Consider the following 43160-nt stretch of genomic DNA (forward strand, 5'->3'; position numbering starts at 1 on the left):
CCAGCGGAAAACATGGCGAAATTCGCGACATCTGGGACTTGCTCAGCAGAAACAGCTTGCTCATGAAGGCCTCCTCTATCGGAAGCCTTGAATCAAAACTGCAACTGATCCGCAACCAGTTTAATAGGTCCTGAGCCTAGCTCCAGTGCCATCTGGATCGTAGAAATCCTCGCGGCCGAATATGACGTATGCTTCACCTACAGAAGGCTTTGATGAATTCGCAAGAGGAGCGTCGATCACCAGGTCGCCGATTCCGTCAGAATTGACGTCGCCAGCCGAAGATACCGCCCCTATGGTGTTGTAAGCATCCGCACCGTATATCACTATCCCGTTCCAAGTGGTGTCTTTCGCAAGGTCGATATCCTGCAGATTCGCTCCGCCAAAGATCACATATGCTTCTCCGGCGTTCGTCTCGAGATTTCCAACACCGTCACCATTCTTGGCTGACACAATAATGTCATCGCAACCATCGTTATTCACGTCACCCGCGCCTGAAACGGAAGTACCGAGAAAGTCTCCGGCATCAGCACCATAAATGCGGAACCCCTCGCTCGGCGCCATCGGTAACGCGAATGGTGAGTGTGTAGGAACCAAGACCGAGGTCTGCACCGTCGGCAACCCGGATTATACCCGTGGCCGGATCGATGAAGAAGAGACTGCTGTATGAACTGTCCTCGATTGAATAAGTTAGTATGTTGTTTTCTGGGTCGGTGGCATAGACGGCACCCAAGATCGTTCCGCCCAGTGCATCATAATCTACTAGGAAAGACTGATTGAGAATTACGGGAGCCAGATTGGTTTTGCTGCCACCACTTGGTCTTGCCATGATACCTGTCCTTTGAAGAGAGCATTGCCAGCCCACCGGTCCAGAACAAACTGGCCGATTGGGTTCAAAACTCGTCGTATCTATTCCTTGTCGAGATCGTCGCCGGATGTGTGCAGGTAGAACGAGCGCAGGAATCGAGAGGCACCTGGGTGCCGCGGTTCGAGAGGAGAATGATAAAAGCACAAATGAAAAGTGTCGTTTAATTTATACATGCAGTAGCTCTTGTCTGGTAATGCAGGGTTGCCAGTACCGCCAGTCGTGACTTCAGTCATGCCAACTGCAGGCGAGTTGCGGCGTCGCTCATAACTCGCGACCTTGCCGCGCATCCCAAAATGAAAGAAGTCGGCACAAAATATCATGACGCCCTCTGTGGAGCGGGAAGCCGTATCGCGCCTGGCGCAAAAGCATCGGGTGTGCCAACGGCGGCCGTGCAAGGTGATTGACCAATGCTGAATGACGGGTGGTGCTAGCGCGCCGTCAGACCTGACGGCAGCCGGCAACGAGGGCGCATGAGAACGATTGGCCAGGAGCGAAGAAGTCCGGTTACCGCTTGGCGACGCCCCAGTGATGGGGGCTGTCCATAGCCAGCCGATGAAGGCTTGCCTAGTCCGAAAAGCGCCGCTATAAGCCGCCCGGACCAATGACGGAGTGTAGCGCAGTCTGGTAGCGCACCTGCTTCGGGAGCAGGGGGTCGGAGGTTCGAATCCTCTCACTCCGACCATATTAGTAGCCAAGGGGATTCAGCATAAACCTCTGAGTCCCCTTGTTTTTCGGGCAATTATCGGCATGGTGAGAGGCTTCAGCGGTAGTCACCGAAGTAGCCATAAAAGTAGCCATGCGCGCCAATCATCATCTTCGTCTTCGCGGCTCGGTCTGGTTTTTTCAGATCAAGATTCCGGCTGACCTTCGGCAGCACTATAAGAGCCGTGCCGTAGTCGCTGAAACTCTCGGCACCAGTGACCTGATAGAGGCTCGCATCAAGCGCACCATCAAGCTCACGGCCTATGAGAAGGACTTCAGCCGATTGCGGAAAGATGGAGTCGACTTGGCGCGGGACATGACGCGCGAAATCGCTGAACTGGAACTTGAAGAGTATGAACTGTTGCGGCGTGACCCGTGGCGCGCGGCGGTCGAGCCTGACCCAAAGGAATACGGTCTGAGCCGCGCGAAGCATGATGATGACTTCCGAATATTCGCGGCGACGAAGGCGCACAACCGGTTCACGGCCAATCAACCGGCACCGCCACCGGTACGCCGCACCGAGCCCGTGGACAACTATCTGAACGGCTTCCTCGCAGCCAAGGAGTTCAGTGTGCAGCATGCTTCCAAGTCGAAGAGCGCCGTCTTGCGGCTGAAGGCATGGATGGAAGTGCAGGGCATGGCGGCAACCGTGGGCAACGTCACCCGTGAGCTTGCCGGTGACTACATGCAGACCGTTCCGGGCACTCGCAAGACGCGGGTGAACATCGCGGGTCTGCTGTCTAGCTACTTCCGATACATCGTGTCACCGCTGCACAAGCTCGACAAGAATCCGTTCGAAGGGCTGGCCGGTGATCTTGAGGGCAACGCCAAGGTGATCGTCAAGCGCGACTATCGAGACGATGAGATTCAGAAGCTGCTATCAGGCGGCAAGGCTGAAATGGTCGAGACGATCCGCGTCTTGCTGCTTTCCGGGCTCCGTGCAAGCGAGTTGTGCGCCATGACCGTTGCCGATTCTGCACACGATGAAGAGGCTGACCGCAGGGTCTTCCGCGTCCACGGCGGGCCGGACGATGTCACGCGCAAGGCCAAGACGCTTTCATCCAAGAGAGTCGTGCCGGTGCATACCGATATTGACGGCATCGTGAGCGCTCGCTGCGAGGGCAAGGCAGCTGGTGGCCTGCTCTTCCCTGAGTGGCACGGCAAGGCCAATGCGCTCGGCCAGCGCTTTGCAGAACATCGGCTTGCCCGTCACGTGGACGATACGCGACCGGGTGAGAAGCAATCGAGAATCGACCTGCACTCGACTCGCCGGAGTTTTGCGGCGCGCGCAATGGCTGCCTATGCGTCTGGTGTTGGGAGTTTTACGCCATGGACGGTTGCGGATGTTCTAGGGCATGACCGTGAAGTGCAGGTGCTGCCGATGACCAAGAAATATGCTGGCCTCAGTCCGATGAAAGAACGGATTGCTTGCGTGGAGGCCGTCAGGCTTCCGAGTTAGCGGTTAGCGCCATGGGCGTGTTGCCTGCTACCGTGCTGGAGCATCTCAATGCGAGAAAGGGCAAGCAATCGGATCGTACAGTGCTCAAGAAATACCTTGCGCAATCACGCATACCATAGGGTAAGCTCACCGGAATCGGGAGCGGCGAAGATTCGTACAAATGGCTACAACAGAGCACACCATCAATGATGCCCTCGCAGAAGTGCTGCGCACCACTCGAACGGCATGGCGAGAAACACATGTCGTCAATTCCGAGAACACCAGTGCTCTAAAGGGCTCCAACAAGCGACCTGACATCGTCATTGTCGAAGCCAATGTCTCCCCAGTAGTAATAGAAACCGAAGTCGTTCCCGCCGTCACTGTCGAACAGGAAGCGATTGAACGGCTCGGTGTGAGCCTCCGGGTCAACGGGAGGCAAATTCTGTCTGCGGTCGCAGTCAGGATGCCTCTTCGATTTCGGAATAAATCCAGTGCGGAACTTCAGTCGGAAATAACTAACGCAACCGATCTGGAGTTCTGTCTGTTCACTGGAGTCGATGATGCATCTTATTCGCGTTGGCCGAAGAAGGGCTGGCTGACAGGCGGCGTGAGCGACTTATCCATCATCGCACAATCTGCATCCGTGCCGCCTGATGTCATCGAGAAAGCGGCAGACCAGCTTGTGTATGGTGTGAGTGAGGCTGCCGGATTGCTGGCCGAAGTCGCCAAAAGCCATCCGAATGCAACGCTCAAAATCGGTCTAGAGCTTAAGCAGGAAGACGATGACCAAACGCGCCGGATGGCCGCAACCATAGTTGCAAACGCTTTCGTCTTTCACGAGACGTTGTCCAATGGGGCCGGTGCTCTCGCTGAAGTACGATCACTGGATGAACTGCGCGGCTCCGGCACTGGAATGACGAAATCGGTAGTTCTTGCGGAATGGCGCAAGATTCTGAAGGTCAATTACTGGCCGATTTTCGACATTGCGCGGCGCATCCTTGAGGCGGTTCCCGCCACACACAGCAAAACACTGATAGACCGGCTCTCGGCAACGGCGGACCAACTTCTGGAAAACCGCCTGATGAGGTCACACGATCTTACCGGCGCTGTATTTCAGCGGCTCATTGCAGACCGAAAGTTTCTGGCCGCGTACTATACGACTCCGGCGTCTGCCGCTCTTCTAGTCGGATTGGCAATTCAACAAGACAAGACTCCCGCGTCTGGAAATTGGTCTGACGCCAATGGGGTTTCTTCGTTGCGAGTCGCGGACTTCGCTTGCGGTACGGGCACCCTGCTTTCAACCGCTTACCAGCGCATGGGGCAGCTTCACGAATTGGCCGGTGGAGATTCGGAAGCTCTGCATCCGAAGTTCATGGCGCAAGTTTTGGTCGGCTGCGATGTCCTGCCAGCCGCTGCACATCTGACCGCATCAATGCTCGCTGGCGCACATCCCACTTCCAAGTTCGATAGAAGTTCAATCATGACGGTTGCATATGGGAAGCAGCCAAACGGCGGTGTGGCGCTCGGATCGCTCGACCTACTCGACCCGCAGGGGACGCTCGACATCTTGTCAATCACTGCGAAGGCAGCGGAAGGTCTTGGCGAGAAGGAGAAGGATACCTGGGCTTCGCTTCCTCATGCTTCGTTTGATCTGGCGCTAATGAATCCGCCATTCACCCGCCCCACTGGGCACGAGGGCAAAAAGATCGGTGTGCCTAATCCCATGTTTGCTGCCTTCGCCTCATCGGAAGAAGAGCAAAAGGTAATGGGAAAGGCCGTGAAACGTCTGACGACTGGCACCAGCGCTCATGGTAATGCAGGAGAGGCGTCAATCTTTCTGGTGCTGGCGCATCGCAAGCTCAAAGAAACCGGGACGCTCGCGCTTGTCATGCCGTTAAGTTTGATGGCTGGCGATGCTTGGGAGGAGTCGCGCAAGCTACTTGCCAAAAATTACGGAAATCTCGTGCTCGTTTCCATCTCAGGAATCGACGGCGCGGAACTGTCGTTTTCAGCAGACACGTCAATGGGGGAGTGTCTGGTTATTGGTGAGCGCGGCAAGGGACCGAGCACACGGGCAACATTTGCCGTTCTCAGCGAAAGGCCCGCCTACCCTATGCTCGGTGCGGCTGCCGCACATCAGATACGGAAAATCATCGCAAGTGGCAATGTGCGGAAGCTTGAAGATGGTCCACTAGGCGGAACAAGAATCCAATTCGGCGCTGATGTAATTGGCCAAGTGATTGACGCCCCTATACCGAGTGAGGGCGGTTGGAACCTATCGCGTGTGGCGGACCTTTCACTGGCTCAAACTTCGTATCAGATCACACACCGCAACCGAATTTGGCTTCCCGGCACCAATGAAACGGCTGCACACTCGCTGCCGGTGACAACAATCGAGAAGCTTGGCCATATCGGTCCGTATCACATGGACATCAACGCAGAAGGTTCAAAGGGCGCTATTCGCGGACCATTCGAAGTCATTGCATTGTCGGCTGGCGGCGTTCCCACATATCCGATTCTATGGAGTCACGATGCGACACGTGAGTTCACGATGTCCTTCGACGCGGAGTGTGAGGGCATTGTAAAGAAGGGCAAGGATGCATCCGAAGACACGATGATCGCTGACAAGGTTTCGGAGATTGTAGACTCTGCATCTCACTGCCACTTCAACCGCGATTTCAGGTTTAACAGCCAAGCGACAAGCATGCAGTTCACGCCACGCCGCACCATCGGAGGCAGAGCATGGCTTTCGATCAAGTTGAAGTCTGAGAAGCACGAGAAAGCACTTGTTGTATGGGCAAATACTTCACTGGGGATGTTGCTTCACTGGTGGCATGCGAACAAGCAACAGGCGGGAAGATGCTCTATAGGCAAGACTTCCCTTCTCGCTCTTCCAACTCTTGATGTTGATACATTGACTACATCCCAACTCGATGCCGCCGCTAAAGTGTTTGATGATTTTAGCGCCAGATCATTGAAGCCTCTGCATGAAGTCGATACGGATTCCGTTCGGGCGGAACTTGACGAAAGGTTTCTCACGGAAGTCTTAGGCGTTCCGGCAGCCATCTCAGGTGGCCCTCCGATGTCAACGCTACGGGCCAAGATGGCCAGTGAACCATCCATTCTCGGCCATAAGGACTGATCGCTTGCAATATCGTTTTCGCTCCTATATCTGCACCCTCGCATTGGTGGCGCGGGATGGAGCAGCCCGGTAGCTCGTCAGGCTCATAACCTGAAGGTCGTCAGTTCAAATCTGGCTCCCGCAACCAACGCCCTGCCACGTCGGACGCCTCATCATGTGAGGGCTGAAAAATTTCCCAAAAATATTTCGAAACACGGGGCTTGGATCGACCGGGACCCACTCCGGCACCCCCACCCCTTTTCAAAACCGATTCGACTCCCCCGGCACCCTTTGCCGTCTTCGGCTTGCCGGGATCATGCCGACATGGGAAGGCCGCACTCGATTGAGCACGGCCCGCACATGGTCAAGTCGGTGCTCGGTGACTATGCAAGCATGCTCGCAATGGTCTTCGCGGTGAAAGGCTGTCCAGTGCTCGATAGGAAGTCTTCAGCGGCAAGCGTGGCCGCGATGGACCTAAGAGACGGCTTCTGCTTGCGGACGCTGGCAAGCTCCTTAGCCCTTGCTACGGCCTTCGGTTCGCGTTCACCGATGGACTTGCGACCTTCGCACTTTCCGTCTGCTTCACGCTTGCGCTTCCGTGCTGCTGCCAGCTTGGCAACAGTGGTGGCTTTGTCGAATTGAGCGATTGCGCCAAGGACCTGTCTCACCAGCACCGCTGTAGGAGTATCTTCGGTGAAGAAGTCTGGCGCTGACGCCGGTATCAGGGTGATGCCTTGCGCCTTGAGCAGGTCATGGCCGGTAAGCTGCACCATCAAGTCGCGGGCGAAGCGGTCGGGAGATTCCACGATGACCGTCTTTGCGCCATTGGCGATGAGGCGGGTGAGCATGTCGCTGAAGCCGGGACGGTCGGTGATCGGGTCCGCGCCGGAGACAGCGGCGTCACCATACCAGCCGACAATCTCGTATCCATGAGCACGGGCATGAGCCGTGATGGCCGTCCGCTGGCGTGTCTCAGAGTCTTTGTCGGCTCCCACGTTCGCAGCCGAGCTTTGCCGAGTGTAGCCTACGGCTTTGATGAGGGATTTTAGGGACTTCGTCATGATGTTGTTTCCAATTCCTGAGAACTGGAAACAGCCTAACACATATTGCGCTGCACAATGGAGTCCATCCGGGCCGTAGGGTAAACGAAAAGAGCGCGGTTTAGCAGGTCTGGTGGCCGGTCGCGGGGCTGGCCATTAGAAACCTCGTGGGCTGGCCAGATTCGACTGTTCAACAGGGTTGCCGCCATGGCTGGCCTCTTCGTGCTTCGACCATGTGGACGACCTCCTATGGGCTGCAACGGCAGGGGTGGGTTTACCTAGAGGAAGGAGAACGGCGAAATAGGTCAGTAATGCTTACGTATTATGTAACTGTCTAGTTACCCGGCGTTGTAGGCAAGCGGCCTATATCCCCTACTGAATTAGTAGATATTATGTTCCGCTCTGATGGGAAATAGCGGCTGAAATGGATCAAACCTCGCTTTGAGTTTTCGCCAAGGTTATCACGGATCGTCCACCAGAATTTCAGGGGAAACTTCTGGTGCTCCAACTTTTGCCGGGACCTACTGCTAAGTATCTCTCTCCCCTCTCTCCCCAATAGGGGGGGAGAAGAGAGGGTGCGCGAGCTTGAGACGCCTGACTTTTTAGCGCACCCTAGCGCACCCCCCTATGCGCGCCACTTTCATCTAATAATTACGGGGGTTTAATCAGTTTTTCGCCCTGATGGAGCGCACCCTAGCGCATAGGGGGGTGCGCGGGGTTTTAGGGGGTGCGCGAATCGACCTCGAAAACCATTATTCGCGCACCCCTGTTCAGAAACAGATAAGCCAAAAAAACCCAGTTTTCGACCTTTCCGCACCCTTTGGCGCTAACCCCCTGTTCTATGTGGATTAAACGCCGAAAAACCGGTTTACCCGAAATCTTCCTCCTGACCGGGATTCGGCGTGTTCGCTTCGACCGCCTCAAGGGCAAGCTCCTTGTCCATCTCAGCCTGCTTGAGACCGTTCAGGAGCTTGCGCTGCCCCATGGCCGTCAGCAGGAAGCCATCAACCTCCCGCTTGCCCCCACGATTGGCCTGACGCGGGCTGTAGATGTCATTCCGGCGCTCGATGAGGTCATTGGCCAGCAACACCCTGACGGCGGTCGCCACGGCACGGCTGGCTTTGTCGCGCTCCTTGGGGTCGGTGCTATCGAGCAAGGCCTTCATGTTCAGGATCGGTGCGAAGAAGCGGTCCACGTGCCGAGATGACGCACTGAGGTCACACAGCGGGCCGGTGATTGATCCTTCCGCGAACTCCTTATAGCGGTCGGTGTCCTTCTCATCCTTGCCGGGTGGCGTGTGCTCCTTTATGGCTGCCAGCATCGTCGTGACCTGATCGCGGCTGTAGCTGGTGATGTCTTCGTTGACGCTGGCCACGGTGATGACGCCAACGGAACGCGGCAGACCCTTCCGTGAATCCTTGTGCGCCGGGGCCTCGACGCTGTCGAAGGTGAACCAGAAGCGGGCGCGGTTGTTCGGACCAAAATTCTCCTTGTCGGCATGGATGTAGAAAAACCGCTTCCAGTCGTCCTTGGTGACGCTGGAGTCCTTCTCCCGGTCATTCATCGGCACCAGTACCTCAGCCACGCGGACATGGTCACGGATCGCGCCAGCGCCGCGCATGGCATTCCGCTTGTAGACCTCAATGTCCTTGCCATCCCACTTCACCGAATTGTGCGCCAGACCGACTGCGATCCCTTCCACATCAGCCAGCTTTGCCCATGCTTCCACGGCGGTGCTCATGGCCGTGTTGTTGTTCTCATCATTCACCTCAATCGTCTTCACGAAGGGCTCGGCCAGCAACATCTTGACGCCGTGCTCATGGATCACTTCCGAGACCTTCTCCAGCGCCGGGACATAGATGCGAACCGTGTTCGACTCATCCATCTTGGCCACGGCCAGACGATCCTCGCGGCCATTCACGAGCAGGCTCTTGATGACCACGGCGGGCTCGATACCATAGAAGGTGCAAGCGGCGAATACCCGGAGCAGGATGTTGTCGCGGGAGTCCTCAAGGTTCCACAGCCACACTCCCATGGCGTCATCATCGGGCTTCTCTCCGGCTTCCAGAAGGGCCTTCAGGCGGTCAACGTGATCGCCGGGTGCTTCCATGCGCGCCTTGATGTACTTCAGGCCCACAGCGGCCAGAATGGCCCGCAGGATGAGCAGCGTGGACTTGCCCATGCCGCCCGGTGCCGCGATCACGGAAACCAGCCCGTAGCTGTAGGACTGGCCGTAGCAGTATTCCATGCCAGCAAGGTTGACCGGATTCAGATCATCAAGTGTGATGCGGCGCGCGATGATCCCGGCCACCATGTCCTTCGCGCTGGCCATTCCAGCATAAGGACTATGCTTCGCGGACTTTTCCGAGTCTGGTGCGGCAGCCGGAGACTTGCCGGGGTGGTCATCACCAAAGAAGCCAACCGGAAAGTCGCTGATGCTGCTCTTGCCAAAAGAGTCGGCGCTGGCAGCCGGACGGCCACCATGAACCTTGCCCTGCCGGATCGACGTGGCATAGGCGCTGCCTACCTTCACAGCCAGATCGAATGAATCCCACGGCGGCGAGCAGCGCGGATTAAAGTGCTCTTCCATAAGCTCCAGCGCCATGTCAGGGCTGAGGCCCTTGTCATAGAGCCAGCGCGCCGTCAGATGCGTCTCATGGTCACCACGGCTGCCCTGCACTGCCGGTGCGCGGGCCTTCAGATACTCCGTCGCGGCCTCGTTCATGTCATCCGAGTCCATGTCCGGGTGCCAGTCGGTCGTCAGCTTGCTTAGATCGGCGGTGGCCGGGTCGTCAGCCTTGCACAGGGCGGCAATCAGTTCAGCCGGGGCCATCGCCAAGGGGCGATCCTTAATGACCGTGTAGGAGCCCTCCGGCAGCACTGTATTCGGCAGCACCAGATAACCAGTGCCAGCGCGGAAGTCGATTCCCTCGGGACGGTTCGGCCAAGCCACATGATGGTCGAGACCATGGCGCAACACGATGTGAATCCCACCGGACGGACTCTTGATGATGAGGGTGTCGAAGCGGTCCACCAGCCGGTCGATTGCCGCGACCTCGGTGAGGCCTTCAGGAACGGTCATGCCAAGCGCGCGGCAGAGGCCGGTAGCGCCCTTGTGAGTGCCCTTGATGTCAACATCCAAGGCAAACTCGGTGAGGCCACCGGGCACCCATGCCATGCCGCAATCATTGAGCAGCACGTCATCGCTGATGGAATCCAGATCGGCGGTCGCGTCATGCAGCCCACGGGAACCGGGCAACGGAATCTTGGTGCCGCCCGTCAGCAGGAAGAATTTCGCGCCGGGGCAGCGCGCCATCAGAAGCTCAGCAGTCTTCACAAGTGGCAGGCCTGCCAGCGGAAAGGAGACGACTTCTGCCGTAGCCATTTCGTTAGGCTTGTTTTCCTTCGGGCTCTGTGTCATATAGGTCTCCTTCATCGAATATCTCTGTTGACCCGTCATGGTTCGCGCCACGGCGGGTTTCTTTTTGCTTCAGTGCATCTTTGACTTTGCTTCTAGGGCGCTGAGGATTTCATCGCGCCGTCTGCAACCGTAGAAACTGGTCGCGCCAAAGGCTTTCATCGTGGTCTCCACCATGGCGCGGTCGTATGGCTTCAGGGCCATTTCAAACTCAGCGGCGATCTTGTGGTTCGCATTGATGACCGCCTCAAAGTCTTCCAAGATCAAGGTCCAGTCACCGGGCCGCACGTCATCAGCGCTTTCGTAGCCATAGAGTTCTAGCAGCGTGTTGATGTCCGACTCGTCAATCAATCCACGGGCCAGCAGCTTCTCGACTTCGACCCGTGGGCTGTGAGAGGTAAGCTTGCGGACACTGCGCTCCTTAGCCAGACGGCGCGTCTCCTTCCGCACACCAGCCGCGTCGTAGATCGCACGGATTTCCGATGCCTCGATCACCTTCACCGACTCCGGGTTATCGGCATAGGAGAGACCGGCGTGGCCGTCACGCATCCAATCAATCTTGAATACCTGAAGGCCGATGAAGACATATTTTCCTATCCAGTTTGCCATATCATTCGCCTCCGATGGTGCTGAGCGCCGGGTGGCCATTCAAGGGCTCGGCACACTCGACTTCCATCTGTGCCAGCCTCAGCGAGCGGGCTGCCAGCAATTCGGCCATGAAGCGGCGGATGGAGTCGGACTCTTCCATCCTCAGCTTTATGCCATGCTCGGCGGCGATCTGAGTCGTGGCCTTTCCGATATGCTTCAAAAATCTCATCTCACGATCAGTCATTGGTGGTCTCCATTTCAGTTTCAGATTTTGCTCGTTTCCGCGCCATGCCAGCGCGGCGGATTTCCTTGTCATTCAAATCGCGGCAGCCGGGGCATCTCTTTGTATGCCTTGGCGCGTTCGGAATCGGTTTGAGGCAATCAATGCAAATCGTGTCCACGGCAGCGGCGGCGGCTTTTTCCGCGCGGCGGGCCTTCGTGGTCCGGCTGGTGGCCGTCATTCTTTTCTGCCCTGTGACTGCTCGCCCACGGGCGCAATCTAGGCAATAAATCCTATGCTCATGTGAGCCGGTCATATCGGCGTTGCACTCGCGGCAGCGATGATCGACTTCACGCTTGTCAACGCTCCGGCAGACGCCACACGTCCTGAATGTCTGGCCATCCATCGACGGGGCCATGAAGCGCCCGCATTTCTGGCACTCCGGCGTCTTGCTCGGGACGTAGAAGGGGCGGCGATCCTCAAACTTGGGCAAAGGCAGCCGCCCGCTTGAAACGGTGAGGCTGTAGGCCGGTCGCGGTGCCGGGATGGGGAAATGGACCTTCGGAACTGGAGGGGCCTGTACGGCCTCGCTATCGAGCTTGTCTTCGCATGCCTCACACATGGCGGCGGCATAGTCCGGCGAGTCGGTCTCGATGATGCCGGTCTGGCAAAATCCGCACGGTGCAATCCATGTGGCAGCGCCGCACTTCAGAAACTCGGTCGGCACCATGTCCGGCCCGATTGGAATCATGACGGAGTCTGGTGCTGCCGCCAATGCTTCGATTTTCAGAACTACATTCACGCGGCGCTCCTATTCTTCTACTGGTTTGCGTGGACGCACCCGGTGGCAGAAGGCCAATAATGCCACCGGGCTTGCCCCTCGCCTCGGTGGTTTTCACCAGCGGACGAAACTTTGAATTGATAGGCCGAGCGCTCGACCACGATGAAGTTTGCCGCGCTCGGCCTCTTCCACCAGCCTTGCGGCTGACAGGTCTCGGGATTGATGGGCGGCGGGTAACACAACCGAGGGGACAGAGATGAAGCTAACCCCCTCTAAAAACCCCGCCGCCCCTTCATCGGCCCGTATCCTTGCGGACGTGGCCGGTGGTGGGGTTAGACCGACTTCGCGGCCAGATAGACCGTGCCGTCAGCGGACGCGCTCAAATCTGTGACTGAACTGTCACTCCACGCGCTGTCATTGTCGAAGTGTGCAGCGGCAGCGACACGGGCGTTCGCCTCAGATGTGGCACCGACGATCATCACGTTCACGCCACCGATGAGCGTCTTGCCGCCCGGAAGTGCTTCGACCTTGTAGATGTTGGTTGCAGTGACTGCCATTTTAGTTACTCCTTAGTTTGTGGGGGTTAAGTTTGCATGCACGAGTAGTTCAGACGCGGAGTCGGTCCCCGCCAGATGTCACCTTCGGCCAGACGTTGCCGGTCTCGCTGGTGCCGACCGGGCCGTGCGATGTCTCGACCACAAGGTCCTGCGTCGAAGAGTCTGCCAGTGCCACGGCGGTCCAGCCGTCGAAGACCCCGGCGCTGTCACCACACAGGGCTTCACAGCGAGTGCGGGCAGCGGCAGCCGATGCGGCCTGCACCACGAAAAAGTTGCGACGATCCCCACGCTTGAGGCTCGGGTCGGCAGGGCAAACGATAAACTGTGTCATATGAATATTTTCCTTTCTGGTTGAGTGGGGTTTAAGTTGATAGGCTATCAAGCGGACTGACGCGCGGCCAAGCCTGCACTGATCTTGTTCGTGGCGGTGACGCCCGAATTGCTGTCTTCTGCATCTGGCGGATTGATCCTGCCGACGCCCGGATTGTGGAGGCTGAAGCTCATCTTCTCCAAGGTGGTCATCGGACGGACGCCTTCGACCTCAGCCATGGTCTCGTGGATCGTGGCGTACTGAACATCAGCCAGACTTGCATTGTCCTTCACACCAGCGACCATAGAGCCGAATAGGGCTTCGGCTGCCGCCATGACCGGGAAGGGCCGATATTTCTTGTCAGTGCGCTCAAGGGCCGCGATGACTTCGGAACCAAGCTCAAGGTCTTCCGTCAGCAGCGCCGTGCGGTACAAGTCGGCAATCTTCTTCGGCCCTGCCCCATCCAGCGAGCGCGCAATCGAGTCGCGGCGCTGTGATCCGATCATGTAGGCATTGCCTACTGAGATGGGATTTCCGAGATAGTCCTTCGTCTCCTTGATGGCCGCGTTGATCTGGCTCACTTCGGCGCGCAATGCAGCCACCTCTTCGTGCATATCGGCGCGGATGTCTGCGATCTTCGACTGGAAATCATTCTTGGCGTCTACATCGGCCTCATACTTCTTCCGCAGACTGGGCGACATGGAAGCTAGCATCTGCTCACGCGCATCGGTGAGGCTCTTCACCTTGGCGTCAAACTTCGCCCGGACGGCCTTCGCCTTCAGGATGTTGTTGGCCTGCCGGTCCACGAGCGCCTTCTGCTCAGCGGCGTTCTTCGGCATTTTGATCTGTGTGGCAACGGTCATGATTTTCTCCTGCTTCTGATGTTCAATTTCAATGGTGCGGAAGTTGATTGCGGACTTGAGTGCTTCGAACTTCTCGGTCTTCTTTTTCTCAGCAGCGGCCTTGCGGGCTTCGTGCTGCTGATCGAGATGTTCGCGCCAAGTGGTGCGCTTATTGATTCTGCTCTTCATGTTACCTCCCGAGGATTATGGACGGTGCGCGCTCAAGCCTGATGCCGGTGCGCTTTTCTTCAGCCTGTCGTTTCAGGCGGGCTTCAAGCTGTTCATTGGTTTCGCGGCGGTGGACTTCACCACGAGGAATGAATCCCTCTGGCTTCACTCTTGCGTCAACCGCCGCAAGCAATTCGGCTGGCAATGACTCGGGCTCATCGAGCTTCTTCTGCTGTTTCGGCGGCAGCGGGCGGCGCTTGGCATGGAACGCTTCGAAGAAGGCCTTGCCCTCACCCTGATCGGGGTTCATCCGCATGTCCCACACCGCATTGCGGCAGGCATCCTTGAAGCGGCGGGCCATACGGACCTCGGGACTGATGGACTGTTCCCACGCGGCCTGACCTTCAGGGCTGTCGAGCGGCTTCTTCCATATCTTGCGATGATTGAGGTGAGCCAGTTCTGGCGGCGCGAAAATGCCCACCTCGGGGCCGGTGGCAATGCGATAGCCTTCCGGTGCATCGGCGGCAGCCGTCAAGTCCACGTCGAGCGCGGTGATGAAGGGATTAAATGTCATCGAAGTTGTCTTCCTGTTCGTTTTTGATTTCGGTGAGCAGCGCCTGCGTGTGAACGTCCGGCGTGAGGTCAATCACAACTTCCTGCTTGGCGCGCGATGAGAGAATCTGTTTGGCAATGCGTGAGAGGTGAGTGCGGTCTGAATCCGATAGGAAATAAGTCTCCTTCAGCCAGAAGGTGAAGGATGGATTCGACGGATCGTCTGGATTCTGGTTCGCGCCAGAGTTGACATTGACCTGCACATTTGTGTTGCTGGCGGCGCTGTTGGCAGCCGCGAAGTGTTTGTCCGTCGCGCGCTTGGCCATGGCCAGTAGTTTTGTATCGCGTACATGCTGATGCGCGATGACCTGCCCCATGGAGACAATGGGCACCAGCTTGCCGGTGATGGCTTCCTCGACATAGGCGCGATTGGCCATTGCGCCGAACTCACCCATGGCGTCATCCCACCTCATATGAAAGGTGGAACCGAGCAGCTTGCTCTTGTCGTAGAGATTCTTGAACAGACGGCCAGTGCCCTTGCGGCCATCGGTAGCCTCGGCAGCGTCATGATAGTTGCCGCGCTCAGCAAGGAAGGGAAGGAAGCGGTCCACACGTGGATCATCTTCGGTCAATGGCTTGGCATGGGAGAGTCCGGCCTGAAGAGTGTCCTGCAATTCCTTGGGAAGCCGCGCCATGGCCACGCTTGGCTTAACGCCATTGGCGACCTCGGCAGCGATAAACTCGGCCTGCTTCCTCAGCTTCTCAGTGCGCGCGGGACGACCTGCACCTGAGCGATTGCGCTTCTTACGCTTTTCGGCCTTTTTAGCCGCACCACGCTTCGCATGCTCGGGACTGCAATATGGCTTCCTCGGGAGGTCGGTTTCGAACCAGCCGTCTTCACCATCTTCGACGCAAATCTCGCACACCTGCACCCGCATCTTGCGTGGCGGCGGGCTCTTATTCGGTGTGGCGGGGTCGGAGGTCAATTCAAAGCACCTTTCTTTACGGGGTCTTGTTCGGTCTGGTCTCGGTTCGATTTGCATGAACATAGCATAGCGTTAACGGAGTGTAAACACTGTAAGTGCGTTGAGTTATAGATTTACGGACAGTCGTTGACCACTGTGAGCGTTCACAGTAAGATCGCACCGATAGTGGATTGGAGTATCTTTATGAAATCAGTGAAAAAATTGGTGCTTCAGCACGGTAGCTTGATGATGGCGCTGCCGTGGATAAGGTCTGAAGGTCATGCTGCCGAAGTAGTTCAAGCCTTATCTGAAGCGGTTGAAGCCCAAAGCGAGCTTCAAGCGTCTCGGTCGCGGTCTGGCAAAAAGACGAAGATCAAGGATGAAAAGCGCGACCTAATGACCAAGCTGCTGAAGGAGGGTCGTCAGGTGAAGGCTGTTGCGGAAGCCGCTGGCGTTACGCCGATGACGGTCTACAGGCATCTGAAGACGCCCGAGATGCGAGAGTGGTTCCGGCAGCCCGGAAACCTCATGACGTTAGCCGATGTCACGGACCCGGAGTCGATGACTTCGGAACTGCCAGCGGACTTCCATGCAACCGATGATAAAATGCCAGTGGTCAAATCTAGCAGACGGAAGAAGTAGCCATTAAAGTAGCCACTGGCTACCTTTGGAAGACCTGCAAATGCTGGATTATCAACGTTTCCGAGCTTCCCGCATGGCTACCGAATGAGGTTCGAATCCTCTCACTCCGACCAATCTGAAACCCAAGGGGGTTTAGCATAAACTGCTGAATCCCCTTGATTTTTAGACAAATTTCTGCATGGTGAGAGGCTTCACGGAAGGCACCTAAGAAGGCGTCAAAGTAGGCATCTCATGGCCCGGCACGGCTCCAACATGCGAAGGCGGAAAGGTGGCGAGACTTGGTTTTTTCAAATCAAGGTGCCCGTTGACCTCATCGCAGCATACAGCGGCAAGCGTGTCATAGAGCGCAGCTTGAAGACGCAAAACAAAGATGACGCCGTCCTCTTGAGAGACGCCTTTCGCATTCAGTACCGTGCGGAGTTCGAACGCAGACGGAAAGAGGGGACCACGGCTGAGTCGGATGAGGCCATACGTGAGCATCAAGCCTTGCTGAACGCCTATGACGTGCTGAGGCGCAATCCGTCATTCGTGAAGATGGCAGGAACCGGTTTTCTCTTCGAGACCGTCGCGGACTTTGACGACAAGGCGGAAGTACGTGGCGCGCTGAGGGGCAAAGGGCTTTTCGAGCATGGCCAACCGCCACCGGCATTGGCGCGTGAGGAAGATGTTGACTACTATCTGAAGGACTTCCTGAAGGCCAAGGACTTCAGCGTCCAGCATGCCGACAAGACTGACCGCGCGGTGGCGAAGCTCAAGGCATGGCTCAAGGCCACCGGAAAACAGGCGACGATTGGCAACGTCACGGCTGAGGTGGCTGCCGACTATCTGGAAACGGTTCCGGGCACCCGAAAGACGCGGGTCAACATTACTGGCCTGCTGTCATCCTATTTCACCTACGTTGCGAAGACCCGGAAGAAACTGGACGCGAATCCATTCGAAGGCTTGGCCGGTGAGCTTGAAGGCAATGCCAAGGTCATCAAAAAGCGTCCCTACACCGATGATGAGATTGCGAAGCTCTTGGCACCGGCACGGCCTGACCTGAAGCCAAAAGAGAAGATCAAACATGCTGCCATGCTGGACACGATTCGAGTGCTAGCCTTGTCCGGTATGCGGGCTTCCGAATTGGTCAGCCTGACCAAGAGCGATTGCCGTGGCGGACTGTTCCGGGTGCATGGCGGTCCCGATGATGAGGACCGGAAGGGCAAGACGAAAGCGGCCAAGCGAGAGATTCCGATTCACTCGGAGCTTGCCGCCATGGTGGAAGCACGGCGCGGCAAGGTGGGCAAGACTGACCTTCTATTCCCCGAATGGCTTGTGAGGCCACGGGGTAAGCCCGTCCCCGGACGGCCCGCAGAGGGAAGCGCACACGCCCTTGGCAAGCTCTTCGCTGAGCACCGCATTGCATGTGGAGTCGATGACCAAAAGAAAGGCGAGCGGCAATCCCGAATCGACCTTCACTCACTGCGAAGGTACTTTGCGGCGAAGGCAATGGAAGCCATTGCGAAGGGTGAGGCCGGATTCACGCCTTGGACCCTTGCCGATGTTATGGGCCATGATCGGGAAACCTTGCCGCTGCCAATGACCGGCAAATATGCGAACCTCAGCCCGATAGAAGAACGGCGGAAATGCGTGGAGTCGGTGAAGCTCCCTTCGGTCGCGGTGAAGCTGCCAGCGGCTGAGAAGGCCACGGGTGAGGCCAAGGAAGCCTAGCGCCGCTGATTTTCCCGGTCGAATCCACCGGAGTTGTTAACATTTCGTTCTGGACTTGTTCTAGCGGCCCGAATCTGACATGATGTCACAAAATTTCCCAGGGGGTTCGCATGAACGAGTTCACGTCGCTTCGACAGCAGGCAGGTTTGACGGTCACGGACGCGGCCAATCGGCTCGGCTATACGGAACGGCAGATTTACCGTTTCGAGAAGGGCACCGCTCAGCCCCGGAAGGGCGTCATTGAACTGTTGCGCACTCTCAAGCCCCACAATGACGAGTCGAAGGAAGAGCAACCGCCCTTCACCTTCATTGACCTCTTCGCGGGAATCGGCGGACTTCGCAGGGGTTTCGAGGCCATTGGCGGGAAGTGCATTTTTACCAGCGAATGGGATCGCTATTCACAGAAGACGTATCGCGCAAACTTCCCCGATGATGACCACGAAATTTCCGGCGACATTACCAAGATCGAGGCGAAGGACATTCCCGCTCACGATGTGCTCTTGGCAGGCTTCCCCTGCCAGCCGTTTTCCATCGCGGGCGTCTCCAAGAAGAATGCGCTGAACAGGCCGCACGGTTTTGCCTGCGACACTCAGGGGACTCTCTTCTTTGATGTGGCGCGCATCATCGCGCATCACAGGCCGCGCGTGTTCCTTCTGGAAAACGTCCGCAACCTTGTGAACCACGATAGCGGACGGACTTTTCAAATCATTCGTGACGCGCTCGAAAAGGAACTTGGCTACCACATCTCTTGCCGGATCATCGACGCCAAGTCATGGGTGCCGCAGCACCGCGAACGAATCTTCATTGCCGGATTCCGTGATCGCAGTGACTTCACATTAGACACGCTGAAGGTTTCCGCGTCCGCTGAAGGGCCGAAGCTAGCGACCATCCTGCACAGGGAAGATGGCACCGAAAAGCCTGACGGCCATTTCATTGACGGCAAGACGCGCAAGGTCTCTTCCAAGTACACGCTTTCCGCTCACCTGTGGCAGTACCTTCAGGACTACGCGGCAAAGCACAAGGAAAAGGGCAACGGATTTGGCTTTGGCCTCTTCGGCCCGTCTGAAGTTGCCCGCACGTTGTCAGCCCGATACTACAAGGACGGTTCGGAAATCCTCATCAAGCAGAAGGGCAAGGCACCGCGCCGACTCACTCCCCGCGAATGCGCGCGGCTCATGGGATTCGACAAGCCGGACGGTTCGGCGTTCAAGATCGTCGTTTCCGATACACAGGCCTATAAGCAGTTCGGGAATGCCGTGGTTGTGCCGGTGGTCACCGCAGTGGCAGAACACATGAAACCATTTATTCTTGAGAGTGCCGACGCCCCCGGCGTCATGAAAATCCGCGCCAGTGCCTGATATTGTCGATCAACTGACTCGAAGCCGGATGATGGCGGGCATTCGCTCGACAAACACAAAGCCCGAACTTGCCATCCGCCATGCGCTTCACCGCAGGGGCTTCAGATACAGACTCCACAAGAGCGGCATGGCGGGAAAGCCTGATATTGTGCTGCGAGCCTACGGCGCAGCAATCTTTGTGAACGGCTGCTTCTGGCATGGACATGATTGCGCTTTCTTTCGTCCACCGCAGACAAGGCCGGAGTTCTGGACTGCGAAGATTGAGGCAAACCGCCGAAGGGATGCAACCGTCAAGGAAGCGCTTGCCGTGGACGGATGGCGTCAACTCATCATTTGGGAATGCGCCATTCGTGGAAAGAAAGCGGATGCAATCGAAAAGGTTGCAGATCGCGCGGCCCGCTGGATAACCTCCAAGAGACGTTATGAAGAGATTCGGGGTGAATGATGCCAGTCACTGACCTTCCTTCATGGATAGAACAGCATGCGCGGGCCGGAACGGTTTGGCTGGTGAAGCGGCTTGCTGGCAATGACACGCTGGCAACCGGGGCGCATCAAGCCGGACCATACTTGCCGAGAAATCTGGTTTTTGAACTTTTCCCGGCAGTGAACCGGATTGAAACCAAGAATCCCGACACGGCTGTTGACCTCTACATTGACTCCCATGTGGACCACCGTGAGGCCCGCATAGTCTGGTACAATAACAAGTTTCATGACGGGACTCGCAATGAAACGCGGATGACTCAGCTTGGAGGGCAGGCGTCGGCCCTTCTCAATCCAGACAGCACCGGTTCCGTTGCCGCCTTGGTCTTTGTCTTGGACAATGCAGGCCACGCGGCTTCCTGCCATGCATGGGTTTGCGACAACTCAATTGAGGAAGACGTTTTCGAAGACCGGTTCGGCCCGATTGAACCGAAGACTTTCACCGTATGGCGTCCGGGCCTTGTTCCTGAAGTTGCCCAGGTAGCCGCTGCCGCGCCATGCCGGTTGACCCGTGAGCAACTGCCACCGGCATGGCTGCAAGCATTTCCGACCGGCGAAGAGATAATCGCCAAGACGCGGGAAATGCGGCCTGATGCCACGCAACCGGTTGATGACCGGCTTATCCTTCGCCGTGAATGCGAGTTCGAAATTTTCAAGAGCGTTGAAGAGGCCATATACCTGCCCCGCATGAGTGAAGGTTTCACGACCATTGATGGCTTCATAAGCCTCGCCCAAACCATCCTGCAAAGCCGGAAATCGAGGTCCGGCACATCTCTTGAGCTTCATGTGCGCAACATCATGATGGAAGAGCACTTCGTTCAAAACACGGATTTTTCCTTCCGCCCGGTGATTGAGGGCAACAAACGGCCAGACTTCCTTTTTCCATCGGTGGCAGCGTACAATGATGCCTCATTCCCACGAGAACGGCTGCGAATGCTTGCGGCAAAGACCACCTGCAAGGACCGTTGGCGTCAAATCTTGCCGGAAGCGAATGCCATACCGGTCAAGCACCTTCTGACACTTCAGGAAGGTGTATCGGAAAACCAGTTCAAGGAAATGCTGGACGCCGGAGTCCGACTCGTTGTGCCGTCGAAATTGCACAAGAGATACCCGAAGGACATTAGGCAGGAACTGATCACCTTCGAAAGTTTCATCGCTGAAGTGCGCTTGCAGAACAGCGGCGGGTGACGGAAAGTCAACGCTCATCACTTGCCTGCCCTTTCCATGAGGCTAGGAAGTCGGGTTGAGCGTGGGCGGCTGAGCGGGGACACCATTCGGAATGCGCATCTGATTTGCAACCGACCTCATTGCCTCTTCGGACGCCTTGATGAAATCAGAATGCTCAGAGAGTTCCGCGTCTTCGAGTTTGGCGGCAACGAATAGTTTTCCCTTTGGCCTAACCGTGAAAACGTCCACGGCAAAACTCACTCCATTGACTCGCATGTCGATAGCATGCTGCACCGTCCAGTATGCTGCCAATGTGCCTTCTACCAATGTGGGTTGCTTGCTTGGCCAGTAAACCTTTTTCAGGAATCCCAAGAATACATCCGCGCTGCTTTTGCCGCTGCCCATGCTGATGAATGGCAACTCAGGTGTCATTCTTTCCACAGCCACTTGAGGTGTAATCTCCACCAGCTTCAAACCATCCTTGAATGGAGCGGCCAACACACTATGACAAATGCAATCATTGCTGGCAACTTGTGGCCCGACCACTCGGGTAGCAAGCCCTGCTGTCTCAAGGGCCTTGTTTACGAGCGGTCGAAGATGTTCCTGCAACTTAGCAATGCTTTTGTCGTAACCTTGATTCAGAAATTCGGGGCACTTATCGTCCACAATGGCGGCAAGCTGTTGGCCCATCCCAAGATGACCGCTGGACGCAAAAAGAGCGGACTCGCCCTTAACGATTCGAACCTTTGTCACCTGTTGGCCAACGGTTTGTTGACCCATAGCACCGTGAGTAGCTTGCCGGTCGGCGGCGATTACAATCCCGTCCTCGCACAAGACCCCCACCAATAGTGTCATGATGTTTAGCCGACGAATACGCTGTTTTTCCGAAACTCAGGATACTTAGAGTAAATCGCCTTAAGGAGTTCTGGAAACGGCTGCGACGAAACCCAGTCAACCACCCTTCCCAAAAAGTCTGACCCAGTTGCACCAACTGCTTTTTTCACCCCTTCAGCGGCGTCCATGCCAATAGGCGTTGCGGCAAAATACTGCCAAGAGCGGTTTGGAACGTTTAACTTCGCAATCAACCCTCTTTCGGTCAAACTATCAAGGTCACGATAAATATCAGAATCAAATGGGCCGTAGTTGTATGGAACAAAATGGTAGAAATCATCGCCAACAATTGCGGCGGCCTCTTGCCTCATCAAGAACATTGCCTTCTGAATTTGAACGGGCGAAAGCGCCTCACCGCGCCTATGGGCAACGGCCAACAACAACCAATCCAGCCTGCCTGTCATCCTATCGCACTAGCCTCCGATTCACTGGAAGGATATCAGCATCTCTACCGAGAGTACAGCCTAGTCCCGCCCCGGTGCCGTCCATGTCGCCGTGGGGTCTTCTCTTTTCGCGGATGCCCTTCGAGGATTCCTCATCTTCACAGCCTCAGCATTGTAGCGGGTTTCAATTTCCCCATCACAATGGCTGCATTGCAACGCGCCGGGGTCTGAAAATGGCAGTTCGGCCATGCCGTGGCGGTCGAGGCGCGTGCTGGCCATGATGGTGCCCTCGCCATTGCAAAACGGATAGGGGCACTGGGCCTCATAGATGGCCGTGAAGGCGTCATGGTCAATCAAGAACCATTCAATGCCAGTGATGACCCCGGCCCGCGTCTGCCCACCCTGTAGCATCTTGCGGATGGATTGTGGTGTGATCGGCGCAAGTTGCAAATTCTCGACGTGCCTAATCGGGATTGCTTGCCGCAATGGTGGCCGCTTGCCAGTCGCGGCGATAGCAGCGGCCTCAGCTTCAAGGGCATCTAAATTGGCATCCGTCACGGCTGACCTCGCATTCATGGATCAAGAATCGTCGGGAGCCGCATGGGATGACAACTACCACGCGGCTCCCTTGAGTCCGCATGCCCTGCAAGGTCATGGCGCTTCGCGGCATGCACTGGGAGGGCACGGGACTCATTTCTCAGTGTATGGACGGTCAATTGGCCAGTGGATTGCCGCCACGTCCCAACTTGGGCCAAGGTCCGGTTGCACGGCCAACGGGTCCGAAAGGTCCGGCAACAAAATTCTCTGTTGCCGTGTCAGACAGCGCCGTGGCCGTCCATTCAGCCGCTGCGAATGCTCCCGCAACATCGCCGGTCATGGCCTCGCATGCCGTGCGCGCGGCGGATGCACTTGCTGCACTGACTACAAAAAGATTCTTACCGTCACTGCGACGGGCCGACTCAACGGGATGGATAACGTACAAGCTCATGATTCAGTTTCCTTTCAGTCAAACGAGTCGGGATTGTTTCCCGGCCATGGCATCCGACTCGAACACCATGGTCCAGGTATTGATTACTGAGCCGAAAGACCGCTGCTTATCTTGGACGTGGTAGTCTTGGGCTTGCTGAGGACCGTGGGGCTCACGGGAACCGCACGTCCGGGGCCAAACTTCAGGCCATGAGAGAGCTTCTCATTCGGCGTGAGCGGGTTGCCCTCAGTCTGCCGAACGGCTGCGATAGACTCGGCGTGAAGCCTGTCAATGATGGCAATCAGCTTCGCCGCTTGTTCCGCCTCTTCACCGAATCCGGCTGTGGCGATTTCCTGAGAACTGAAAGGCCGGTCACCGCGCGGAAGCTTGTCATTGGCCACCACAAGGGCACCGATCATGGCCTTGTTGCCGGTGCGAATGGCAACGGTTGCGAGATTCCGCATGGCATGCGGGCCTAGTCCGTTCACTTCCGTAGCCATGGCATTGCGCTCGGGCGTCCCGAAGCCGTGGACGGTTGCGAGGGCAACCGGATTGGTGAGGATTGCCTTGGCTTCGATGGCATCGGCGCGCAACGTATTCAGTTCACCCGCATCCTTCCACCTGGATTCCGAAGTCTCACTGCGATAGCCCTTCAACCAATCGGCAAATTCTGATTCATAGAGCTTGCTCATTTCATCGCGGCGCTTAGGGTCCGTGATGGCTTCCACATTGCGCGCGGTCATGGCCTTCCGCTTGGCCACTTCCATGTTGTACGCATTCAGTTGCCTGCCATGGGATGCATGGGCGATCACGGCGCGGTCATATGTGCCCTTCAAGTGGGCAAGGCTTGCCGGGATGTTGCGCTTGGTAGTCTTCAGTTCGGTTTCCATTGTCTGTCTCCTGTTGATGTTTACTTGTTCAGAGGATGCCGCGCCGTGCGGCTTCCTCCGCTACCGCTGCCATAAAGAATTGCGTCCCGACGCGAAAACGCGGGACCGGATAGGCGCGGAAATAGTCATCCCAAAGCCGCTTCAGGTCATCCGGCGTGACCTTGGCCGCGAGCGGAGACATGCGATGGGCTTTATTCGCCCGGTCATAGAACAAGTCCATAATCGTGGAACCGGGACCGAACATGCGAATAATCGGGTCAGCAGCTTCGCGGTCAAGGCGAGCCTGCCATTCCGCTTCCGTGGGAAGCTGCACAAGCTGATTGCGAAGGTAGGCCGGTGCATCTCCCGAATGGAAAATAAGAGGCCTTCCGACCTTGCGGCCATGCTTGGCGGCTTCGCGGTAAATTTCGCTGACCTGATCGGCCTTGGCGAAAAAGTCGAGTTCGGATGACATGATGGTGATTCCTTTCATATGTCGTATGGATTTGTTTCGTCAGTATGCGGAGTAACATCGTGGTACTCCACGTCTTCCGCGTCGAGATATTCTTCGAGGTAATCCGGCCTAGCCGCGATTTCAGCCATGGTTTCCCTGCGGTTCGCGTGAACCTGTTGCAGCAGACGCTTGAGGGTTTCCATATCGGCTTGGGGAAGCCGGTGGAGGTCGCTGGACTTGACGATGAATTGCGGGTCATTCGGGTCAGCCGCATTCGGGTTGCCCGCGTCCACATTGATGGTGGTCTTGATTTCACGGAGTCCGAAGTCGAACTTCTTGGCATAGGCCAAGACAATCTTGGAATCGCGTTTGCGGACGTACATGGGCTTTTTGGTTGCCGGGTCCAGAACCAGACCCTTGGAGTTGACCACGGGTACCATCACACCTTCGAAAAACTCTTCCTTGAGAACGTCCGCGACCTTCTCTTTCCATGACTCGAAGATGTCTTCGCAGGCGCGCCCGAATACCAGGTCACGGGCCATTGCTGTCAGATAGGTGCGGCGAGTGTGCGGACTTCCGTCAACCAGTTCGGCTGCCTTCTGGACGCTGCCAGTGGTGCGATAGGCTTCAAGGAATTGTGCCTTGCGCTCATCGGTGAGCGGATGACGGGCATGGGGAATCGTATCGGGTGAACGTGCGAGCGGCGTCTTGCCGTCTCCACCTGCCTTCCATCCCTTGGCCTTGTCGGGAAGATTGCTCTTGCTCACCTTTGGCACCGTGTTGACCCTTCACTATTTGAACTTGGGCCTATTATCCGGGTGCGCAGGGGGTACTTAATACCCCCGATTTGCATAGTGCGACAATTTAGCACAGGAAAACATGTTTAGCCATGGTGAAACTATCGTCAGTATACGGTCAATCTCAAAGGCGATTTTCTGGAACCTACGGCCCAAAAATCAGAGGACGTTTTCAGTGATACCCGGCCCAAAAATTTGACCGATGCCTTGCGGATGCCCCACGCACGGGGCTGGGGGGTTACCCCTACCTAGGGGTCTATTCCTAAGTGCTTTTGGGGGTACGGCAGGGTCAGCCGTGATCCTTGGCCGGATACCTGGACTCAGGATGACACATGGAAAATGCCGCAACCCGATGAGGTCACGGCCATGAAGACGGCGGATGATGTGGACGGCGGTTAGGCTTGCGTCTCAATCCTGTTCACGAGTCGCATGACGCTTGCGGGATGCCACTGGCCACCGTGACGGGTGAGGATGCCCTTGCCGTTCAATGCGTCTGCAATGGCCTGCAAGCCGGTGATGCCCTCTGCCTTGATCGCTGCAACGTCTTCCGCAAGCTCAGCCGCATAGTTACTGGCCAATGCCTTCACCTTTGCAACACCATTGGCGCTGCCAACGCGATAGGACCGGCCAAAGGCCTTTGCTCCAAGAGGTCCACCAAGCTTGACACCGCGCGCCTTGGCCGCTGCTAGGGCATCCTTGGTGCGCTTGCTAATGGCTTCCGCCTCATGCTCTGCGAATAGAACCATCATGCCAATCATTGTCTTGTTTGCATGAGGATTATCGCAGGTCAGAAACTCGACTCCCTCATCGCGCAAGCGGTACAGGAAGGGCACATCACGGGTGAGCCGGTCCAGCTTTGAAATGAGCAAGGTTGCACCCGTCTTGCGGGCCATGCGGATAGCCTCTTGCAGCTTGGGCCTTTCCGCCTTGCGACCGGACTCCACTTCCACAAGCTCAGCGACAATCTTGCAGCCCGCTTTCTCCGCATAGGATTCAACTGTGGCCCGCTGAGCTTCGAGGCCAAGGCCGGACTTGCCTTGCCTATCGGTGGACACTCGAAGGTAAGAGACGAATTTGCAGGTCATGACACAACTCCAACTGACATTTTGCATACTCTTATACGGTCGTATGAGGGATTGTAAATCTCAGATGGTGGCCGTGGTTACCGGATTCAAGTTCCGCTTGGCCGGTCCTTTGGCCGATCATGGCAGGCCAGATGGAAGGCCGATTGCTGCAACAGAGAAGGCCTCCGGCTGGCATTGCTGATCATGGGCACCCTGAGAAGCCTGCCAAGGGTGGACGGCCCTGCAAGGCAACGGGTCCACCGTCCGTGATAGTCTGTAACATTTTGTTACATGTGTGATAGTCTGTAACATTTTGTTACATGTGTGATAGCTTCGAGCGTATGGGTTGTGGGCAAAAGGCCTCTACCTTCTAGTAGGTAAGTAGGCCAATGGGGTGGTTCGCAGCGGCGGACCTTGAAAACCTCAGCTTGGTTTTCTGCCATGTGTTTGGATTTGTGTCCTCTACTCTTCGCCGCTTCAAGAGCGGCAAACTAGATAGATGTGAACCTCGCATGGTTCACCATCCTATATATAGGTGCGAGGTGATGCGAGGTTGAAAACTGGCGTTTTATCGTTGTTTTTCATAAGGATAACCTCGCATGAGCAAAAACCTCGCATGACCTCGCATGAAAAAGCAAAACTCAATGAATCCGGGCCTTTCTTCGCCATTTGCATTATCGTGCGAGGTGGTGCGAGGTTGGTAACCCGATGATTTATAAGGGAAACAACCTCGCACGTGCGAGGTTCATGCGAGGTTTGGTGCGAGGTTTTTTCGCATTTTTCACCCTTGCCGCAGGTTTTGGCTGAGGTTTTCGAGGCCTCAGCCCTACGGCTTTGATATTCGGGCATAAAGTGCCAAAAAACCCCTTCCACTAGGTTTTTCACAATCAGGCCGCGTTTTCGGCGGCTTCCAAGCGATCAATAGCAGGCTCCCGAATCTCGAAAACGCCTTGAGCACCCGGACTGACATTGAACGTCACCACCTTGCCGCTCTTGATGTGGACAACGTTGCCGCTGCCCTTGAACAGACGAGCAAGGTCCTTGATCAAAGTCGGGACGCTCTTGCCCTTCTTTCCGGTTTCCGCCTTGGCGGCTGCCCTGACCTCAGCCGGGGCCTTCCGGTCATCGGCAATGGCCTTGTTCATTTCCAGCCATGCCTTGGCCGTTTCGGAAGCGGTGAAGGTGGTCTGATCCGGCGACTCCTCATAGAGGCTCACCAAGAGGTCAATGAAGCGGGCACGGCGCGCGGTGTCCTTGGTTACGCTGACGGCCCGCTGTACCTTCTGACGGCCCTTGGAAGGCACATGGCAGGCAACGGCCCCGGTCCTAGACTTGCCGAACCTGTCCTTGCCATCAAGCTCGATTGAGTCCGTGGTGAAGACGAAATTTTGGTCCTCTTCGGCTGCCTTGGACCTGACAAGCTTGGCGGTCCGCGTCTTCTTGTCCTCAGCCGTCGAAATGTGAATGACGGTGCCGGACATGTTTTCAATGATGCCACTGCCGAACGTGGTTTCCTCATTCGCCTTGGGCGGGTGAGCTTCAATGATGGTGAAGCACCGATCATCCGGCCCGGTGCGGAACTTGGCCGCAAACGATTCCAGGTAGGCCGCGCCACGGGCCATGGCCGCGTCATCACTCATGCCCTTGTCGGCAAGTGCAACAAACCGCTGCCACGTGGTGATCCAGATAACCAGCTTGCGGGCACCTTGAACCTTGGCAGCCGCCATATGGGCTTCAATGTCTTCGCGCATGACTTCCATGAGGGCTTCAATCTCATCTTCGGTTTCCGCCTTGAATCCTTGCAGGTCATAATCCAGAAGCTTGAAGCGGGCCGGGTCAATTTGCGCTTCCGGGTGCGCCTTGTGCCATGCCTCATCGCGCATCTTCACGCCGGGCTTGTCTTCAAGGACGATTCCGACAACGTACCATCCGGCGTCCATTTCTTCGCCCATCCAAGTCTTTTGATCGGTGGCGAGCGACTTCAACAGGTCCATGACCACAATCGTCTTGCCACTGCCACGCTTGCCAAGGACAATGGTGTAGCTCGACGCCGGGACAAACTGGTCAACCGCGAACTCATAGTCCTGAATCCGCGCGGCATATTCGGTGCTGGTCAACAGACTGGACCGGAGTCGGTCCTTGATGCTCATGGGATTGGGCTTCCGGCTCTTCGGAGCGTCAAACTCATCGTTGTCATTGTCGGCTTCCGGCTCATCATGCTCACCGTCTTCCGCACGGCGCATGAGTCCCGTGTTCTTGGAGCCGGGACGTTCCTTGCCGTACTTGAATGCTCGGTCAATCTTCAGTTCAAGGTCTTCGGGATACCACGGCGGCTCACACCGCTCATTCCATCCGCCGTCTGCCACCAACATTTCGAAGATGGCAGCCTTGCTCAGATTGAAGTCCTTGAGCTTGCAGCACGTGACATAAGTGTGAAAATCTCCGCCGTTGCCCTCATAGGCCGGTTCACGAGTCTTGAGCATCTCCCTTCCCATGGCAAAGGCGTCGTCCGAGTCCACGCCATCGGGATCAATGGACAGGTGGCCATTTTCGGGCCGGTGCTTGGCCAGATTCATCTTGGCCTTGATAACCTCAGGCAACGGCGCGAACGGCGCATCATGCGTAATGGAATAGAATGCCGGTTCAAGCGTGTCCGGTTCGAACTCATCGGGCAGATAGGTCTTGCAGCCGGGGCCTACGGCAAAGCCGTTCCCTGACCGCGTATCGAGGCCGGGTCCAAGCGCCGTGCGGACGGAATTGGAATAGATGGCATCGGACTCGAAATACAGATGATATCCGCCCTTCGGCGTCCTCACCGTGAAAGTCATGGACAGCAGATTGGCCTTCGAAACGTCCAGCAAATCACATGCCGTCTTGATTCCGGTTTCACCCTCATCAATATCCAGAATGAACTTGTGAGGACCGGCAACCGGGCCGTAGTTCGACTCCGGGTCATCCTTGAACCAAGCGCGGATTGCATTGGCGTCCGTGGTGGCAAACTCATCATATCCCCAACGGCCAATGGGATGCTTGCCAGTGCCACGGCAATACTTCTTGCCACGCACACGCATGGCGGGATCATCGGGCAAAGGCGGCAATCCGCAAGAGCAAGTGGCATCGGGCCTCTTGTATGCGGCGCGTACCAGCTTCACGCCACGGCTGGCGAGCAAGAGGGCAGCGGCCAAATTGTCCGTGGGCTGATTAGTATTGACATTCGAGGGGAAATCGCTCATATCTCTGTTACTCCGTACACTGTTGACTTACCTGAGACCCGCCGCGTTGCCACGCAGGCGGGTTTCGCTATTTGGGATCATGCGGCCTTCGAAGGCTTCCTCTTGTCGCGCTTGTCGTGGGGCGGGTAGTAGGTGGACTCACCGAACATGAGGTCACGGCCCATAAGACGGTCTTCGATGTTGTCGGCGTAGGCTTCATTCACAGCGGCATTCGGCACACCCTTGATGGTCTGCTTCAGGTTGTGCATGTCGAGTGCCCAGTTCATCGCGTATCCATCCGGGTAGTAGGTCCACTGTTCAATGAACTCCCGCACGGGAACGGTGATAACGTGCGTCTTTTCACCCATGACAAAGCTGAAAAGTTGAATCTGAAAACCGCTTGAGTCTACCCTCTCGACTCGGCCCTGATATTGGATGTCGCCGTCCTTCCACGAATGGCAGTAGCGGCCAATCATTGCCTTGCAGAACAGCCCAATGCATTCGTGGCGCAACTCTTCCTTGGTGAGGTTGTATCTCATGTCAGCGGCACACCCGGAAATCAGAGGGCCATCCGCTGAAGCGCCAAGAATGGAAGCTTTCAAAGTGCTTGCCGGTGCGGGCGAAGTATTCCGCGTCATCCCGCTCAAAAATCTTTCTCAGGCTCATTTCGTGCAACTGATTGCTGGTATAGAACTTGCGTCCGGCCATGATCGAACGCGGTTCAATCCGTGCGAGGCCACTGCGGCTCAAGTCCATGTCCTTGGTGCGAACGCGGTCAATGCGCCACCACTCGCCATCAAGCTTGATGTGGTTGCCGGTCCAAGGGTGCTTGCTCATGGCCATTACTCCCCACATGAGGGGTGAGCGGGGTGGCCCACGGGCGGCATGACGGGCGTTTCGCGGTAGAGGCCAAGGTCACGCGCGCTGTAGCGGCGGCTACGGCACAGAACAGCGGAAGGCTTCGCAGTGGGGCGAAGGCTGGTCTTGTGCAGCATCTGCCGTTCGGTGAGGCCCAAGGCCATGGCAGCTTCACTGAGGGTCACGGCGCGGTCTTCACCGCGAAGGCAGGCCATGAACCATGCAGGCTCGCATTGCGCGGCCTTGCACATCTGCATGAGGGGGAGTCGTTCGGTGGTCCGGTCATAGGGCCGGTCCATGGTATTGGTCAGGGTGCGCGGATGCACCTTGAAGGCGTTTGAGGCGGGAAGCCGGTCAACAAATCGAGGGTATTCCATCGGTGGTCATCTCCGTCGAAAAGAGGACGGAGAAACGCACCATGCGCGAAGTCACCGCCTCATTGGGTTGAGGTTTGGTGCCATCACGCTCGTGAGCGCCTATTTAAGCGGTAACATGTGTTCTCATGTTCGCTTGCCCACTTTGGTGGCGGTCGCGGGCATTAATTCTTTATTACCACGGCTGCTAAAATCTTGACAACCCCTAAAATGAAAAATTCTACACGATGCCCGGCCAAGGTAGGCGTCAAAGAAGGCATGTGAGAAATTGAGAAAGCCCAATGATGGCTGAATTCCAGCGTTTCTTGGGCTTCCCGCGAATCGGACCAATGAGGTTCGAATCCTCTCACTCCGACCAATAGAAAACGCGGGCAATCGGCGAGATTGCCCGCGTTTCTTTGTTTGACGGATCTTCTAGCGCCGGCCGAGCAGCGCCCAGATGGCGGGGAAGCCCAATGCTGCGATTCCGGCCTTTACCGCGTCACCCGCGATGAAGGGCAGAAGCCCGAACTGGACGGCCTTCTCGAAGCCGATCCAGCCCGACAGCCACAGAAGGCCCGGCACATAGACCACGGCAGCGCCCAGCAGCATGGCGGCGAACATCTTCGGCACCGTACGGTCCCAGCCGCGTTCGGCAAGCAGGCCCACCACATAGGCCGCTGCGATGAAGCCCAGTACATAGCCGAAGCTTGCCAGCATCACGCCGGACTTGAACTCGGCGAAGACCGGTAGGCCGATGGCACCTTCAAGCGCATAGAGCGCCAGCGTGGCAGCACCCAGCCGCGACCCGTAGGCAGCACCGATCGCCAGCACGGCGAGCGTCTGCAGCGTCATCGGAACGGGAAGCATCGGCACGTTCACCTGCGCGGCCAGCGCCACGAGAAGCGAACCCGCTACCGCGAGAACCGCGTTGCGGAGTGCCGTGGAACCCGTCATCGGCCACAGGCGGTCAGAAAGAAGGCTGGCATTCATGGTCATTCACCCCTACCCTGTTTAAATCATGCGTCGTGCATCATTTATAGTGTTCAAGTTCCCTCGCCGCAACAGCACATGACCGATCTCCACTTCGACCGCGACTTTGACGTGAGACCCGGCGAGGCGGTGGCGATCTCACCACTCGTTCGCCGCGTGCTGGCCAATAATCCCAGCCCCTTCACGTTCAAGGGAACGTCGACATTCATCGTGGGCCGGGGACAGGTGGCGGTGATCGATCCCGGGCCTGACGATGATGCCCATCTCGATGCCCTGCTGCACGCAGTCCGCGGCGAGACGGTGACGCATATCCTGGTCACGCATTCGCATGCGGACCACTCGCCCTTGACGGCCAAGCTGCAGAAGGCCACCGGTGCCAGAACCCATGCCTATGGGGCGGTAGCACCCACCGGCGAGGCAGGTCTTCGTCTCGATTCCTCCATCGACCATTATTTCGACCCGGACATCAGGCTTGGCGACAGAGACACGCTCACCGGCCCCGGCTGGTCGCTCGAATCGGTCTTCACGCCGGGCCACATGTCGAACCACATGTGCTTTGCGCTGAAGGAAGAGAAGGCGCTCTTCGCGGGCGATCATGTGATGGCCTGGGCGACAAGCGTGATCGCGCCGCCCGATGGAGACATGGGGCAATACTTTGCTTCGCTGCGAAAGCTGCTGGACCGGGACGACGACATCTACTTCCCCTCGCATGGGCCATCGAAGCGAAATCCGCTGCCGCTGGTGAGGGGTTACCTCGCACACCGCAAGATGCGCGAGGCCGCCATTCACGCCCGCGTGGCGCAGGGCGCCCGCACCATTCCGGAGATCGTCGCTGCGATCTATGCCGATGTCGATCCGAAACTCCATGCTGCGGCTGCGCTCTCGACGCGTGCTCATCTCGATCACCTCGTCGAACAGGGAAAGCTGCACGTGACGGACAACACATACACGGCGGCCGCGCCGTGATGTGAACGAGGGGTGAACCGCAAGTTCACCCTCGCGACACGCTGCACCCCCTATCACCAGCTTGTTCAACACGGCCAGGCGGCATTCCGCCCCTGGAAAAGAAAGCTGCCCCGACATGGCTATTCCGACAGAGAATGCCGATCTGCTGATCGGCACCGACAACTTTGACTTCATCAATGGACTGGGTGGGAATGATGCCATTCTCGGACTTGGAAATGATGACTTGCTGCTTGGCGGCGACGGCAACGACTTGCTGGTCGGCGGCCGTGGCAGCGATACACTGAATGGCGGTACTGGCAACGACACCGCGAACTTCAACGATTCCAGCCTTCGGGTTAGCGCAAACCTCTCGCAAGGCATCGCGCGCTTCAGCGCAAACGACTTCAGCAACACATCGGAAGTCGATACGCTCCTCAGCATCGAGAATCTCGTCGGCGGAAGTGCCGGAGACCAACTCATCGGCAATGCGGCGGCAAACAGAATCTCCGGTATGCTGGGGAACGACCAACTGATCGGATACGCCGGAAACGACCATTTGGTCGGTGGGGACGGCGACGATTACCTCGATGGGGGCAAAGGCGCCGACACTCTTATCGGAGGAGCAGGAATTGACACGGTCGACTACTTCTACAGCGGCAAGGGCGTTCAGATCAATCTCATCGACAACACGGCGAGCGGCGGCGATGCCAATGGCGATGTCATATCGGGCGTCGAATCCATCTACGGATCGGACTTTGCGGATACGCTGACTGGCAACTCCAGCAGCTCCTCGCTGGCGGGGAACGTTGGCGATGACTTCATCACCGGCAACGGCGGGAAAGACGATATCACGGGCGGCATGGGACACGATATCCTGTCGGGCGGCGGCGGGGCCGATACATTCCACTTCCATGACGTTGCAGAGTCGGGCACTTCGGCTGCAACGCGCGACCTCATCACCGACTTCAAGACAGGCGCCGATCATATCGACCTCTCGCATGTCGGGTACAACGGCGACAAGTTCAACACGGTGCATTTCAGTTTTGTGGGTTTGCAGAAATTCTCCGGCACCGGCGATGAGCTTCGGCTGGTCTATTCGGGCGCGAACACATTCATTTACGGCGATGGCAACGGCGACAAGCTCACCGACTTCCAGATCGAGTTCACAGGACACCTGACCTTGACCGCCACCGACTTCATTTTCTGATCCTGGTTTCAAGCGATGCCGGTTGCCGAAACTGGGCGACCGGCGGCATGAATGCCCTTGCCCCTTGAGGCTGGACGGGCAAGACTCGCAACACGTCCAGACAGACGACACCCGACACGCCCGATGGCTGCGTTGTCAAGCCGTCCGCATACGACGACTTTGACGTGACGCCGAATCACATCCTCATCCTCCGCAACGCAGGTCCGCAAGGTGGGCCCGGAATGCCGGAACGGGGCATGCTGCCAATTCCGGAAAAGCTCGCGAAGCAAGATGTGCACGACATGCTGCGCATCTCGGACGCGCGCATGAGCGGCACCAATCATGGCGCCAGCATCCTGCATGTCTCGCCAGCGGCCTATATCGGCGGACCATTGGCACTGGTGAAAACGGGCGACACGATGTCGATCGATATCACCGCACGATCGATTACGCTCAATGTCTCCGACGCCGAACTCGTCTCACGCAAGTCCGCGCTGAAACCGCCGCCGCCCCGTTTCGAGCGGGGTTACGGCTGGATGTTCGCCCAGCACATCGGACAGGCCGACGAAGGCTGCGACTTCGACTTCCTGCGCACCGACTTTGGCAGTCCTACGGGTGAACCTGCGATTTTCTAGCAAATCTGAGCATCCAGCGTGTCAGACTTGGGGCTTGGGCAGTTCAATTCCCGTTATCTTCGCGATCATCCGCGCCACCGAGGCGTCGTCGTCCTTGCCCATGCCGGCGGCGGCGGTCATCAGGAACATCTGGAGCGCTGTCGCGGCAACCGGCATCGGGAATTTTTCGTCGCGGCCCATGTCACCGACGATCCCTAAGTCCTTCGTGAATATCTCGACAGCGCTCCGGGGCGAGTAGTCGCCATCGAGAATGTGCGGCACGCGATTCTCGAACATCCAGCTATTGCCCGCCGACGCGGTGATGACCTTGTAGACCGTAGGCAGGTCAAGCCCGAGCTTTGCCGCGAAGGTCATGGCCTCGCAGGCCGCCGCGATATGAACGCCAGCCAGCAGCTGGTTCACCATCTTGAAGGAGGCGCCGATCCCCGCCTCGTTGCCGAGTTCGTAAATGGTTGCCGCCATCGCATCGAGAGCGGGGCGCGCCGCCGCGAAGGCGTCTGCCGTTCCCGACGCCATGATGGTGAGATGGCCCGCCGCTGCCTTCACGGCACCGCCGCTGATCGGCGCGTCGAGATAGTGGAGGCCCAATGCCTCGGTCTTTGCCGCGAGCTTTCTTGCTTCCGCAGGGGCCATGGTGGCGGACGATATGATGACGCCGCCCTTGCGAAGCCTCGCGGCTGCACCATTGCCGCCAAACAGCACGGCATCGGTCTGGGCTGCATTCACGACGACGGTGAGAAGAACATCCGCATCACTTGCCGCTTCCGCGCCGGAGGCAAAGCCACGGCCACCGGCCTCTTCCAGCCGTTTCACCGCGGCCGGGTTAAGGTCAGCACCCGCAACCTCCAGCCCCTTGCGGAGCATCGATTGCGCCATGCCGAGCCCCATGGAGCCCAACCCGATCACACAGGCTTTCGTTGCAGTCATGATGTGAAGGCACTCCTCAGGTGGCAGGGAAACGATAGTCGCTGAACCGCGCGCGCAATTCCATTTTCGAGATCTTGCCGGTGGCCGTGTGGGGAATATCATCGACGAAAACCACGTCGTCCGGCATCCACCATTTCGCAATCCGGCCCTGCAAGTGGGACAGGACAGCTAAACGGTCCACAGCCGCACCGGGCCTGCGCACGATTACCAGAAGCGGGCGCTCGTCCCACTTGGGATGGGGCAGGCCTATGGCAGCTGCCTCCTGCACGCCGGAGCATCCGACCGCGATGTTCTCCAGCTCGATCGAGGAAATCCACTCGCCGCCCGACTTGATGACATCCTTCGAGCGGTCGGTGATGTGCATGTAGCCATACTGGTCGATGGTGGCGACGTCGCCGGTGTCGAACCAGCCGTCGGCATCGAAGGCGTTGAGACCCTCGCCCTTGAAGTAGCTCTTCGCCACGGCCGGGCCCTTCACCTTGAGCCGACCGAAGGTCCGGCCATCATGCGGCAGCACGTTGTCATCATCGTCGGTGATCTTCATGTCGACCATGAAGGGCGGGCGGCCCTGCTTGAGCTTGATCTTCCACCACTCGCTTTCGGGAAGGCGCGCGACCTGCTCCGACCTTGTGCCGAGCGATCCGATGGGGCTCATCTCGGTCATCCCCCAGGCATGGATCACATCACAGCCATAGGTCTCGACGAAGGCCTTCATGATTGATTCCGGGCAGGCCGATCCCCCGATGACGACGCGCTGCAGATGCGGCAGCCTGAGTTCCGGGTTCTGTTCGAGATATTGCAGCAGCATGAGCCACACAGTTGGAACAGCCGCAGTGATGGTCACCTTGCCGAGGTCCAGCAACTCATAGATCGAGGCGCCATCGAGCTTGGGGCCCGGCATCACCATGGCCGCGCCCGACAAGGGGCCTGAGAACGCGATGGACCAGGCATTGGCATGGAACATCGGAACGACCGGCATCATGCGGTCGCGGCTGGAAATCGCCATGGCATCGCCTAGCGCGCACATCAAGCCGTGCAGCACGTTGGAGCGGTGCGAATAAAGCACGCCCTTGGGATTTCCGGTGGTGCCGCTCGTGTAGCACATGCCGCATGCGGTGTTCTCGTCGAACTCGGGCCAGACGAAGCCGCAATCACCCTCGGCGATGAGGTCTTCATAGCAGATGACATTGCGCAGCGTGGTGGCGGCCGGCATATGCGCCGCGTCCGTCATGATGATGAAGCCCTTCACGCGCGGAAGTTTCTCCTGCAACGCCTCAAACAGCGGCACGAAGGAAAGATCGATGAAGATCCACTGATCTTCGGCGTGGTTGATGATGTAGTCGAGCTGGTCGGTGAAGAGCCTGGGGTTCAGCGTGTGAACGATGGCGCCGAGGCCCATCACGCCATACCAGATCTCCAGGTGGCGCCATGTATTCCAGGCCATGGTGCCGATGATCGAACCGAGCCTCAGACCAAGGCGGCGTTCGCAGGCGCTGGCCAGCGCACGGGCACGGGCGTTGAGCTGGGCATAGGTGGTGCGGTGGATGGGGCCTTCGACGGAGCGCGAGATGATCTCCGTCCCGCCATGCCAGCGGGCCGCGTGGTCGAGCACGCGGTGAACCAGCAGCGGAAAATCCTGCATCAGCCCACGCATTTGCGGTCATCCTCCATGTTCCATTTTCCTCTCCCTTACGCATGAGGGGGAAGAAGAATTGTTTGGAGTTTAGCGGGTAGGAGGGTGCGAAACCAGATGCCGCGCTAGCGCTGGAACGTCAACTTCTATGGACATTCAGCATGATGCAGTCGAGGCTCAGGGCCCCCCTCGCCGAAATGCAACGCCACGCGAATACTCGCACATCTCAGCCGCCATGCCTTCTCCATTTGCAGTGGGATTCAGGCTCGCTGCGGCCCTTATCATCGTCTCTCTTCATCCCGAGTTCGTGGTGTTGCATCCATGATGCGGGACGCAATCAGAAACAGAAATGCGTGTGCGCAGTTCTGTAGGAAAACGTACAAATAGTATCTGAAGCCAGTCGGGGTTAAGGCCCCATTGATGATCAGGTCATTGCCATTCAGACTATAGGACAGCCTGGACGATGGCAAAAAGACAAACAACGCGATCGTAGACAAGAAAAGCATCGTGAACATTGCGTCGCGGAGTAAGAAAACCCGACGTCTTGACCAGCAATCGCTAGACTCGAATTCCTTGACAGAGACGCCCCCCAAGGTGCCAGGACGTTTGCGCATCGTTGAACTCGTCCGCTGGATGCCCAAGACGAGAAGCCAAGTCACAAGCATGAGCGGAAAGTACAAGACACTTGTCTTTAAACTAATAAAGATCGTGAATTTGAATAGCTGCTCTGCGGAGAGAGATTGAACTAATTCAATTCCAGAGAACATGCATTCACTACCGCACTTGGACACATCGCCCCATATCAAGCCACCGAACGCAACGCTCAGGCCGCAGAGGATGAAGACTAGGTATCTTCGCAACCAGTACATGCTGCCACTACTACCGAGATTTCCGCTCAGCTTGCCCACTTGCGTCGGCCGCATCGATGAGGGCATGCCCTCCATAAGGTTGCCGATTTCTGCCTTCGCTGATGAATGCACGCGAACAAGTCGTTTGTGAATTCATCTTAGGTATTCCACCTTGTCCGAAGAACAAGACCATACAATCATGGGTATTTTGGCTATTCAACTCAAGAAACGACCTTCCGGTAGTCTATGGGCGGGATCGAGCTACGCGAGAGCATGAGTGTGCCTACCTGTCACCGGGACCGATCGAGTCTTTCCACATCGTGGGGCAGACAAATTGTTTTAGCCCTAACGGTAAAGCAGATGTGCCGCCAGATCACAGGCAGGTCAGCTTCTAGGATCAATCGGCGTGATCGCGCCAAGGCCCAGCACCTGCTCGATGAAACGCGCGCCAGCCAGCAGCCTCGCTTCGCCGCGTCCCGGCGCCACGACCTGCAGGCCCACTGGAAGGTGTGTCTTCGTGAAACCGCAGGGAATGGAAATCGCGGAACAGCAGGCCAGCGTGATGGCGTGGACGATCATCAGCCAGTCGACATAGGAGTCGAGCTTCACCCCGTCGCATTCGGCCACATAGCGCTGTTCGACGGGAAAGGGCGGAACGATGGTTGTGGGGCAGAGCAGAAGATCGTAGTGGCCGAAGAAACGCCGCATGCGGCGGAAGAGTTCGCCCCTCTGGGCTTCGGCCCTTGCGATCTCCTCGCCCGTGAGGCGCAGTCCCTTTTCGATGTTCCAGACAACTTCCGGCTTCAACAGATCGCGATGTTTGTCCAGCAGCGGTTTCATGTTGGCATAGGACAAGGCCCGCAAGGTCTGCGCGCATTCGCGGGTTTCCGACATGTCGGGATGGGCTTCCTCGACAATGACGCCTTCGGCCTCGAGTTTTCGCGCGGCGGCGAGAACGAGGCCCGCCACCTCAGGGTCGACCGGCGGAAGGCCCAAGTCGCGCGATACCGCGACGCGCCTCGGCTTCCAGCCTGAGCGGGCGGCTTTGAGATACGATGTGCCGTCGGAGGGCAGCGAGACCGGGTCTGCCGCTTCCTCGCCCACCATCGCGTCGAACAGCAGGGCCAGGTCCTCCACGTTGCGCGCCATGGGGCCTTCGACACCCAGCGTGGAGTCAATCTTGGCTCCGGGCGTTGCAGCCACGCGGCCCGGTGACGGCCTCATGCCCGTCACGCCGCAGAAGCTCGCGGGGTTTCGCAGAGAGCCGCCGAGATCGGAGCCATGCGCCACCCAGGCCATTCCGGTGGCGAGCGCCACTGCCGCCCCGCCCGAGGAGCCAGATGCGGACAATCGTGTGTTCCAGGGGTTCCGGGTGATGCCGAAGACCTCGTTGAACGTGTGCGCGCCCGCGCCGAACTCCGGCGTGTTGGACATGGCGTAGATCAACCCGCCATTGGCTTCGAGATGCGTGACCAGCAGGTCGGACGTCTCTGCGATACGGTCCTTGAAGATGGGCGAGCCCTGCGTCGAGCGCACGCCCGCGACATCGGCCAGATCCTTGATCGGCACTGGCATTCCGGCCAGAACGCCGCGTTCGGCCATGGGTTTCTGCATCAATTTCCGCGCTTCACTGCGCGCACGGTCAAAACATCGTGTCGGCAGCGCATTGACCGCGCCGTCGACCTCCGCCACCCTTTTCTCCAACGCGTCGAGGCAGTCGAGTGGCGAGATCGTGCCGCTCTTCAGGCCTTCGACAATTGCCGTAGCGGTCATCCGGATCAGGTCAGTCATGGCGCGTCCCCCGTGCTTTCGGATGACTTGAATCCGTTTGCCGCGCCCCCGTCAACAGGCGTAAAAGCCGCCCAGTCATTCCAAGGAGTAGAACATCATGAATGCACCGGTTGCAGCCCCAGGCATGAACAAGCAGTGGGTGGAGCGCCGCGCCAAGGCCGTTTCCCGCGGCATCAGCGCAGGCGCCCCGGTCATCGCGGCCAAGGCCGAGAACTCGGAGATCTGGGACGTCGAGGGCAATCGCTACATCGATTTCGGCGGCGGCATTGCCGTCGTCAACACCGGTCATCGCCATCCGCTCGTGATGAAGCGCGTCTATGAGCAGCTCGAAGCTTTCACCCATACCTGCGCGATGGTGATGCCCTACGCGCCCTTCATCGAACTCTGCGAGAAGCTCAACGCGGTCGCTCCCATCTCGGGCGAGAAGAAATCGGCGCTGGTCACCACGGGTGCTGAAGCGGTGGAGAACGCGGTGAAGTTCGCGCGTGCCTATACAGGCCGTTCCGATGTCATCGCCTTCAACGGTGGCTTCCATGGCCGCACATTGTTGGGCATGGCGCTCACTGGCAAGGTCGTGCCCTACAAGGCCAAGTTCGGCCCGATGCCCGGCGGCATCTGGCATGTGCCCTTCCCCGTGGCCCACAAGGGCGTCACGGTGGAGGACTCGATTCATGCCATCGAGTGGCTGTTCAAGGCCGATGTCGAACCCTCGCGCGTCGCCGCGATCATCATCGAGCCGGTGCAGGGCGAGGGCGGGTTCTATGTGGCACCGAAGGAACTGATGGTGCGCCTGCGCAAGCTTTGCGACGATCACGGCATCCTCCTGATCGCCGATGAAATCCAGTCCGGCTTCGGCCGCACGGGACGTTTCTTCGCCATGGAGCATTATGGCGTCGAGCCCGATCTCATCACCACGGCGAAGTCCCTTGCCGGCGGCTTCCCGCTGGCGGGCGTCATCGGCCGCGCCAAGATCATGGACGCACCGGAGCCTGGCGGCATCGGCGGCACCTATGCGGGCAACCCGGTGTCCTGCGCCGCTGCGCTTGGCGTCTTCGATGCCTTCGAGCAGGAAGGTCTGCTGGAGAAGGCCGAGAAGCAGGGCGTCATCGTCATGGAGCGCCTGAAGTCGATCAAGGCCAAGAACAGGGGCATGCCCATCGGCGACGTGCGCGGTCTTGGGGCCATGTGCGCCTTCGAACTCGTCACCCAGCACGGGGGCAACGAGCCCGACGCTGCAGGCGCCAAGGCGCTGGCGGCCAAGTGCCTCGAGCGCGGCCTCCTCATCCTCACCTGCGGCGTCTATTCCGACACGGTGCGCATGCTGACGCCGCTCACGGCCTCGGAGATGGTGCTGAAGGAAGGCCTCGACATTCTCGAAAGCGCCATTCTCGGCAATTGATCCAGCCGTCTTCCTGACCCATATACCGCGCCATGGTGATCATTGCTCTCCTTGGCGCGGTTCTGTTTCTGGCCCTCATTTTCGGGCCTCAGGCGTGGATTCGCGCGACCATGCAGAAGCATGGTGTGGAGCGCGCGGATTTTCCCGGCACCGGGGGCGAACTCGCGCGTCACATTCTCGACAAGGCCGGGCTTTCCGATGTGAAAGTCGAGCGCATTGCATCTGGTGACCACTATTCGAGCACTGACCGTGTGGTGAGGCTTTCGGCCTCGAACTTCGACGGGCGCTCGGTAACGGCCGTCGCGGTGGCCGCGCATGAAGCGAGCCACGCCCTTCAACACGCCGAGGGATATGGTCCGCTGATGCTGCGACAGAAACTCGCCGGCCATGCCATCATCATCCAGCGTGCCGGATCAATTCTGATGATGGCGACGCCCGTCATTTTTGCACTCACCCGTTCGCCCGTCGTCCTGCTGGGCGGCACTCTCGGCGCCATCGGCATCATGCTCTCGACGGTCGTCATCCACGCGGTGACGCTGCCAACCGAATTCAATGCGAGCTTCAAGCGCGCGCTGCCCATGCTGGAGAGCTACATCCCGCCCGAAGACATGCCCGGTGCCCACAGTGTGCTGAAGGCCGCCGCCTTTACCTATGTGGCCTCTGCCCTTGTCACGCTGCTCGACATCTCGCGCTGGCTCAGGGTGCTAAGGTTTTGACGTTTTGACGCGTCCTTCTTGATTCCCGCCTACGCGAAGACGACCCAAAAACATCCTCAGCAAACTTGAATGTGCATATCGGATTGCCGTCAACGCATTCTACGTGCTTGGCTAAGTCGCAGGCAAGTAACTCAGAAATAGCACACCTAGACAAGCCTGCTTGCCCGAATGAGCAGGAGATATTGCAAGAATCTTTTTTGCTTCAAATGGAAGTGTATCTGCAGGATTTGCTTCGAAGCCAGCTCGTAACAACGTCCCTGAACTCCCATCTTCAAAGAAATAGGCGTCATGTGGCCCTGCGTTTACAATCCAACCCTCCGACGCACCGGCAATGACTTTCCTACCCTCGCTTGATTCAAAATGCCCCTCAAATCGCATAAACGGGGCTTTCTCACTCGCCGCAACCATGAAAACACTCCCTGTTTCTAATTCACCGGATCGTGGCAGGTTACACGCTCCAATATCAATGACAACTAAAATCTTTACGTAAGCGTAAGTACAGCTAAATTGGTGAGGACTTTACATTGTGCAGTCAGCATCCGCTTATGCTTTGTGAGTTTTCAAGATAGGAGCATTTTACAGAAGGGAATAATTTCAAGAGGTTAGTTGTAATCACTTGTCGCGGGTACGCTACTGACATCTTCATACTCTATGCCTGTAGTCATGTCGCGACACCCTGCGGGATTCTGCTCATGACGGTGAGTTCGGATGGGTGGAGCGGCGGGTCGGCGGATGGATTTATGCTTAACATGAGTACCCCCGGGAGGTGGTCGGGTGTGCCCTCTGGGCGCTACGGTCCAAACGCCTTCAATTGCTATTTGAATTTCCAAAGAACACACCCCGGCCGGAAAGTCCTGCCAATATCTCGGGCTCTGCCATGCGGTTCCTAACGCTAGCTTCACTGCTGGCATATCCGCGTCGGGTAGCGCCCGCGCCTCCCAGCATTTCAACAAGCCAGATACCATGCCTGCACAAGAATGATGCATGTCTTGACTTCCCTTCGCCTCCCCAATTGCGTTTGAACCGCCTCCTCTCCTGCAGGGGGGAGAGGACAATTCGCGCCTGAACGTCTTCTTCCGCCTGCGGACAAGAAGGAACCCGCGATGGCTGGGAGATGAGGGACACCGGACGAAGTTGCAAATGCCCGCATGCGTTCCCCGCACATCGCGCATGTCTGGGGGATGTCCCGTACTCTGTTGAAAATGCCAAGGCTGGCGTCGCTGGTTGAACCTTATGCAGCATCGGCCAAGCGGTCAACTGCATGGGAGGCTGGCTGCTCGGTCCGATGGTTTTGAAGTGCGGCCTTGAGGATTGG

At 57.6% G+C, this 43160-nt stretch carries 38 protein-coding genes, 2 tRNA genes and 2 pseudogenes; 15 read left to right on the plus strand and 27 right to left on the minus strand.

Features of this window, described 5'->3' with window-relative positions:
- Positions 1 to 120 precede the first annotated feature (120 nt).
- Together ACEW8Q_RS05850 and ACEW8Q_RS05855 are read right to left on the minus strand one after the other, a co-directional pair.
- On the minus strand, positions 121 to 561 hold the full coding sequence (locus tag ACEW8Q_RS05850; RefSeq protein WP_373503120.1) for an integrin alpha: 441 nt from the start codon (positions 559 to 561) through the stop codon (positions 121 to 123).
- On the minus strand, positions 524 to 826 hold the full coding sequence (locus ACEW8Q_RS05855) for a cadherin repeat domain-containing protein (RefSeq protein WP_373503121.1): 303 nt from the start codon (positions 824 to 826) through the stop codon (positions 524 to 526). The genes ACEW8Q_RS05850 and ACEW8Q_RS05855 overlap by 38 nt, the downstream gene beginning before the upstream one ends.
- A gap of 644 nt (positions 827 to 1470) precedes the next feature.
- Here ACEW8Q_RS05855 and ACEW8Q_RS05860 point away from each other — a divergent pair.
- The 4 genes from ACEW8Q_RS05860 (at position 1471) to ACEW8Q_RS05875 (ending at position 6274) form a co-directional block, all read left to right on the plus strand.
- Positions 1471 to 1547 (plus strand) — tRNA-Pro (locus ACEW8Q_RS05860).
- A gap of 114 nt (positions 1548 to 1661) precedes the next feature.
- Positions 1662 to 3026, plus strand: a complete 1365-nt coding sequence (locus tag ACEW8Q_RS05865) for a DUF6538 domain-containing protein (RefSeq protein WP_373503122.1) — start codon at positions 1662 to 1664, stop codon at positions 3024 to 3026.
- Between the two features lie 160 nt (positions 3027 to 3186).
- Positions 3187 to 6147, plus strand: coding sequence for a hypothetical protein (locus ACEW8Q_RS05870; RefSeq protein ID WP_373503123.1), 2961 nt, complete (start codon positions 3187 to 3189; stop codon positions 6145 to 6147).
- Between the two features lie 50 nt (positions 6148 to 6197).
- Positions 6198 to 6274, plus strand: a tRNA-Met gene (locus ACEW8Q_RS05875).
- 235 nt (positions 6275 to 6509) lie between these two features.
- Here ACEW8Q_RS05875 and ACEW8Q_RS05880 read toward each other — a convergent pair.
- The 10 genes from ACEW8Q_RS05880 to ACEW8Q_RS05925 all read right to left on the minus strand — a co-directional run bounded on the left by ACEW8Q_RS05880 (position 6510) and on the right by ACEW8Q_RS05925 (position 15588).
- Positions 6510 to 7187, minus strand: coding sequence for a recombinase family protein (locus ACEW8Q_RS05880; protein WP_373503124.1), 678 nt, complete (start codon positions 7185 to 7187; stop codon positions 6510 to 6512).
- Between the two features lie 847 nt (positions 7188 to 8034).
- Positions 8035 to 10587, minus strand: coding sequence for an AAA family ATPase (locus ACEW8Q_RS05885; RefSeq protein ID WP_373503125.1), 2553 nt, complete (start codon positions 10585 to 10587; stop codon positions 8035 to 8037).
- A gap of 69 nt (positions 10588 to 10656) precedes the next feature.
- Positions 10657 to 11193, minus strand: a complete 537-nt coding sequence (locus ACEW8Q_RS05890; protein WP_373503126.1) for a hypothetical protein — start codon at positions 11191 to 11193, stop codon at positions 10657 to 10659.
- Between the two features lies 1 nt (position 11194).
- Positions 11195 to 11416, minus strand: coding sequence for a hypothetical protein (locus tag ACEW8Q_RS05895; protein ID WP_373503127.1), 222 nt, complete (start codon positions 11414 to 11416; stop codon positions 11195 to 11197).
- Entirely contained in the window at positions 11409 to 12194 is a 786-nt protein-coding gene (locus ACEW8Q_RS05900) for a hypothetical protein (RefSeq protein ID WP_373503128.1), read from the minus strand. The genes ACEW8Q_RS05895 and ACEW8Q_RS05900 overlap by 8 nt, the downstream gene beginning before the upstream one ends.
- A 311-nt stretch (positions 12195 to 12505) precedes the next feature.
- A complete protein-coding gene (locus ACEW8Q_RS05905) occupies positions 12506 to 12730 on the minus strand; it encodes a hypothetical protein (RefSeq protein ID WP_373503129.1) in 225 nt (74 codons plus the stop codon).
- Positions 12731 to 12779: 49 nt separating this feature from the next.
- Positions 12780 to 13061 (minus strand): hypothetical protein, encoded by a 282-nt coding sequence (locus tag ACEW8Q_RS05910; protein WP_373503130.1) that lies wholly within the window; start codon positions 13059 to 13061, stop codon positions 12780 to 12782.
- 47 nt (positions 13062 to 13108) lie between these two features.
- Positions 13109 to 14071 (minus strand): hypothetical protein, encoded by a 963-nt coding sequence (locus ACEW8Q_RS05915; protein ID WP_373503131.1) that lies wholly within the window; start codon positions 14069 to 14071, stop codon positions 13109 to 13111.
- 1 nt (position 14072) lies between these two features.
- Entirely contained in the window at positions 14073 to 14624 is a 552-nt protein-coding gene (locus tag ACEW8Q_RS05920; protein WP_373503132.1) for a hypothetical protein, read from the minus strand.
- The gene (locus ACEW8Q_RS05925) at positions 14614 to 15588 is read right to left on the minus strand and encodes a hypothetical protein (RefSeq protein ID WP_373503133.1); all 975 of its coding nucleotides are present in this window, start codon (positions 15586 to 15588) and stop codon (positions 14614 to 14616) included. The genes ACEW8Q_RS05920 and ACEW8Q_RS05925 overlap by 11 nt, the downstream gene beginning before the upstream one ends.
- A 183-nt stretch (positions 15589 to 15771) precedes the next feature.
- Here ACEW8Q_RS05925 and ACEW8Q_RS05930 point away from each other — a divergent pair, with 183 nt between their 5' ends.
- The 6 genes and pseudogenes from ACEW8Q_RS05930 (at position 15772) to ACEW8Q_RS05955 (ending at position 20945) form a co-directional block, all read left to right on the plus strand.
- On the plus strand, positions 15772 to 16209 hold the full coding sequence (locus ACEW8Q_RS05930) for a helix-turn-helix domain-containing protein (protein ID WP_373503134.1): 438 nt from the start codon (positions 15772 to 15774) through the stop codon (positions 16207 to 16209).
- A gap of 252 nt (positions 16210 to 16461) precedes the next feature.
- Positions 16462 to 16632, plus strand: a pseudogene (locus ACEW8Q_RS05935) (DUF6538 domain-containing protein); the annotation flags it as partial.
- A 63-nt stretch (positions 16633 to 16695) separates the two neighbouring features.
- Complete coding sequence (locus ACEW8Q_RS05940) at positions 16696 to 17919, plus strand: tyrosine-type recombinase/integrase (protein WP_373503157.1); 1224 nt, start codon at positions 16696 to 16698, stop codon at positions 17917 to 17919.
- A gap of 110 nt (positions 17920 to 18029) precedes the next feature.
- Positions 18030 to 19277: a DNA (cytosine-5-)-methyltransferase gene (dcm, locus tag ACEW8Q_RS05945; protein WP_373503135.1), complete on the plus strand. Its 1248-nt coding sequence runs from the start codon at positions 18030 to 18032 to the stop codon at positions 19275 to 19277.
- Positions 19270 to 19722, plus strand: coding sequence for a very short patch repair endonuclease (locus ACEW8Q_RS05950; protein WP_373503136.1), 453 nt, complete (start codon positions 19270 to 19272; stop codon positions 19720 to 19722). The genes dcm and ACEW8Q_RS05950 overlap by 8 nt, the downstream gene beginning before the upstream one ends.
- The gene (locus tag ACEW8Q_RS05955; RefSeq protein ID WP_373503137.1) at positions 19719 to 20945 is read left to right on the plus strand and encodes a type II restriction endonuclease; all 1227 of its coding nucleotides are present in this window, start codon (positions 19719 to 19721) and stop codon (positions 20943 to 20945) included. Before ACEW8Q_RS05950 ends, ACEW8Q_RS05955 begins: the two co-directional genes overlap by 4 nt.
- 42 nt (positions 20946 to 20987) lie before the next feature.
- On the opposite strand, the gene ACEW8Q_RS05960 is transcribed toward ACEW8Q_RS05955, so the two are convergent.
- From ACEW8Q_RS05960 to ACEW8Q_RS06015, 12 genes are all read right to left on the minus strand, one after another.
- Positions 20988 to 21779: a hypothetical protein gene (locus tag ACEW8Q_RS05960; protein ID WP_373503138.1), complete on the minus strand. Its 792-nt coding sequence runs from the start codon at positions 21777 to 21779 to the stop codon at positions 20988 to 20990.
- Between the two features lie 5 nt (positions 21780 to 21784).
- On the minus strand, positions 21785 to 22219 hold the full coding sequence (locus ACEW8Q_RS05965) for a hypothetical protein (RefSeq protein ID WP_373503139.1): 435 nt from the start codon (positions 22217 to 22219) through the stop codon (positions 21785 to 21787).
- A gap of 60 nt (positions 22220 to 22279) precedes the next feature.
- Positions 22280 to 22756 carry a hypothetical protein gene (locus tag ACEW8Q_RS05970; protein WP_373503140.1) on the minus strand — a complete coding sequence of 159 codons (477 nt, stop codon included), beginning with the start codon at positions 22754 to 22756 and terminating at the stop codon, positions 22280 to 22282.
- 513 nt (positions 22757 to 23269) lie between these two features.
- The gene (locus ACEW8Q_RS05975; protein ID WP_373503141.1) at positions 23270 to 24055 is read right to left on the minus strand and encodes a hypothetical protein; all 786 of its coding nucleotides are present in this window, start codon (positions 24053 to 24055) and stop codon (positions 23270 to 23272) included.
- A 28-nt stretch (positions 24056 to 24083) separates the two neighbouring features.
- On the minus strand, positions 24084 to 24509 hold the full coding sequence (locus ACEW8Q_RS05980; RefSeq protein WP_373503142.1) for a hypothetical protein: 426 nt from the start codon (positions 24507 to 24509) through the stop codon (positions 24084 to 24086).
- 14 nt (positions 24510 to 24523) lie between these two features.
- Positions 24524 to 25255, minus strand: a complete 732-nt coding sequence (locus ACEW8Q_RS05985) for a hypothetical protein (RefSeq protein ID WP_373503143.1) — start codon at positions 25253 to 25255, stop codon at positions 24524 to 24526.
- A gap of 425 nt (positions 25256 to 25680) precedes the next feature.
- A complete protein-coding gene (locus tag ACEW8Q_RS05990) occupies positions 25681 to 26370 on the minus strand; it encodes a recombinase family protein (RefSeq protein ID WP_373503144.1) in 690 nt (229 codons plus the stop codon).
- Between the two features lie 866 nt (positions 26371 to 27236).
- Positions 27237 to 29534, minus strand: coding sequence for a bifunctional DNA primase/polymerase (locus ACEW8Q_RS05995; RefSeq protein WP_373503145.1), 2298 nt, complete (start codon positions 29532 to 29534; stop codon positions 27237 to 27239).
- A 125-nt stretch (positions 29535 to 29659) separates the two neighbouring features.
- A complete protein-coding gene (locus ACEW8Q_RS06000; protein WP_373503146.1) occupies positions 29660 to 30100 on the minus strand; it encodes a hypothetical protein in 441 nt (146 codons plus the stop codon).
- A 1-nt stretch (position 30101) separates the two neighbouring features.
- Positions 30102 to 30404: a hypothetical protein gene (locus ACEW8Q_RS06005; RefSeq protein ID WP_373503147.1), complete on the minus strand. Its 303-nt coding sequence runs from the start codon at positions 30402 to 30404 to the stop codon at positions 30102 to 30104.
- Positions 30404 to 30796, minus strand: coding sequence for a hypothetical protein (locus ACEW8Q_RS06010; RefSeq protein WP_373503148.1), 393 nt, complete (start codon positions 30794 to 30796; stop codon positions 30404 to 30406). The genes ACEW8Q_RS06005 and ACEW8Q_RS06010 overlap by 1 nt, the downstream gene beginning before the upstream one ends.
- 411 nt (positions 30797 to 31207) lie before the next feature.
- Entirely contained in the window at positions 31208 to 31771 is a 564-nt protein-coding gene (locus ACEW8Q_RS06015) for a biotin transporter BioY (RefSeq protein WP_373503149.1), read from the minus strand.
- A 72-nt stretch (positions 31772 to 31843) separates the two neighbouring features.
- Here ACEW8Q_RS06015 and ACEW8Q_RS06020 point away from each other — a divergent pair, with 72 nt between their 5' ends.
- From ACEW8Q_RS06020 to ACEW8Q_RS06030, 3 genes and pseudogenes are all read left to right on the plus strand, one after another.
- On the plus strand, positions 31844 to 32731 hold the full coding sequence (locus ACEW8Q_RS06020; RefSeq protein ID WP_373503150.1) for an MBL fold metallo-hydrolase: 888 nt from the start codon (positions 31844 to 31846) through the stop codon (positions 32729 to 32731).
- A gap of 115 nt (positions 32732 to 32846) precedes the next feature.
- Entirely contained in the window at positions 32847 to 33917 is a 1071-nt protein-coding gene (locus tag ACEW8Q_RS06025) for a calcium-binding protein (RefSeq protein WP_373503151.1), read from the plus strand.
- Between the two features lie 119 nt (positions 33918 to 34036).
- Positions 34037 to 34531: pseudogene (locus ACEW8Q_RS06030) on the plus strand (dihydroxy-acid dehydratase); the annotation flags it as partial.
- Between the two features lie 21 nt (positions 34532 to 34552).
- Here ACEW8Q_RS06030 and ltnD read toward each other — a convergent pair.
- From ltnD to ACEW8Q_RS06045, 3 genes are all read right to left on the minus strand, one after another.
- Complete coding sequence (gene ltnD, locus ACEW8Q_RS06035; RefSeq protein ID WP_373503152.1) at positions 34553 to 35458, minus strand: L-threonate dehydrogenase; 906 nt, start codon at positions 35456 to 35458, stop codon at positions 34553 to 34555.
- A 16-nt stretch (positions 35459 to 35474) separates the two neighbouring features.
- Positions 35475 to 37112 (minus strand): long-chain-fatty-acid--CoA ligase, encoded by a 1638-nt coding sequence (locus ACEW8Q_RS06040; protein ID WP_373503153.1) that lies wholly within the window; start codon positions 37110 to 37112, stop codon positions 35475 to 35477.
- A gap of 1211 nt (positions 37113 to 38323) precedes the next feature.
- Positions 38324 to 39730 (minus strand): amidase, encoded by a 1407-nt coding sequence (locus ACEW8Q_RS06045; protein ID WP_373503154.1) that lies wholly within the window; start codon positions 39728 to 39730, stop codon positions 38324 to 38326.
- Positions 39731 to 39827: 97 nt separating this feature from the next.
- On the opposite strand from ACEW8Q_RS06045, the gene gabT reads away from it, so the two are divergent.
- Both gabT and ACEW8Q_RS06055 read left to right on the plus strand, forming a co-directional pair.
- On the plus strand, positions 39828 to 41129 hold the full coding sequence (gabT, locus tag ACEW8Q_RS06050) for a 4-aminobutyrate--2-oxoglutarate transaminase (RefSeq protein ID WP_373503155.1): 1302 nt from the start codon (positions 39828 to 39830) through the stop codon (positions 41127 to 41129).
- Between the two features lie 32 nt (positions 41130 to 41161).
- Positions 41162 to 41845: a zinc metallopeptidase gene (locus ACEW8Q_RS06055; RefSeq protein ID WP_373503156.1), complete on the plus strand. Its 684-nt coding sequence runs from the start codon at positions 41162 to 41164 to the stop codon at positions 41843 to 41845.
- Positions 41846 to 43160: the final 1315 nt, after the last annotated feature.

Origin of the sequence: Aestuariivirga sp., assembly GCF_041738905.1 — a bacterium.
Lineage (GTDB): Bacteria > Pseudomonadota > Alphaproteobacteria > Rhizobiales > Aestuariivirgaceae > Aestuariivirga.

Excerpts from the sequence above, each read along its gene's own strand:
- ACEW8Q_RS05890 (WP_373503126.1), bottom strand. The coding sequence starts at position 11,193 with ATGGCAAACTGGATAGGAAAATATGTCTTCATCGGCCTTCAGGTATTC.
- ACEW8Q_RS06015 (WP_373503149.1), bottom strand. The coding sequence starts at position 31,771 with ATGACCATGAATGCCAGCCTTCTTTCTGACCGCCTGTGGCCGATGACG.
- ACEW8Q_RS06055 (WP_373503156.1), top strand. The coding sequence starts at position 41,162 with ATGGTGATCATTGCTCTCCTTGGCGCGGTTCTGTTTCTGGCCCTCATT.
- ACEW8Q_RS05905 (WP_373503129.1), bottom strand. The coding sequence starts at position 12,730 with ATGGCAGTCACTGCAACCAACATCTACAAGGTCGAAGCACTTCCGGGC.
- ACEW8Q_RS05920 (WP_373503132.1), bottom strand. The coding sequence starts at position 14,624 with ATGACATTTAATCCCTTCATCACCGCGCTCGACGTGGACTTGACGGCT.
- ltnD (WP_373503152.1), bottom strand. The coding sequence starts at position 35,458 with ATGACTGCAACGAAAGCCTGTGTGATCGGGTTGGGCTCCATGGGGCTC.
- ACEW8Q_RS05910 (WP_373503130.1), bottom strand. The coding sequence starts at position 13,061 with ATGACACAGTTTATCGTTTGCCCTGCCGACCCGAGCCTCAAGCGTGGG.
- ACEW8Q_RS05965 (WP_373503139.1), bottom strand. The coding sequence starts at position 22,219 with ATGACAGGCAGGCTGGATTGGTTGTTGTTGGCCGTTGCCCATAGGCGC.
- ACEW8Q_RS05980 (WP_373503142.1), bottom strand. The coding sequence starts at position 24,509 with ATGTCATCCGAACTCGACTTTTTCGCCAAGGCCGATCAGGTCAGCGAA.
- ACEW8Q_RS06020 (WP_373503150.1), top strand. The coding sequence starts at position 31,844 with ATGACCGATCTCCACTTCGACCGCGACTTTGACGTGAGACCCGGCGAG.
- ACEW8Q_RS05880 (WP_373503124.1), bottom strand. The coding sequence starts at position 7,187 with ATGACGAAGTCCCTAAAATCCCTCATCAAAGCCGTAGGCTACACTCGG.
- ACEW8Q_RS06025 (WP_373503151.1), top strand. The coding sequence starts at position 32,847 with ATGGCTATTCCGACAGAGAATGCCGATCTGCTGATCGGCACCGACAAC.
- ACEW8Q_RS05855 (WP_373503121.1), bottom strand. The coding sequence starts at position 826 with ATGGCAAGACCAAGTGGTGGCAGCAAAACCAATCTGGCTCCCGTAATT.
- ACEW8Q_RS05895 (WP_373503127.1), bottom strand. The coding sequence starts at position 11,416 with ATGACTGATCGTGAGATGAGATTTTTGAAGCATATCGGAAAGGCCACG.
- ACEW8Q_RS05865 (WP_373503122.1), top strand. The coding sequence starts at position 1,662 with ATGCGCGCCAATCATCATCTTCGTCTTCGCGGCTCGGTCTGGTTTTTT.
- ACEW8Q_RS05870 (WP_373503123.1), top strand. The coding sequence starts at position 3,187 with ATGGCTACAACAGAGCACACCATCAATGATGCCCTCGCAGAAGTGCTG.
- ACEW8Q_RS06040 (WP_373503153.1), bottom strand. The coding sequence starts at position 37,112 with ATGCGTGGGCTGATGCAGGATTTTCCGCTGCTGGTTCACCGCGTGCTC.
- gabT (WP_373503155.1), top strand. The coding sequence starts at position 39,828 with ATGAATGCACCGGTTGCAGCCCCAGGCATGAACAAGCAGTGGGTGGAG.
- ACEW8Q_RS05915 (WP_373503131.1), bottom strand. The coding sequence starts at position 14,071 with ATGAAGAGCAGAATCAATAAGCGCACCACTTGGCGCGAACATCTCGAT.
- ACEW8Q_RS06010 (WP_373503148.1), bottom strand. The coding sequence starts at position 30,796 with ATGGAATACCCTCGATTTGTTGACCGGCTTCCCGCCTCAAACGCCTTC.
- ACEW8Q_RS05975 (WP_373503141.1), bottom strand. The coding sequence starts at position 24,055 with ATGGAAACCGAACTGAAGACTACCAAGCGCAACATCCCGGCAAGCCTT.
- ACEW8Q_RS05960 (WP_373503138.1), bottom strand. The coding sequence starts at position 21,779 with ATGACACTATTGGTGGGGGTCTTGTGCGAGGACGGGATTGTAATCGCC.
- ACEW8Q_RS05850 (WP_373503120.1), bottom strand. The coding sequence starts at position 561 with ATGGCGCCGAGCGAGGGGTTCCGCATTTATGGTGCTGATGCCGGAGAC.
- ACEW8Q_RS05955 (WP_373503137.1), top strand. The coding sequence starts at position 19,719 with ATGATGCCAGTCACTGACCTTCCTTCATGGATAGAACAGCATGCGCGG.
- dcm (WP_373503135.1), top strand. The coding sequence starts at position 18,030 with ATGAACGAGTTCACGTCGCTTCGACAGCAGGCAGGTTTGACGGTCACG.
- ACEW8Q_RS05930 (WP_373503134.1), top strand. The coding sequence starts at position 15,772 with ATGAAATCAGTGAAAAAATTGGTGCTTCAGCACGGTAGCTTGATGATG.
- ACEW8Q_RS05885 (WP_373503125.1), bottom strand. The coding sequence starts at position 10,587 with ATGACACAGAGCCCGAAGGAAAACAAGCCTAACGAAATGGCTACGGCA.
- ACEW8Q_RS06005 (WP_373503147.1), bottom strand. The coding sequence starts at position 30,404 with ATGGCCATGAGCAAGCACCCTTGGACCGGCAACCACATCAAGCTTGAT.
- ACEW8Q_RS06045 (WP_373503154.1), bottom strand. The coding sequence starts at position 39,730 with ATGACTGACCTGATCCGGATGACCGCTACGGCAATTGTCGAAGGCCTG.
- ACEW8Q_RS05990 (WP_373503144.1), bottom strand. The coding sequence starts at position 26,370 with ATGACCTGCAAATTCGTCTCTTACCTTCGAGTGTCCACCGATAGGCAA.
- ACEW8Q_RS06000 (WP_373503146.1), bottom strand. The coding sequence starts at position 30,100 with ATGAGATACAACCTCACCAAGGAAGAGTTGCGCCACGAATGCATTGGG.